The following is a 57,671-nucleotide window of genomic DNA, read 5'->3' on the forward strand; positions in this document are numbered from 1 at the left end:
AAATAAGCCTGATTTTTTATTTTCTCAAACATATGAGTCCTTCTATTCAAAAACAATCTCTCCTTCTATTTTTTCAGCAAATTTTTTAACATTTTTTGAACATTTATTGAACTTTTTTTGAATTTTATCTGAAAATTCTGTTTTGTATATGATATACTACAATTAACTAATAAGGAAAAGAATATCGCAAACAGAGGGGGATAATCATGAGTTTACTTATCGCACTTATACTAGGGGTTACGTGTGGAGCACTTCCTGTTATTCTAGGAGCTATTATGGAAGAGTTGGAAGTTGGTGTTTTAGGTTTTGTCGCATCTTGTGTAAGCGCTTTACTTTTTGGCTTATTCGGTGCTATTCCTGTTTCAATTCTGTGTGCATTTTATATAGTACGCCATGCTCGTGCAAAACAATTCGCTCCTAATCATATCGCACAAGTTATTCCATTCCCAATTGAACGATGCCGCCAAGCTTCTAACTTATAATTGTAAAAAATAAATATACCTAAATAAATAAAAGCCCTCAAATGAGGACTTTTATTTATTTTCTTCTAGAAATTGAAACAATTCTTGTAGGTGCAAGACGTCTTCACTATAGCTAACAGATACGTGACATATACCGTCAATCTCAGCTTGCATATATAGGTCAACTCCATCTCGATCATATTTCAATGCCAAATAAAATTCCATTTCTTCTAACATCTTTTTTGAAGATCGAATAACATAATGCCCCTTTTCATCTCTTCCATATTCGAATTTCGGCTCAAAATCATATTTTTGTTTAAAAGCTTCTTTTTGTTTTTCATTAATTTGTATACAAGTTGCTCGTTGTACAGTATCAATCATCTCATCAAATTTTTGAAGATCCATCTCATTTACCCCCTTATGTACTTTTTGTATAACACCTGTGTTCCGCTATTCTCTTCCCCATCCTTTATTAACTCTTCATACAATTCCTTCGCCAAACTTAAACCCGGTACTGGTAAGTGCAATTTTTCAGCCTCATCTAAAGCAATCTTCATATCTTTCATAAAATGCTTTACATAAAATCCTGGTTCAAAATCTCCCTTTAACATTCGAGGAGCTAAATTACTCAATGACCAGCTACCTGCTGCTCCCGTTGAAATACTTTCTAATACCTTATCTGGATCTAGTCCAGCTTTTTTCGCATAAGCAACAGCTTCACATACTCCAATCATATTTGAAGCAATCGCAATTTGATTGCACATTTTTGTATGTTGTCCACTTCCAGCTGGCCCTTGCAACTGAATATTTGTTCCTAGCTTTTCAAATAAAGGTAAACATTTTTCATATATTTCTTTCTCGCCACCGACCATAATTGCAAGTCTTGCTTCTTTCGCACCAACGTCTCCTCCAGATACAGGTGCATCTAACGTATATACATTCTTACTTTTACCAGTTTCATTAATACGTTTTGCCAATGTTGGTGTAGATGTCGTGAAATCAATTGCTATCGTGCCTTCATTTGCATTCTCCAAAATTCCTTCTATCCCAAAGTATACTTCTTCTACATCATGTGGATATCCAACCATAGTCATTACAACATCAACTTGCTTTACTAACTCTTTCGGTGTATCACACCAATTTGCACCATCTTGCACTAAAGAGTCTGTCTTCGCTTTTGTTCTATTATATACATATACTTTATAACCGTCTTGCATTAAATGACGCACCATACTTTTTCCCATTACACCAATACCGATGAAACCTATTGATACATTTTTACGTTCCATTTTCTCATCCCCTTTGTTCTAATAAATCACTTACCATCTTTCGAAACTCATTATTAAAATCATCATCTATACTATTTTTCACATTTGAAAATAAAATAACAAAAGTGCCTTTTTCTTTATTAAAATTATTGAAAGTGTTCCAACCAGATAGTACACCATGATTATGAAAATAATCCGGATATATGTAAAAACTAAATGCATATTTTCGTTCTGTTGAAGGTGAAAACATCGCTTGTATACTTTGTTCAGAAAGAAGTTTCCCATTTATAATCGCTTCGTCTAATTTCTTCATATCGCCAACTGTCGTATACATCTCACCGCATCCGTATAACCAATCCATTAACAATTTTTGTGCAGGTTCAAGTACATTCTCTTTCTTTACATATCCTTTAGTAAAATGCTGATCTCCCTGAGCCATATTTCCCATACCAGATTCATGCATTTCTGCTTTAGTAAATATATTTTCTTTTATGTAATCTCCTAAAGGTTTTTTCGATATGCTTTCTATAATATAGGCAAGCACCATATAATTATAATCTGTATATCTCCAACCTGCGCCTGGTGGAAATTCTAATTTTTGACTTCCAATCCAATTTACTAAGTTTATACGAGAAGCGGCATTCACTTTCCCTTTTCCGCTTTCTGGTAAACCTGATGTGTGTGTTAACAAATGATATAAGGTGATATTTTTATCTACCGGAAAAGAGGGAATATATTTATTTACATTGTCTTGAATATTTAACTTCCCTTGTTCCTGCAGCTGTAAAATAGATGTAGCTACGACTGTTTTCGTAATAGAACCGATACGATATTTGGTTTGAGGCGTATTTTCTATCTTATTTTGAACATCAGCATACCCATATCCTTTATTCAATATAACATGCTCTTTATCTGTCACTAAAACTGTTCCATTAAATTGCTTTCCTACTAAATATTGATCTAACTTTTGAGATATACTAGCATAATCAATTTGTTGTTCTTCTTTTTCTTCTATATTCTCTTGTACTTCTGATTCAATAGTAGGATTCACCTTAGTTGTCAATACAGTGCTTTCCTTTATATTGGGATTATAGAGAAAATAGTATACTCCACCACCAACTACAGCAGACAGCAAAGCCATCGTCATTAATTTTTTTATCATATTGTTCCTCCATAATTCCTTCGTTCAAAATCCCCCCCACATTCTATTATCAAACAATAAAAAAAAATCGCAACAATTTGTTGCGAAAAATTATTTTTTTTCTTTTCTATATACACATACTTGATTTTTTCCATTTTTTTTCGCTTCATATAATGCAATATCTGCTCGTTGCATTAATTCTTCTCTTGTTATCCCTTGTTCATATAATGCAACTCCAAAACTGGCTGTTAATTTCGAAATTCCTGAGAATTGCTTTGTTTCAATGAAAAATCGTAATGATTCCGCAACCTGAAATGCCTCTTTTTCTACTGTATTCGTTACTAATATAATAAATTCTTCTCCTCCCCACCTTGCAAACACATGTTGCTGCTCCACTTTAGATTTCATAAGCTCTGCAAGCTGAATTAACGCTAAATCACCAAAATCATGACCATACGTGTCATTTACTGTTTTAAAATTATCTATATCAAATAAAATGAGCGCTATTTTTTCATCGTTACGCATTGCATTATCCCATTCTACCTCTAGTATTTGTTGGAACTTCAAACGATTATAAATCTCTGTTAACGAATCTATCATCGCAAGCCTTTCTTGTTCTTGATAGATTTCATCTAATTCTGTAATCTCTGTGCACTTCACAATAAATCTTGATAAATCTTCTGGCAGTGGTGTCGCACGCAATAAAAAAGTTGACACTTCTCCTTCATAGTTGGTCATCTTAATTCTTCTATCATATGATAAAGTATCATCTAACCATGTTATATCATGGGTTGTTGAATAGTATCCATTTTCTCTAATAAAATGTTCAGCAAATACTAAATGTTGCTCACGATAGGCAAACAAATTTTCATATCCGAAAAACTCTAAAAAATTTGTATTACAATCAACAATCTCATCGTCTTCCACTATGAATAATAGATCATCTCGAAAATCAAACATCGTTTGAAGTAGTTCTTGTTGCAAACTTACTTGTCGCACTAAAGAAAGCTGATACAAACTTTTATTCACTTCCTCTAACACCATTTGTGGAGTCACAGGGGCTATCACAATATTACGTATTCCTAACGTAAGCACCTCTGTAAACTCACTGGTTATTTGTTGATCCCAAATGACAATAAAAGTACTCTGTGGATTATACATATTCTTTATATATTTTATTTGAGAAAAATCTGTTACATACATAATTACAATATGTGGTTTAGTCCTCTGAAACAACAATTCTCCTTCTTCAAAACTATTTGCTATAAACATACATTTTGGATGGATATTTTCTATCGTTTGTTGATGTGTGCATCCATTTTCTATATAAAGGACATTTAACTGAAGATCTTGTAATACATTTTGGAAAACCGTATTCTCTAATAAAAAATGTAGTATGTTCATCACTAGTCTTCACTCACTTCATATATCTTGTTCTACTGAATTCCTCACAAACATTTTATAAAAGGCTGCTCTCTAAAAATTTTAATGAGTGAGGGATACATGTTAACAAGCTAATTGAGAATGTTCTCTTTTCTTTTTCACTCTATAAATTCCTTTTTTAGTGTATGATTATCGGAATTGTATCGTTTGTATGAATGCCCTAACTTCCACTTTAAAACTTGACAATTAAAATAAAGATATTATATTCTTAAATTCGATAACTTACAAAATGTAAGTAGAATATATTACATGTATTTTTTCATAATTTGATATGTAATTTGGAGGATATATAATGACAAACGATAACTTTTTTAATGTTCTATATGAACGCACATCTACACGTGCATTCAACCCTGAGAAAGAAATTTCATCTACAGAGTTACACGAAATTTTAAAGGGCGCTGCTCAAGCACCTTCTGCTTGGAACTTGCAGCACTGGAAATTCCTTGTGTTCCAAGGTGAAGATGTACAGAAACGATTACATCCAATTGCTTATAACCAGCAACAAATTCTTGATGCTTCTGCTGTAGTCGCTATTTTAGGTGATTTAGAAGCTTATAAAAACGTTGAACCAGTTTATGGTCCAATTGTAGAACAAGGATTTATGAAAGAAGAAGCAAAAGAGCGCTTAGCTAAAAATATTGAGTCTGCATATGCTCGTGAGCAATTCCCAAGAGATGCAGCCTTTTCAAATGCATCTTTAGCAGCAATGCAACTTATGCTTGCAGCTAAAGCAACTGGTTGGGATACTTGTGCTATTGGTGGTTTCAACCCACAAGCACTTACAGAAGAATTCAATGTTTCATCTCGCTATGTACCAATTATGCTTATTACAATTGGTGAATCAACTTTAAAAGGCCACCCTGCACCACGAATGAGCGTAGAGCAAGTGAGTGAATGGGCAAAATAATAAAGTGAACCTTTAATGAATATTAGGGGCTCACTGTCTGTTAATACGGGACAAAAAGAAACGAAGGTAATTTCATTACCTTCGTTTCTTTTTTGTCTGTCACACATCCGTAATATTTCAATGTATGATTCGACATCTATACATAAAAAAATAGTAAATTTTATGCTATTCTCATAAATATAAATGGCGTTTCGTGTCGAAAATTGTTAAAACGACGAAATATAACCGTGTGTTTTTGTTACAATTATGATACAATGATAACAAATAGATAACAAGAGAGGGATTTTCATTGAGTTCATACGGAAGCTTTATCGCACTTTTAAGTTACATAGTGACTGTACTGCTGTTATATTTTATTGGCGATGCTGCAAACATATCAGTGTTACAATTCCCAAAAGAAGAAGCGTTCCAATTAGAAGCAGAAAAACATACTGCAAGATCCATTGCACCACTACTCTTAGCTCTTCCTGTATATATCATCGTTTTATATAAAAGCAAAAAAGTGTAAAGGCTACCCATTTCATTCATTTTGGTGGTCTTTACATTTTTTTGTGATATCTATCCTATTTTAAACATCATCCCGTAATAAACACCCAACTAGTCTTTTAAAATGAGAAAATCCCCTAGAAAAAATTCCACTCTCTGTCCAGTCACTCACTACCGAACTTACATAGATTATAAGTGTGAAGGGGGTGATGAGGATTATGTTTGGATCATTTGGATGCTGTGATAACTTTAGAGACTGTCATCATCATGAAAGAGAGTGCAGACATCATGAGAAAGAGAAAGAAGTAGTTAGACCACAACAACCAGCTGTATGTAACGTACTTGCTAGCATTTCAGTTGGAACAGAGCTTTCTCTTTTAAGCATTAGAGGTAACGGCACATTCAACAATGTAATTTTTGAAGGTTTCGCTAACGGTGTTGCTCTTTTCTCTGCTTTAGCTCGTAATAACGACAAAGATAACAAAGATAACAATAAAGACGATAAGAACAATCAAAACCGAAATACTTTTACTGGTATTTTACGTGTATGCCCAACTGATATCGTTGCAATCGCTATCTAATTCTGTTCCTTATCCTCTATAGTAAAAAAATAAGATTCATTTTTCTCATAGAAAAAACCTGAGACCGATTTCAAATCGACTCAGGTTTTTTTATTGATTATATGCTTTTAACTAGTTCAACAACTTCTTCAGCAGTTGACATCATTAATGCTTTTTCTGCTAATGTTTCCATTTCAGCTTTTGACAACTTGCTTAGTTGTGTTCTTGCAGGAAGAATAGATGTTGCACTCATACTGAACTCATCTAAACCTAATCCTAATAATAATGGGATAGCAAGTGAATCTCCCGCCATCTCACCACACATACCAGCCCATTTGCCTTCTTTATGAGCAGCATCGATAACCATTTTTACAAGACGTAAAATTGATGGATTATATGGTTGGTATAAGTAAGCTACTTGTTCGTTCATACGGTCTGCAGCCATTGTGTATTGGATTAAATCATTTGTTCCGATAGAGAAGAAGTCAACTTCTTTTGCGAATTGATCTGCTAATACTGCTGAAGCTGGGATTTCAACCATCATACCCACTTCAATAGAATCAGAAACAGTTGTACCCGCTTCTACAAGTTTCGCTTTCTCTTCTAATAAGATTGCTTTCGCTTGACGGAACTCATCAAGAGTTGCAATCATTGGGAACATAATTTTTAAGTTACCGTATACGCTAGCACGAAGTAATGCACGAAGTTGTGTACGGAACACATCTTGCTCATCAAGACATAAGCGAATTGCACGGTATCCTAAGAATGGGTTCATTTCTTTTGGTAAATGTAAGTATGGAAGCTCTTTATCTCCACCGATATCAAGTGTACGAACAACAACAGGTTGACCTTCTTTTACACCTTCAAGAACTGCTTTATACGCTTCGAACTGCTCTTCTTCTGTTGGAAGATTGTCACGGCCCATGTATAAGAATTCTGTACGGTATAAACCAACGCCTTCTCCGCCATTATCGATAATACCTTGTACATCATTTGGTGTTCCGATATTTGCAACAAGCTCAACGTGATGTCCATCACTTGTTACAGTAGCTTGGTCTTTTAATTTTGCCCATTCAGTTTTTTGCTCTTCAAATTTCGCTTTCTTTTCTTCAAAAGAACGAAGAGTTTCTTCTGATGGATTTACAATTACTTCTCCATCTAAACCGTCGATGATTACGATATCGCCGTTTTGGATTTTCTCCATAACAACTTTCGTACCAACAACAGCTGGAATTTCCATAGAACGAGCCATAATTGCAGAGTGAGATGTACGTCCACCGATATCAGTTGTAAAACCTTTTGCATACTTACGGTTTAACTGAGCTGTATCAGATGGTGTTAAATCTTCAGCAATGATGATTACTTCTTCAGAAATTGTACCAGGGTTTGAGAAGTTAATTCCTAGTAAATGTGCAAGAACGCGTTTTGTTACGTCACGAATGTCCGCAGCACGTTCTTTCATATATTCGTTATCCATGTTTTCAAACATAGAAATAAACATTGATGCAACTTCGTCCATTGCAAATTCAGCATTTACTTTTTCGCTATTTACTTTATCTTTTACTGGGTTTACTAGTTCTGGATCATTTAACACTAATAAATGTGCTTCAAAGATCGCAGCTTTATCAGCACCCAGCTCAGCAAAAGCGTGGTCCTTAATAGCTTCTAATTCAGTTTTTGCTTTCTCAAGCGCAGCGTCTAAGCGTGCAATTTCAGCAGCTTCGTTTGTAATTGATTTCTTTTCAATGTTAAATTCAGGATTCTCAAGTCTGAAAGCCTTTGCAATAGCAATCCCACTTGATGCAGCGATCCCTTGAATGTTAAGAGTCATTATTCTCCTAATCCTTCGTTTTTCATAGTTTCTTCGATAGCTGCTAGTGCTTGAGCTGCATCATCACCATTTGCAGTGATTTTAATTTCTGCGTTTTGTTGAATGCCTAAAGACATAACGCCCATGATTGATTTTAAGTTAACGTTTTTTCCGTTATACTCTAAGTTAATGTCAGAACCAAATTTGCTTGCAGTGTTTACAAGTAGAGTTGCTGGACGAGCATGAATTCCTGAGTCGCTAGTTACTTTAAAGATTTTTTCCATGATAATTTATCTCCTTTAAATTACAGTATTTTTTAGTTGTATAGACGTGAGTACTACATCATCTATTGTATATAATAGGCGATGTTCGGTCAACCACATCGCCTATTATAATTATAAACATTTTGCGTCAAATTCCTACTGAATGTCAATAATAGCGTTTTCGCCCTTCTTAACATTTCCATCTTTTTTCAATTCGACTTGTTGTCCTTGTTGTAAATTCGTAAAGACAATTGGTGTAATGATAGATGGTGCATTTTCTTTTACAAATGCAAGATCTACCTTTAATAATGGTTGTCCTTGTTTCACTTTGTCGCCTTGTGCTACAAGTGCTTCAAAACCTTCACCATTTAACTTTACAGTATCAATACCGAAGTGGATTAAAATTTCTTTTCCGCCTTCAGATTGAATGCCAATCGCATGCTTTGTAGGGAATACGTTGACGATTTCACCGTTAACTGGAGAAACTACTGTTCCTTCTGTTGGCTCGATTGCAAATCCGTCTCCCATCATTTTTCCTGAGAATACTTGATCAGGTACTTCTGTAATCGGTAAGATTTTCCCTTCAATTGGTGAAACGATTGTTTCGTTTTCATCAACTTGCTGAGGAGCTTCTTCTACTTTTACAGCCTCTTCTTTTTCAACATGAGGTGTACGACCTGACATAATATCATGAATTTGTGATTTTAATGTGTCAGATTTCGGTCCGAAAATAGCTTGAATGTTATTTCCTACTTCAAGTACACCAGCTGCTCCAAGCTCTTTTAAGCGATCTTTGTTTACATTCTTTTGTTCGTTAACTTGCACACGTAAACGAGTAATACAAGCGTCTAAAGAAGCGATGTTTTCTTTACCACCAAGTGCCACTAATACTTCACGAGGAAGTTCACCCGCTTCAGTTTTTCCTGCACCGTCATTCGCATTTGCAACTTCACGACCAGGTGTTTTTAAATCCCATTTACGAATTGCAAAGCGGAATCCGAAGTAATAAATAACTGCTAGTACAAGACCAACAATAATTACCCACCACCATGCTGTACGGCCTGGTAGTACACCGAATAACATAAAGTCGATTAAACCACCAGAGAATGTCATACCAATTTTAACACCTAAAATTTGCATTGTCATAAATGATAAACCAGCGAATACGGCATGAATTCCGAATAGTACTGGTGCTACGAATAAGAATGAAAATTCAAGTGGTTCTGTAATACCTGTTAAGAAAGATGTTAATGCAGCAGAACCTAAAATACCAGCTGCTAATTTTTTATTTTCTGGACGTGCTTCATGGTACATTGCTAATGCTGCTGCTGGAAGACCGAACATCATAAACGGATACTTACCAGTTGTAAATGTACCTGCTGTTAATTCTACACCGTCTTTTAACTGTGCCATAAAGATTTTTTGGTCACCACGGATTAATTCGCCAGCTGCATTTGTGTACTGACCGAATTCGAACCAGAACGGTGAATAGAAAATGTGATGTAATCCAAATGGAATTAATGAACGTTCAATTAAACCGAATATGAATGCTGCTAATGTTCTATTTGCATCAATCATTTGATGTGAGAACGTATTTAAGCCACCTTGAATGTATGGCCAAACGAAACACATGATAATACCTACTACTAAAGAGAATGTTGCAGTTGCGATCGGTACGAAACGCTTACCTGCGAAGAAACCTAAGTATGATGGTAATTCAATGTTGAAGTATTTATTGTAGCAATATGCGGCTACTATACCGACGATAATACCACCAAATACTCCCGTTTGTAGCGTTGGAATTCCTAATACGTTTGCATATGCTGGATCAGCAAATCCAATTTTTACTGGATCTGCTCCAGAACTTGTTACTTTCACTAGCTTATCTACTTCTAAGAACACACTCATCGTTTTGTTCATAATTAAGTAGCCGACGAATGCTGCTAATCCAGCTACTCCGTCTCCACCAGCTAAACCAATCGCTACCCCAACTGCGAATAATAATGCAAGGTTAGCGAAAATAATATCACCAGATTGTTCCATAATTTTTGCTACCATTACGAACCAATCTGCTTTTAAAGCAGGAATAACATTTGTTAACTGTGGATTTTGAAATGCATTACCAAATCCAAGTAAAATACCTGCTGCCGGTAAAATCGCTACTGGAAGCATTAACGCTTTTCCGACTTTTTGAAGAACACCAAAGATCTTCTTAAACATGGAAACCCTTCCTCTCTTATCTATATTGATACCTTCCGACAAACGCCAAAAAGACATGAGGAAAAAAAGATAGAACGATAGCTATACAAAGGGTAGTATATCCCTTTCTCAAGCTTACATTCCTTACTTTTCTCCACTCATGCCTGATCGAATCAGTAACACGTGTCAAAAATAGGATTACTTATAAGTTCACTATAATTAAGGCAAACGTTTTCGTTACTTACCTTAATGTGTTTGTCGAAATTTGTATAACTTTGCAATAGTTATTATACATAACTATTGTAAGCGATTCAATGATTTTTTTTAACGTTTTCATTTTAGACAAAAATATATGTCTTTTTACACATGCTCTGCTTTCACTAAGCGCTGCAGGTGCATCGTTAAATATATACTCTCTGCTTCATACACAGGAAGTTGTAATTCTTTTTGCATGACTTTAACTAGCTTCCAAGCTAAATTATAACAGACGGGATATTCCGCCTTTAATAAATCAGCAAAGCTTTGTGATTCCTCTACTTTCTCCCCTTTTTTCACCCGTTCAATAGCATATTGTAAATGACGGATAAGGCGTAAGTAGTGGATACTTTCTTGGTCTAATGTAATTTGTAAGTTTGTCTCAATTAAAGATACAAGCTGTGCAATAAGACGGGAGTTTTGATTAACTGAAGATAAATCTGAATTTGTAAGTGAACTGTAAATATGGAGTGCAATGAACCCAATTTCTCCTTCTGGCAATATAATTTGCAAACGAGAATTTAAAAGGTCTACAACACCTTCAGCAATTTCATATTCCTCTGGGTAGAGCATTTTCGTTTCAACTAAAAAAGGATTATCAATTGTAAGTCCTTGTTTTAATCTCTTAATTGCAAAAGAAATATGATCTGTTAAAGCGATATGAATATGTTCATTCAATGGTGATTTTGCTTTTTCTTGAATGTAGAACATAATATCATTCATTAATTCAATTAATTTTTCACTTATATGCGGCACTAACAGTTTGTATTGTTCACGATCACGTTCATTTTTTAAAACAAACATTTTTTCAATTTGTTCTTGCTCCAATACGTCTTTCGCTTTTTTCCCAAATCCAATTCCTTTACCAATCACTACTACTTCCTCGTGTTCAGGATGGCTAGCAATGATGACATTATTATTTAAAACTTTTTTAATTTCTAGATAATTATTCATATAACACCACCCTCGTACTTAAATAGCCTGCTTTTATGTTACAGAACATTCTTCTTTGTCGTCAATGTAAAACATCTACCATTTCATAAAAATTCATTTTTTAGACATGTTTATATATGATGCGTATAATGTAAGAGCAACTGTACATAGAAAGGGGATAACAACATGATTAAAATGTTTGTAAGTGATATCGATGGTACAATGATGCAACACGGAGGATTAATTGACGAACAGGATCTTGTAGCACTTCGTAGTCTTGCTGAGCAAAATGTTATTCTTTGTTTCGCTTCTGGCCGACTTGATAATGAAATTGCAGACTTAATGAAAGCTGTAAATACAAATTTCCATCGCATTAGTGTAAATGGTGTTTTCGTGTACACACATGAAAACGAGCAACTATTATCCGCAACATTCGATTCGAGTATTCTACCTGATCTGTTAGCAATGACAAATGAAGATCCTTATTTTCGTTATGTAAGTGATGAGCATAATTATTACATTGAAGAGAAGACACCGTTTATTCATGAGCTCGAACAACAAGTAACGATGACTTCTGTTGAAGAACCTCATCTATTACAGAAAATTGATGATACAATTTTTCCAAATAAAATCTCTGTCGGTGGAACAAAGGAAAACTTACAACTCCTTCAGAAAAAAATTGATGAAAAATTCCACGGAAAAGTTAGTACATTCATTTCAGCAGAACAATGTTTAGATGTAATGCCACCCAATATTAGTAAAGGGGCTGCTATTTCTGTTTTATTAAAAGAGTTTCAAATACAACCAGATGAAGTTGCTTGCATAGGGGATTCTTATAATGATATCCCAATGTTTTCTTTAACTCCTCACAGTTTTGCTATGTCTCAAGCAGATGAAGCAGTAAAAGAACACGCTCACTATGTAGTAAATACAGTTAAAGATGCTGTTAACCACGTAATTGCTCATAATAAAAATACGACTCACTCCTTGTAAGGATGAGTCGTATTTTTTCTTTACATGTTAAACAATTTGACATTAACTGTACTTCACGAACTGAAATATATTATTTGTTACGTGCGATGTTTGTAATAAACTTATAACGATCCCCACGATAAATACATTTCACATACTCTAACGGTACTTCACCTTCTGAATATGACCATTGACGCATTACAAGCACTGGCGCCTTTTTAGGAATATGCAGATGTTCCGCTTCATTATCCGTTGCAATTGAAGCTTCAATTGATTGAGTAGCGCTAACAAGTTTAAAGCCCAGTTTCTTCTCTAAATGTTCATATAAAGATTGTTGCAATATTTCTTCGTTAATATCTTTTACAAGAGCTGGCGACAAATATGTCGTCTCAAAAGCAATCGGTTCATCATCAGCTAAGCGAATACGCCTCACTTCATAAACCGACTCTCCCTCCTGTATTCTCAAGCGGTCTGCGATTTTCGCAGTAGCTGGAACTAGGCGGAAACTAAGTAATTGACTACTTGGGTTCATCCCACGAGAAATCATATCTTCTGTGAATCCCGTCATTCCTTGCAATTTTTGTTCCACTTTCGGAAGTTGGACAAACGTACCAATTCCACGTTTCCGATATAAATAACCTTGTTCCACTAAATTATTAATCGCCTGTCTGATTGTCATACGACTCACTTCGAACTTATCGCAAAGTTCATTCTCAGATGGGATTTTATCTCCCGGCTTCCATTCGCCGTCCTCAATTAGCTGTTTCACCCACTCTTGAATCTGATAATAGATCGGAAATGGTGAATACTTGTCGATGTTCATCAGCAATCGCCTCACTGCATAAAGATAGAGCTTCTTGATCAGCGATTACGGTTACATTCGGATGACGTTGTAAAACTGTAGCAGGACACGCTTCACTATATTCACCTTGCAATAATTCTTTAACAGCTTCTGCCTTTTTAGAACCCATAGCAACAAGTAGAATTTGTTTCGCTTTCATAATGCTTCCGATTCCCATTGTAATCGCATGAGTTGGCACATCTTCTTCTTTTTCGAAGAAGCGAAGGTTTGCTTGGCGTGTAGATTCTGTTAATTCAACAATGTTTGTTGGAGAATTAAACAGTGTTCCTGGTTCGTTAAATCCGATGTGACCGTTTTCACCGATTCCAAGAATCTGTAGGTCAACTGGGTTAGCAGCTAGAATGCCCTCGTAACGTTTGCACTCTTCCTCTAAATCACTTGCCATCCCGTTTGGTACATAAGTTTGTTTAAATGGAAGATGATCAAACAACTGTTCTTGCATAAAATAGTGATAGCTGTTTTTATCTTCATGTGGTAAATTTACGTACTCATCTAAGTTTACAGTGGTTACACGGCTTGTATCAAGTTTATTTTTTCGCATTTCTGCATAAATACCTAATGGAGAGCTTCCTGTAGCCATTCCTAATGTTGGATTTTCTTTTGTTTTTACAACTTCTTCAATTAATTTATAACCTGCTTCTGCTAGTTCTTCTGGAGTTTTTACAACAAGAATATTCATTTAATTACTTCCCTTCCTTCATATGAATTCCTAAACGAACCGTATCATATACATGTAAATCTTCATTCATCACAACAAAGTCTGCATCTTTTTCTACCGCTAATGCACCTTTATGATTTAATCCAAACTCTTCTGCTTGGTTAACTGATGTCATTAGTACTGCATCTTCGATTGAACAACCTGTAAATTCAATTACATTTCGGAAAGCTTGATCCATTTTTAGAATACTACCAGCTAACGTTCCATCTTCTAATCGAGCACTACCATCTTTTACATGTACTGGCTGTCCGCCAAGCTCATATAATCCATCTTCAAGACCTTTTGCACGCATTGCGTCAGTAATAACACTTACTTTTTTCGGTCCTTTTAATTTATATGCTAATTTCACCATATCAGGGTGAATGTGAATACCATCTGTAATTACTTCAACCATTACATCTGGATTTAATAACACATGACCAACAACTCCTGGTTCACGGTGATGTAATCCGCGCATTTGATTGTATAAATGCGTTGCATGTGTAATGTTTCTATTTTTTAGTTGTGCATCAATTGCATCTGTATGTCCCATTGTGCCAACAACACCAGTTTTAGCAAGATACTGCTCAAACTCTAACGCACCTTCTTCTTCAGGTGCATATGTTACTAATTTAATTAGGTTCCCGCTTGCTTCCTGCCATTGTTTAAATTGGTCAATATTCGCAGGAACAATATGTTCAAGTGGTTGTGCACCTGCACGTTTTTTTGAAACATACGGTCCTTCTAAGTGAATATATTCGAAATGTGCTCCTTTTTCTTTCGCTTCCTTCGCAGCATGTAGTGCTGCTTCGATTGCTTCTGGAGCTTGTGTCATTGTTGTTGGGAAGTAAGTTGTAACTCCTTCTTTTAACATTTCTTTACCTAGAGTTACTAATCCATCGCTATTTGCATCCATCGCATCAATATCGTATCCACCATGAATATGAACATCAATCATACCTGGAATCACAATTTTCCCTGCCGCATCTAAAACCGCTTCATTTTCTTGTGATACATATTGAGCCATCAAACCAATTTCTTTAATTGTTTCTGCGTAACGAATAAATCCGTTTTCCACTACTTCTTGACCTGTATAAATTTTGGCATTGATGACAACTTGCGTTTTCATTTTCATCGATCCTTTCCCATGAAATACCTACTTGTTATTATTACCTTATTCGCCTAATTCCATCTTAATATATGCACGAGTAGTTGTCTAGACATTCGAATGAAATTTCCTTTTTGTTTAACAAAAAGGACAATTATTGCATCTCTCACAATTATAATATATGTTATTCAGTTTTCCAAAAAGGGAGAATATCCTCGTATCCTATTACTCATTTAAGTAGTGGCATTAATCCACTAGTTCCTATTGTAATATGCTCACCGTCTGTTTCCATTTCTACTGTACGTTTATTTGTTCCATATATCATTATACCACGCTGTTTTAAGCGTCTCACTACACTTTGGTGCGGATGCCCATACGGATTTCTGCTTCCATATGAAAGAATTGCGAACTGTGGCTCTACTTTCTTTAGAAATATTTCACTTGTCGAAGTATATGAGCCATGATGTCCCACCTTTAACACATCTGCATGTACATCAAATTGCTTTAATATTTCAGTTTCCGTCCGCACATCAGCGTCACCCATTAGTAAAAAATCCGCTTTTCCGTATCGTATCTTTAACACAATTGAAGATTCATTATTTTCATCTTTTGATTTCCCATTGTTTAATACTTGTATGGAAACATGCGGATCTAGTGGTATGTATTGTCCCTCTTTTACTGAAACGAAAGGAATTCCTCTTTTTTTAATATGATTCCGGTATGTGTGATACGTAAAAGAACTATACGTTTTTCCACTATCTAATATAAGTGATACCGGCATTTGCTCTACAATCGGAATCAATCCTCCAATGTGATCCATATCAGGATGCGTACTGACGATAACATCTAAATGATTAATCCCTTTTTCGATTAGTTTTTGAATGATAACCTCACCAGCTTCATAAGGTCCCCCGTCAATTAACATCGTTTGTCCATTTGGCAATGTAATAAGTGTTGCATCACCTTGGCCAACTTTTAAAAAACTCACTTTCATTTTACCAAAATGTTGCCGCTGCGCATGTAAAGGAGACGCGGTATGAATAGACATCATATATCTTTTAGCCGATGTACTATTTAAAGAAAAGCATAACAAAACAGAAACTAACAATAAGATACTTCGTATACTTCTCATAACTCGTCTCCTTTTTTTCAATTAGTATGGCACGGTATAAAATTGATATACAAAAAAAGCTTAGCAAAATGCTAAGCTTTTATTTCGATATCTCCTGTAACGAACCAAAGAATAAATCTGCTTCATTCATTTGTTCATTCTCTTCAGAAAGTGCCGGTAAATCATCTAATGTTTTCAATCCAAATGTATCCAAAAATTCTTTCGTTGTTCCATATAAAATGGGACGCCCTGGACCTTCTGCTCTTCCCATTTCTTTTATAAGTAAGTGTGAAACTAACGTTTGTAACGCCTTATCAGTTTTTACGCCTCTAATCTCTTCCATTTCAGTCCTTGTAATTGGTTGACGATATGCCACAATCGCTAACGTTTCTAGAGCAGCCTGAGAGAGTGAAGCAGCTGTTGGGATATCTATTAATTTTTGATAGTACGAAGCATGTTCTTTCTTTGTAGCAAAACGATATACTTTTGCATACTGTACAATTTGCAAACCGCGGTGTGCACTTTCACATTCTTTTTGCATTTCTTCTAAAATATCGATTACTTCATTTCCTTCAACTTCAAGGACTTTCGCTATTTGTTCTGGATAAATCCCTTCATCACCAGACACAAATAAAAGCCCTTCAATGATTGATTTCTGTTCTGCTCTATCCATTTTACGAGCTCCTTCCTCCTATTTTCTCCATAAAAATACACATCAAAAAACCGAATCACAATTCATGCGTTCGGTTCAATATTTTTTCTCTTGTTCCAAACGATACATTCAAACCTAGCATGAGATATAACTATTTCTATCTCATTTATCATACTAACTCTATGCAGATTTAGTAGAGCTTGATACGAAAATTTCATCAAAATTATGTTCTTGTTCAATTATAATTTGTTGATTTTTCATAAGCTCAAGAACCGCTAAAAATGTTACAACCATTATTTCCCGTTCATCATCAACAAACAAATCATAAAAACTTTGACGACCACCTTGTATTTCTAACTGCTTTAAAATATCAGTCATGCGCTGTGAAATTGGTATTTCTTGACGAGTAATACGTGTTGTTACAGGTTTCTTTGCTTTTTTACGGCGCATTAATTTTTGAAATGCCGCTAGCATATCATATAACGTAACATCAAGAGGCAGGTTTGTCTCCTCTTCTTGTTGCAATGATGTAAAATCAATTGGCGGACGTGTATATAGCTGTGCTCTTTCTAGTTCTCTTTCTTTTAGCTCAGTAGCAACTTGCTTATATTTCTTATATTCAATTAACCTCTCCATCAATTCTTGACGAGGATCATCTATAAAGTCATCACCGTTATCAAGTACATCTTCTTCATGTTTCGGCAACAACATTTTACTTTTAATTTGTAATAAAGTCGCAGCCATTACTAAATACTCACTTGCAACATCTAATTGTAGTTCTTTCATCGTATGAACATAAGATAAATACTGCTCTGTAATTTCCGCTACAGGAATATTATATATGTCAATTTCATAACGATGTATTAAATGTAACAATAAATCTAAAGGCCCTTCAAAAGCCTCTACTTTAAAATTATACTGCACAAAGCATCCCACCACATTTTTTCTATAACAACATAAGTATAGAGCATACTCATGTTCTATCCAACCTTTTTAAGAAATTTAATTAAAAATAGACCGATGCCTATGTCATCATGCCCATCGCTTCATATGATAACAGTGTAGTAAGAACAATGTAGGAGGTCAAAAAACTATGGGTCACGTTGATTGCGGTTTTAGCGGTGGGTTCGCATTACTTGTTGTATTGTTTATTTTACTAATTATTGTAGGGGCAGCTTGCTTCTGCTAATATGAACAATAACGGCTAGGGAAAATTCCCTAGTCGTTTATTGTTCATATTTCTATGATACACTTGTATTTATAACCGTTAAACAGGGGTGAAGAACATGTATCCTACCGAATACATACAATTTTTAATTCATTTTCACGGAGATTATGATTATTTTGAATGCCATGAAATACTGGAAGAATATTGGAAAGAAAAACCAAGAGGAGATCGTGATCATTATTTAGTTGGGCTCATTCAAATTGCAGTTTCTTTATACCATCAAAGACGCTCTAACTGGAATGGCGCAGAAAAGATGATGAAAAGCGCCATAACGATTTTAGAAAAAAACAGTGCACCTTTACTACGTTTAGGAATAAATGCCACACAACTCCTATTCTTACTCAAGGATAGATTGCAATCTATACAGAAAGAAGAAAACTTCACACCGTTATTTTTACCATTATCAGATACAGCATTAGAAAATCATTGCATCGAATTATGTCAGAAACAAAACCTCCCTTGGAAAGACGCGAATGCTTCTTCTAGTGAATATATAATACATAAGCACACATTACGTGATCGAACAGAAGTCATTACTGAACGAAACGAGCAATTACAAAAAAGAAAGCAGAGATAATAAACTACTTATCTCTGCTTTCACGAATGTATATTTTGTTCAAGCCCTTTACACTTTTTGCAAAAACTTGCTGTTTGCTCATTTCCGCAAATTGTAAACTCAAGAAATTTGCTCTTTAACTCTTGTACCATCTTCGTCCCAATACCCATATGACGGTGAGATGGGTTCACACTCAAATGCTGAATTTCCAAAACTTGATTCTCTTTTTTTACAATCCCCATTATCCCAACAAAATCTTCGTTTTGTTTCCACAAATACAATTGCCAATCATCCTTTGCTTCATAATCTTTCATAGTCAATTGTAATGTTTTCACATCTTTTTCCGTTGGCATAAATGAAAGAAGCCCCATTGCAATCTTTTCATAACTTTTTTTAAAACGAATTAACATAACCCTTATCCCTTCTTACAAAAGTTACAAACTATTAATCCCCTCAACCACTCTTTTCATATCACATTCATTTTACAATATTTTCAACAGAGTGAGAAGGGATAAAAACAACTTGATAATCATACAAAGCGAAAAGAAGAAAGTCAAATATATGTTTCAGTACTATTTTTGCTAAGTAGATAGAAGGTGAAACGTTGTTATATGAAAGCGAAAATAAACATCCACCACTCATTATCACCTGAGAGCAAATGAATTCTAGCAAATTGAATGTAATAAAAAATATTTATTGAAACATGTAATCTAATGTATTCTATGTAATTTGTTAAAATTTTGTTCTCATAAGCGCCATATTTTCACTACAATAACAGTACTACTTGTATCATGTACCGCAAACGAAATCCCCATTCCTATTAAAAAAACAAAAAAGAGAGCCTTAGCTCTCTTTTCCCATTAACTTATTCTTCCCAAACTTTAACTTCTTTCATTACATCGCCTTGACGCATGTTTAATACTGTTTCAATACCGCTTGTTGCTTTACCGAATACAGTATGTACACCATCTAAATGTGGTTGTGGCTCATGAACAACAAAGAATTGGCTACCGCCAGTGTTACGGCCAGCGTGAGCCATAGAAAGTGATCCTACAAGGTGTCTATGAGGATTTCCATCAGTTTCACATGGGATAGAGTAACCTGGGCCACCTGCACCTGTTCCTGTTGGATCTCCACCTTGGCTTACGAAGCCAGGAATAACGCGGTGGAATGTCACACCATCGTAAAATCCTTGCTCTGCTAGTTTTTTAAAGTTTTCTACTGTTTTTGGTGCCTCTTCTGGGAAAAATTCTAAATCGATTTTTTCACCATTTTCCATTAATATGTATCCTAAAGTTTTCATATGTATATGTCTCCTTTCAACTATCTCAGCACTATATTACCACATTCATGACTAGAAACAAAAAGAATCCGACAATCTACATACTTCTTTTTTGAAATGTGGAAAAAGCTAGGTGACAAATAAGAAATATATACTATAATAACTGTGTTGCCCGAAAATTTTAGAAAGAGAAAGGGAGCGATTTTTCGTGAAAACGAAATTACTAGCTCTGCTATTAGCTGTAACGGTATTTATGATGCCAACAGCTTCGTTTGCAGACATCATCGAAGGAGAATCAATTGTTACACTAGGAGAAAACTTGTCTGAACAACAAAAACAAGATCTGTTAAAAGAAATGAAAGCACCAAAAGATGCTACAATCATTACTGTGTCTAATGCGGAAGAACATAAATTTCTAGAAGGGATTGTTCCAAAAGCGCAAATTGGTACGAGAGCAATTTCCTCTTCTATGATTACATACACAAAGCCAGGATCTGGTCTCATTGTACGTTCAAAAAACATTAATTCAATAACAGATGCAATGTACACAAACGCACTTATTACAGCAGGTGTAAAAGATGCAGAAATTCAAATTACTGCACCATTTAAAGTTTCAGGAACTGCTGCTTTAACCGGTTTAATGAAAGCCTACGAAACAACATCGAACAAAGCAATTCCTGAGGAAGTAAAAAAAGTAGCCAATGAAGAAATGGTGCAAACAGCCCAGCTCGGCGATAAAATTGGTGAAGAAAAAGCAGTTCAACTTGTTGCAAAAATTAAAGAAGAAATTGCCAAAGAACAGCCAAAAACGACTGAAGATTTACGTTCATTAATTAAAAAAATTGCGGATCAACTTGGTATTACATTAACGGATGAACAGTTAGATAACTTAGTTGCGTTATTTGATAAAATGAAAAACCTTAATATCGATTGGAATCAAGTTGGCAGTCAGTTAAATAAAGCAAAAGAACACGTTTCTGCCTTTTTAGGATCTGAAGAAGGGCAAGGTTTCCTAGATAAAGTTAAAGATTTCTTCTCAAGTATCATTGATTTTGTTAAATCGTTATTCAAGTAAAAAGAAGCTCGCTAGTAGCGAGCTTCTTTTTTATACAAGTAACGGCAATTTCATAACAGCTTCTTCAACCGAACGAACAACATGATTTGCCTTCCCCTTCACATATGGATGAGCATGATGAAGAGTAAATGAATGCGGGGTTACTTCAAACATAGAAATATCATTGAAAGAATCTCCAATGCATGCAACTTCATTTGCTTCAATTTGTAAATGTTCCATTAATCGCCTTAAAGCACTTCCTTTACTTACTCCCCTTGGCATAATATCAACATAGCGTTTACCAGACATAAAAATTTCTGCTTCGCTCTGAAATGTATCTCGTAACTCTTGATCTAATGCTGCAATTGTCTCCTCTTCCCCAAAAACAAACAATTTCGCAGGATGTACAGTCTTACCAAATTCCTCTTCTAATGCTTCTATCTCAGCAATATGCACGCCCATATACGTTTCAAAATTATGATGATGTTCATTCTTTCTTTTTGTATACCGTTGCTCATTTGCACAAACAATATCTGCTAGTCCCTTTTTATGGATATATCGATATATTTCCTGGGCAATCCCATCTTCAAAACTTGATTCATGAAATATTTGTCCATCCGGCAGTAACATCGTCGCTCCATTTAAACTCGTTGTGTAATACGGGAATGCAAACCTATTTACAACTTCATCAATTCGATGAGTAAAGCGGCCAGAGGCAAAACAAATATTTGTCCCTTTTTCAGCTAACCAACTAATTGCACGTTCATCTTCTTTTTGCATATGATTCACATTGTAAACGAGCGTGTCATCTAAATCACTTACAAATAATTTAATCATGTCCTCTTCCCCTTCCATACACAATATCTACTCTAAGTGTACACAAAAAATGTTTGATTTTTGTTAAAAAACAATAAATTTTTGCTAAAAAAATAAACGGGTGTATAATCCCGTTTATTTTTGTCTTTTTACATTTTGAGGTCTTACGATACTTGGACGTACTTTTAAACTAGACATTGTTGGGCGGATTAGAATCTTCGTTAAAGCTCCCCAATCAAATGGTAGAAATGGCCATAAGTATGGTGTTTGTAAACTCTTTATCGATGTTAAAAATAAAAGCAATATCGTCATGCCAATTACAAATCCCATCTCATGGAAGAGACCTGTCAAAATAATAACAAATAACTTTCCAACCTTATTTCCGAGTCCTAATTCATAACTCGGTGTTGCATATGCACCGATCATAGAAACTGCTACATATAAAATAACTTCTGGTACAAACAAACCTACATCGATTGCTATTTGACCAATTAATATAGCGGAAATTAATCCTGCTGCAGACGATAACGGCGTTGGAGTATGAATGGCTGCCATCCTTAAAAACTCAAGTCCGATTTCGGCCATCAACACTTGTAATAAAATCGGTAAATGCGTCATCTTATTCGGTCCAATGAAAGCAAGATTTGCTGGTAAAAGAGTTGGATCAAATACAAATACTAACCAAAATGGTAGTAAAAACAAGGAAAATAAGACACCTAAAAAGCGTACCCAGCGTAAAAATGTACCGACAGCCGGATTTTGTCTAAATTCTTCTGCATGCTGTAAATGGTGGAAATATGTTGTTGGAGTAATCATAGCACTTGGTGATGTATCAACTAGTACTAACACATGTCCTTCTAATATATGATTCGCCGCCACATCCGGTCTTTCTGTATACCGAATAAGTGGGAATGGATTATAGCTTTGCTTTACAACAAATTCTTCCACTGTTTTATCCGCCATCGTAATTCCATCTACATCGATGTTATTTAATTCTTGTTTTATAATCTTTACTAAATCTGGATTTGCAACATCTTGTACATATGTAATACAAATATCTGTTTGCGATCTATCTCCTACTCGAATCATTTCATTTCGAAGACGTGGATCACGTATCCTTCTACGGATTAACGCTGTATTTACAACAATATTTTCAACAAATCCATCCCTTGCACCACGTACTACCTTTTCTGTATCTGGTTCTGTCGGCGTTCGGCCCGGATAACTACGAACATCTATTGCAAACGCTTCTGTTTCACCTTCCACAAATATAATGATGAGTCCTGATAATACTTGGAGCATTACCTCATCCATCGTTTTCACTTTACTTACTTGTTGATGAATTAAACGATTCTCTAAAAGCTTCACTGTATCTTCTTCTACATCCCTTATTTCATTTGTATCCACCGCTTCTTCTAAAATAGGGATAATATAATTCGTATCACAAAGTCCATTTACAAATAACACACCAATTTCTTTATTTAAAATTTGAAATTTACGTATGCCAACATCATATGTAACCCCTAGTCCAACTGTTTGCTTTAAATAATTTTCATTATCGCTCAAAAAAGATGAAATAGGGATATCCACTTTTTTAGGCTTCGTCATAAAATCCACTCCTTTCCAAAATTAATTGAATTGCTTTTCTAGTAATAGGTGATCCTCTCTCCCATTCGTCATTTCCACACATCTTACCAATATCACCAACTCCAACAATGACAGGGACATTCAAATCGTCTAAACAATAAATCGTATCTCCGCTAATCCTGCCAATTTCACCATCTGGAAGTCCAAATTTATCAACACCGTATTCGGTTAAATCCCCGTTTCGATCTACACTTACATCTACACGTGCCCATTCCCAATGATGTGTATTAGACGCTACTGCCAAAATCCCCAGTACATCAATTTGTTTATGTGTAGCTACATATTTTAAAGCTTTTTCACCAGATCCTTCTCCAATAAATCCACTGTCATCAAACATAACAAATACAGGGTCATATGGCGTTTGCATAATAAGCTCAACAACTTTCTTCCCTGTCAATTTGGTTGGATTACTTTGTGATGCTGAAATACACCTTCCCCCAAATTCCTTCGTTAAAAGCTCAATTGTTCGCTTTGCATATTCATCTCCATCTGTGACCAAAACAACCCTTCGTCTCATTTGATTTATCCTTTCGGTTTACATATAAGTGCTACAAAAAATGAAAATAATATCGCCGCCGAAATGCCTGCAGACGTTAAACTAAACATACCCATACCAATCCCTATATATCCGTGTTTTTCTGCCGCATGCATTGCCCCGTGTAATAGGGAATGTCCAAAACTTGTAATAGGAACTGTCGCCCCAGCACCTGCAAACTTTATAAGCTTATCGTACAATCCGAATCCATCTAAAGCTGCTCCTAGTACTACAAAGGTAGCCATTAAATGGGCTGGTGTTAACTTTGCAAAATCTAACAATACCTGTCCAATTACACAAATAGCGCCTCCTACAAGAAATGCATATATAAAATCCACAATTCACTCTCCCTTCACTCTCTCAAATACAACACCATGTGCAATTGTTGGAATGGTTTCTTTCTGTTGCATCATCATCGGGCTTAATAACGCACCAGTAGCAACAACAAAAATCCGTTGTAAATTCCCTTTTTGCATCTCACTTAATAAATGACCATATGTGACAACAGCTGAACAAGCACAACCACTACCACCAGCAAATACTTCTTCTTGATCGGAATTATAGATCATTAATCCGCAATCATTATATATATGCCCAAGATCATACCCTTCTTCCAATAACAGTTGTTTCGCAATCGGTGTCCCAATAGCTGATAAATCACCGGTAACAATTAAATCATAATCTGCTGCACTTCTCTTCAAATCTTCAAAGTGTTGTTGAATTGTGTGAGCAGCAGCAGGTGCCATCGCCGATCCCATATCTAAAGGATTTGCAATCCCTAAATCTTGCACTTTTCCAATCGTAGCTGCCGTAATTTTAATGGCACTTTTTTCTTTACTAATTAATATGGATCCCGCACCTGTAACAGTGGAATTTGCTGTTCCTGGTTTTTGTCCCCCATACTCTGTTGGATAACGGAACTGTCTTTCAGCCGTCGCATTATGACTACTTACTGTCGCTAAAACACGATTTGCGAATCCACCATCTATAAAGGCTGATCCAACCGCTAAAGTCTCCATCGAGGTTGCACAAGCGCTAAACATCCCTAAAAAGGGAATCCCCCACTTACGCGCAACATAATTTGCTGTCACTGTTTGATTTAATAAATCACCCGCTAAAAAGAAATCAATTTGTGATGTTTTTACATTTCCTTTTTGCAAGACTTGCTGAATTGAATCTGACATTAATCTTCTTTCCGCAAGTTCCCAGTTTTCCTCTCCACAATGTAAATCATCGTATGAAATATCAAAATCCTTTCCAAGAGGGCCTTCAGCTTCTTTTGGACCGACAGCAGTACCGGTTGCATTCACATAAATATCATTTTGGAATACCCACGTTTGTTTTCCAGTCAACCTCATACTAGCCCCTCCTTTAAGACATAAAAATGTTAAAAGTATATCTTATTAACCCAATAATATATGCCCCAACGACCCCAAAAACGATAACACTTCCCGCTAACTTAAACATATTGGTAGCAATCCCAAGTACAATTCCTTCACTCTTATGTTCTAGCGCAGCGCTCGCCATAGAATTCGCAAATCCCGTAACAGGTACTGCCGATCCAGCTCCAGCAAATTGACCGATTTTATCATACACGCCACAACCTGTTAAAATCGCTGATAATAATACAAGAGTTGCAACCGTCGGATTCCCTGCCTCTTGTTCACTGAAATGAAAGTAATGTATATAAAATTTCATCAATACTTCCCCGATTGTACAAATGAGTCCACCTACAAGAAATGCCTTAACACAATTTATGAAATAATTTGGTTTCGGATGGTACTCCTTCACTTTATTTATGTAATCATCCTTTAGTTTTCGTCCTGTCATTTATATATTGCCTCCTACTTTACGAAATAAATCCAGTGAAACAACGAGCCTATTACTTTCCCAAGTACAAGAGCAACGAGTAAAACAACAATTTTCCCCTCTACTCCTACTCGTTTCGCTAAAATAGGTAAAACATTTAACACTTCTGTTAATGCGGCTGCAAGCATTCCAACGAATGTGCCACAAAATATTCCTAATATAACAAGCCAATATTGCGACGTTTGAAATGTAATGTTTTTCAAGCTACACCAAGCACCTGTTAACGTACCTGCAATAACTGCCCACTCAAAATACTGAATGTGCTTTCCACTTCTCGTTAATTGAGCTAAGCGAGGGATTATACCAAGTACAGCTAAAAATGCGACATACCCGCTACCTACTGCAATACCTCCCGCTAAACCAATTAAAATAACAAGACCAAACTCAATCATCGGCAAGTTGTTTCATATTGTCCTTGTTTTCATGAACAATTACATATTGGTCAAGTGACTGCTGATATTGGAACATCTCTACTTCTAACGGACTCGGCTCTTCATTAATTCGCTTTTGAAATACATGATTAAAAAATAAGACCATACCTAACCCAAGACCTAATGAATAAGGAATTTGAAATAAAAGTGGTTGCGCCTTAAATTCTCCCGTAATCATGTAATATAACCGTTGATGCACTTGTTGCATGCTCACATCTTCATGGAAATAAATGATGGCAAGGGCCGCTCCAATGAAAAGTAACAACCATACTAGCCCGAAGAAAATTGGATGTACTTTCTTTTTTTCATATATAATTTCAACAAGAGTTTGTCCAGAACCGAGTAAATTAATTTGTATATGAGCCGCTTTTTTTCTAATAATCTCAATAATTTTCATCACATCAATTACGACATGCGTCTTATCATGCGCTGTTATTTTGTAAACTACCTCATCTTGTAACGACTGAACTACGAGAGCATCTCCCGCAAGTTGAGCAACATCACCCAGTTTCACTTCATATGTAGGCGAAACTTTTAATCGATTACGCATTTTAATATAAATTGTTTGTTCCAATTTCCATTCACCTCTTCACTCTTCCTCGTAGTTGTAGTATGGTTATTGAATTTTTTTCTAATACAATTTTTTCATAAAAAAACATCTGTACCATTTCGGTACAGACGTTTTTTTAGTTTATGCCTTTTTCTTAAATAAATTTGCAATACTTAATGCAAGTCCTCCCCAAATGACTACTATACCAATAACCATCATCATAATCGCTGATCCACTCATTATGAAACACCTCGATTTTTCCATTCTTTTTCAAGCTTAGCAGAATCTGAATGTATTTGTGCATTCCATTTCTTTAGACTAATGATTAGCGCAACGATAAGGAACGCTGCTGCAATTGACCAACCATATGTTATGACAAACTCCGTTGGATAATCTCCGTAATTCTTTTTAATATTTTGGATTGTACCATCAATTAACATGTACCCTAACATAAGCGGAGTAATAACGAGTAAACTCACTCTCCAAAATGTCCCTAACTTAATATCGGATACGAAGTTTGCGTGATTTTGATAAACTGGTAAACGGCGTAAAATGAGTCCTATCGTAACTACTTCCGCTAATGCAATTGAAATTAATCCGAAGTTATTAGCGAAATAATCAACAACATCTAGGAACATAAGCCCGCCACGTGTTGCAAAAACAAGAGAAACTAGTACAAGAAGCGTCCCCATAATTCCAATTGTTTTTTGGCGGCTTAAGCTGAACTTTTCAGATACGGCAGCAAAACATACTTCCGCAAGCGAAATGAGAGATGTAATTCCGGCAACTGTTAATGATAAGAAAAATAATACGCCAAATAGCGGTGACATCGGTAATTCATTAATAATTTGCGGAAATACTACGAATGCAAGTCCTACACCAGCACTTGCTACTTTATCAACTGGTACTCCCATATTGTTTGCCATAAATCCAAGAGCTGCAAAGACCCCAATCCCTGCTAATAATTCAAATCCTGAGTTTGCAAAGCCCGTAATAAAAGCATTATTTGTTGTATCTGAGTTTTTCGGTAAATAACTAGAATACGTAATCATAATTCCAAATGCTAAAGATAAGCTAAAGAAAATTTGGCCATAAGCAGCAAGCCATACTTTCCCATCAAAAATACGACTCCAATCTGGTTTAAAGAATGCATCTAATCCTTGCATCGCACCTTCCATCGTCACTGCACGAACTACGATAATAAGGAACATAACAACTAGCAAAGGAATGAAAATGCGGTTAACAACTTCAATTCCTTTTTTAACTCCTTTGAATGCTACACCGAGCACAATAATCCAAACGAGAGCTAATGGAATTAACACTTCCGGTACGAGTCCTCCAAACTGCCCTGGCTTATCTGCAACATGCAAATACTCTTTAAATAAAAATGTTTGCGTGTCTTTCCCCCACGCTCCAGTAATTGAAAAATACGTATATGAAATAGACCAAGCAATAATTACTGCATAATATGTTGAAACGATAAACGTTACACACATTTGCCACCATCCGATGAATTCAGCACGCGGACTAATACGGAAGAACGTAAGTGGCGCGGAACCACGGTGACGATGCCCAAGAGCGAATTCAAACGCCAATAATGAAATACCAGTCGTTAATAATGCGAATAAGTACGGTAAAAAGAATGCGCCTCCTCCATTTTCATACGCTGTATAAGGAAAACGCCATATGTTTCCTAATCCAACGGCAGAGCCGACCGCTGCGAAAATAAATCCAGCCCTCGTCCCCCATTGTTGCCTCGTTTCCATATTTTCTTCCCCCTTTGTGACAAGTTCATACTTGGATTATATTTTAAATTTACTAAATTATCAATAAATTCTGTTAATTTTTACGAAAGTTTACAATCTCCTCCTATTTAAGTCATAAAAAAAATCGAATAGATAGCTATTCATCTATTCGATCTTTCATCTGTTTTAATATTTTCTTTTCAAGTCTTGAAACTTGTACTTGCGAAATGCCTATTCGCTCTGCTACTTCCGATTGCGTTTGGTCTTTATAGTAGCGTAAATACACGATTAAACGTTCTCGCTCATCTAATTCTCTAATTGCTTCTTTTAAAGCAATTTTATCAAACCATTTCGTTTCAGATTGATCTGCAATTTGATCTAAAATAGTGATTGGATCCCCGTCGTTTTCATACACCGTTTCATGTATGGATGAAGGGGCTCGACTCGCTTCTTGCGCCAGAACCACTTCCTCTGGCGTTAGTTCTAACGCTTCGGCTACTTCATTAATCGTTGGGGCCCTTCCGAATTCTTTCGAAAGCTCGTCTCTCATCTTTCGAATTTTATTTCCTGTTTCTTTTAAAGATCTACTTACTTTCACTGATCCATCATCACGTAAAAATCGTTGTATTTCTCCAATAATCATTGGAACTGCATATGTTGAAAATTTCACGTCGAAAGATAAATCAAATTTATCCACCGATTTTAAGAGCCCAATACATCCAATTTGAAATAAATCGTCTGGTTCGTATCCTCGATTAAGGAAACGCTGCACAACCGACCATACGAGACGCATATTACTTTGAACGATTGTATCTCTCGCTTGTTGATCTCCATCTTGACTTTGTTGAATTAACGCTTTTAGCTCGTGGTCCTTTAACTGAGGTTTCTTCTTCTCATTTTTGACCTCTATGTCCATAGGCTATTCTCCTTAATTGCATAGAGCGTTACTATTTGATAAGTATTTTGTCAAATGGATTGTTGTCCCGAAAGATTCGTTTGAAATAACTTCTACTTCATCCATAAAATTTTCCATGATAGTAAATCCCATTCCGGAACGCTCTAATTCAGGTTTAGTTGTAAAAAGGGGTTGTCTTGCTTCATCTAAATCAAAGATGCCAATCCCTTCATCTCGAATCGTGAGTTTCACCATTGCTTCTTCCAAAATTACAGAAATATAAACAACACCTTCTGCATTTCCTTCGTACCCATGAATAATTGCATTTGTAACTGCTTCTGAAACAACTGTTTTAATCTCCGTAAGTTCTTCCATCGTTGGGTCTAGTTGCGCAATAAAAGCAGCTACTGTAACACGAGCGAACGATTCATTTTGACTTAATGCTGAAAATTGAAGGTTCATTTCATTTCTCATTTATGCCACCCCCAACGTCGCGAGCGCATGCGCTTCACTTTCTTCTAAGCGAACAATTTTAAATAAGCCCGACATTTCAAATAAACGTTTAACAGGCGGTGAAATTGCACAAACAACCATTTCTCCACCTAATCCCTTTACATGCTTATATCGGCCTAATATAACACCTAAACCAGAACTATCCATAAACGATAAGTTCTCTAGGCTCAAAACAATATGATGAACACCATGTGTCTCAATCATATCTGTTACTTTCGTTCGCAACTCTTCAGCAGTATGATGATCTAATTCACCCGCTAGTCTCACACATAGGACGTCACGTTTTACTTCTAATTGCATGGAAAGACTCACACGATTTCCTCCTTATGCTCAAACTTTACTCATTTACATACATAAAGATTTTCGTGATACAACATAAGAATCCTTCCTACTGACAAAAGAAGAACTATTTCGCCATAAAGTGAAACCATTCAGCAATTATTTACTTTCATACGAATAGAAAAGCGGCAAAATATTTGCCGCTATTTTGATGTTGAAAACATCCCAAAACTTCTTTTAAATAACTCCCACCAGCTCGCTGCAGCAACATCTTCTTTTGCTACAATTGTTTGTTTTAATAAAACATCTTTATCTTTTTTAATAACAAGTGTACCAAGTGCATCGCCCTTTTTAATCGGCGCTTTCACTTTCTTTTCAGCAATTACTTCTTGCTTTACTTTGTCCATATTTTCGCCCTTCTTCATAAGAAGAGACACATTGTCTGACGCAACTAAATCTACTTTTTCTTTTTTCCCTTTTCCTACTTGGACAGTCTTAATTTTTTCGCCTCGTGTATACAATTTCTTTGTCATATATTGACCAAATGCGTAGTCAAGAAGCTTCGTTACTTGATTGTTCCGTTCTTTCGATGTAGGTGCACCCATAACAACTGAAATAATACGCATCCCATTCTTTTCAGCCGATGCTGTTAAACAATATTTTGCTTCTGTCGTAAAGCCCGTTTTCACACCATCTACTCCAGGATAGAAACGTACTAACTTATTCGTATTCACGAGCCAAAACTTCTTATCCGTATCTTCACGTAAATAGTCTTCGTATTTACCTGTGTATTTGCGAATAAGTGGGTACTTCATTAATTCTCTCGCCATTATAGCCATATCATTTGCTGTAGAATAATGGTCTTTAGCCGGAAGACCTGTTGGGTTTTGGAAATGAGTGTTTTTCAGTCCTAAATCTTTCGCTTTTTTGTTCATCATATTTACAAAACCTTCTTCTGAACCAGCGATATGCTCCGCTACTGCAACAGACGCATCATTTCCAGATGCAATGGCAATACCCTTTAGCATTTCATTTACAGTCATCTCTTCACCAGGCTCTAAAAAGATTTGTGATCCACCCATTGAAGCTGCATGCTCACTTGCTCTCACTTTATCGGTCAGTTTTAGTTTTCCTTTTTCAACTTGTTCCATAATTAATAGCATTGTCATAATCTTCGTCATACTAGCAGGTGGTAACTTCTCATTTGGATTTTTATCAAACAAAACTTTACCTGTATCTTGTTCAATTACAATTGCTGACGACGCTTGTTCCGCTAACTTCGGCGTTGTTTCTTCTGTTTTCTCCTGCTTCGTTTTCTCAGATTGTGCGAAACTAACTGAAGTACCAGAAAGCAATAACATGAAACAAACAAGTATTCCAAAAACTCGCTTCATGACTAACCCTCCATTCTATATCAGACCTATTTTTTCCAATTATTTATTTTTTAATACCATATTTTTCTAATATTTTCAGTTGACAAATACACTCATCACCTATATTGTATTAAGTGTATTACACACAGTAGTACACTTAATACAAGTCAGAAAGGAGACATTGCTCTTGCATATTCAACTTGATCCAAGAAGCAACACTCCGATATGGGAACAAATTGTTCAAAATATAAAAGAACTCGTATTAAAGAACATGTTAGCTCCAAGTGACAAACTACCTTCTGTACGCGAACTCGCTTCTTTACTCGTTATAAATCCAAATACAGTGAGTAAAGCGTACCAAGAGTTAGAGCGACAAGGGATTATTGAAACATTACGAGGAAAAGGAACATTTGTATCCCAATCGATTACCCCAACATTAGACGAAAGGAAAATCGCTATGGTTGAAAAGCAATTTCATCAATTACTATTAGAAGCCTCTTATCTTGGTGTTACGAAAGATAAAATTCATGATTGGATAGATTCATACTATAAAGAGATTGGAGGAAATCCGGATGCTGAAAGTGACGAACTTGAAGAAAACAATTGATAATCAAACGATTTTAGATGATGTTTCTTTCACATTACAAAAAGGAAGTATCATCGGATTACTCGGAAGAAACGGCGCGGGGAAAACAACTTTATTACGAACGATGGTCGGCATTTTAGACCCTGATGCAGGGACTGTTACATATGAAAATACAAACATTCATCAGTGTCCTGAAATAAAGCAAAAAATCGTATATGTCCCTGATTCTACTAACATACTGAACGGATATACGGTAAAAGAAATTGTGAAATTTTACAAATCGGTTTATACCGCATTTGATGAAGCATATTTTTATGAACTGTTAGAACGTTTTAACTTACCAAACAAACGAATTCGTAGCTACTCAAAAGGTATGAAAGCACTACTTGCCATCATTTTAGCCGTTTCTACAAAAGCAGACTATATCATTTTAGATGAACCGACAAACGGACTTGACCCTATCGTGAAACGGCAGATCCTCCAATTTCTCGTTGGAGAAGTTGCAGAAAAAGAGATTACCATTTTCATCTCAACTCACCATTTAGATGAGGTGGAACAAATCGCAGATACAATCATTATATTAAAAGGCCATACTATCTCGTCTATTACATCACTAGACGATGCAAAATCACGATTTGCAAAAATACAAGTAGCTTATGAACGTTCACTACCTCAAAAACTAGAAAACTTAAGCAATATTAAAATATTAAATCAAACAGGAAAAGTATTTACAATCTTAATTGAGGGAAATGTGGCTACAACACTGGAGAAGTTTTATAAAGAACAACCGATACTCATCGAAGAATTAACAATGTCACTTGAAGATGTCTTCGTTACGACACTAGAGGAGGATGGGTATGTTTCATAAGGCGTTGTGGATATGGCATTGGAAACGGGGGAAATATGCTGCGTTACTATTCTTCTTTAGTTCGCTTTATCTTCTATCTCTCGGATACTATAGAAGTGCTCAGATGGAGCTCGATAAATATTACGAATTACAAGAAAAAGGGGAACAGTATTATTATTTTTATACCTTTTCTGCACGCGATGGTAATAGTTTTTGGTTAACTGTTCTTATCATTGCTTTAGCCTGCTTATTGATAGGATGGGAACGGAGTAATCAATCTAATACACTACTTATGACGATGCCATTTAAAAGAAAAAATGTTTTCTTATCGAAATGGGCTTTCGGTTCCTTCTGTATTGTGAGCTCATTACTTATAAATTGGATTATTATGTATATTATTTATAGAACAACCATCCATTTTGATTATCAATCATTTAGTCCATTTCACCGATACTTTCTTTATGCGATAGTTTCTTATGTTGCAGTCTATACAGCTGCTCTATGTATCGGTACTTTTACTGGAAGCATTGTTTCACAGGTCATTTTTTGCATTCCATGGCTACTAATGGGGCTTACATTTATTCCACTAGTGTACACCTTTACGCTAAACCATTTAGAGGCTACCGATACTAAAAATAATAAATTAGATCAACAACTATATGAAATCAATCAAAAAACAAATATAGTTGTACCAATATATCGCTTTTCTATTGATTATAACTATCAGCCAGATTCTCGGAAGAAGGAAAAAGATCCAACTACTTTAAGAAATCCAGCATCTCACGTATATTATTCAGCCAAATCAATGTTAGTCCCTATTTTCTATACAATATTTTATTTACTACTTGGGACATATTTATATGTGCGTTCACCAAATGAAAATAGTCAAAAGATATTTATTTTCCAAAAGCATTTAAAAATATGGATATGGGGGACAACCATTTACTTTTCATTACTAGGTGGCTATAAAATCAATCAATTTTATTTCTTACCTAACTACTATATCAGTTTGTTTCTCGCTGGAATCATTACTTATGTTGTATTATCACGCCTAACAAATTATAAAGTTTTTTAAAGGAGAGATCCTATGTTTCAAAAAGCACTATGGCTAAGAACATATCAACAAAGTAAATATGTTGTATGGCTATTTTGGCTCGTCAGCTTCTATACTTTGTCATATAAATACTATATGACTTCTATTCAACAGCAACACTTTCTAAATGACAATAAAAAATGGAACTATATATATCATTATCACTTTGATTTAACACTTCTAGATCCTGTCATGCTATTAGGTAGCGTACTGATCATTCTAGCTTGTACGTTAATTGGATGGGAAAGACAAAATAACTCTAGCGACTTGTTATGGTCTATGCCCTTTAAACGTTCACACCTTTATATAACAAAGTGGTTGTTTGGAATCTGTAATATTACAGTAATTGTCGTTTCAAATTGGGGGCTATTTGCTATTATGAAAAAGTTGACTTTTCATAATAAATATCAAGTATTCTCCCCATTTCATAGTTACTTTATATACATGTTAATTGTATTATGTGCAATTTATACACTTGCCTTATGTGTAGGAACCATTGCAGGGAATATCATATCGCAAGGATTTCTCACTACAGCTATATTAATCTTTCCAGCTTTACTTCCATCACTTATCTCAGGAGTCATTGCTATTCACTCAAACACTGCATTTCATGAGGACAATAGCCTTATACATAATGTAATGGAAAACATACGTATTTCTAGCCCAGCAGAAGATTTTACTATTAACTTTAATTATGATCCACAAAGCGCTTACACTGATCAAAATGGAGTGCTTCATAACGAGCCAAACTTTACAAAGGTTCCACCGGTAAAAACATTGATTGGACCTATTGCACATATCCTTATTTTATTACCACTCGGTATTTATTTATATGCCCGTTCCGCCAATGAGCGAAATGGTAACTACTTACTATATCCAAAACTACAAAAAGTAGTTTTAGCTTGTGCGATTTTCTTTGGTGGGATCGTTGGAGGTTTAATACTAAGTCACAAGCAGTCATTGTCCAGCTTTTACATCGGATTTTTAGTGACTAGTTTCATTACGTATTTCTTCCTACCTAAAATATTAAAATGGAAAGTCTCTTGGAATTTTAAATAAAATAACCTCCTCTCTATGAGGAGGTTATTTTACATTCTCTCTTTTTTTCCCATACTCTTTTTCTTGCTTCGTTCCAAACCCGTCACCATTTGCTACAATTTGATCTGTTGGAGCAACTATGCTTTCCGCAATTCGCCATTCTCCCTCTTGTTGAATAAACACTTGCATAAAATAATTCATTCCATTTAATTGATACGAATTTTCTTTTTTCACTTCGTAACGCGCTGCAACATAATATACTTGCACATTCTCAGCCTCAAACTTAGAAATATATTGTGATAATCTCGGGATGTACTGCGATGCTTTTTGAAGTGGCAGTTGTTTTACTTTTACAAGAGAAGACTTTGTTACATTACTGATCGTATCTTCATGCCGAATGTTATCACTATGATGAAATAAAATAGCATTCTGCATGGAACGAATCCATAGTTTTGAATATAAAACAGGTTGCTTATTTGAAATATGGTGTAATTCTTTTTGAACGACTTGAAGAGGCGTTGCGGCATCCGCGAATTGATGAAAGCAGAAAAAACTTCCAATCATAATGAAAAGCATAGAAATACGTTTCATAATTTTTCACTCCGATTCTTTTTAATTAAAGTATTGGAGTTTCAAAATGTTTTTATTCAAAAGAAAAAGGATAGGAAAGCTTTCGCTTCCTATCCTCATTTATTATAATACGCGGCCAAATAGCTCTAATACCATTTCTATCTCTTGGTCGCTCCAACCTTTAAATCTCTCTTTATAATATTCTTTACGCACAGCTTCAAGTTTTTCAGTTACTTCTCTTCCGTGTTCTGTAATTTCTAAGTACACGATACGACGGTCTGAATTTGAACGCTTTCTTTCTACAAACCCTTTTCGTACGAGACGATCAGTAACAGCTGTAATATGACTGGAGGTTACGTTTACTTCACTCGCAATTTGCGAAGCCATCTGTGGACTGTTTAAAAATAACGCGCGTAATACAGAAAATTCATTGTATGGCATATGTTCTGCAAAACGTGTATTAATATCATTTTGTAATAAACGTATCATCTTTCGAAATGATCCGGATAACTCTAAAATCAGTGTTTCTCTTTTTTCGTTCACTAGCCTCGTCCCTTTTTTATCATATTTACACATATTATAATCTATAAATACCTATGTTGTATATGCTTTCTTCCCTCAACATTCTCATTTATGTAACTTTTTTCATATAAATTTCTTTTTTGTTCACACATATACATATAAAAAGGATGGTGATGGAAAATGCAGGGTGGAATAAATCCTTATTTACACAACGTACGCACAACTAATACTGGTAAAGAAGCGACTATTACTGTACAAGGTGAAGGTATTGTCAAAGCGAAACCCAATGTTGTTATATTAACACTTGGCATTCGAACTGATAGTAAAAATGTGAAACAAGCGCAAGAAGAAAATGCAGTGCAATCAAAACAATTGCTGGATGCACTTAAACAGCTTGGTATTGCTGATAAAGATATAGAAACGATTTCTTATACAATCACTCCTCAATATGAGTATGTAAATGATAAAGCGTTACTACAAGGATATCGTGTGGAACATTTGTATGAAATTACCGTTTTAAATGTACAAAAAGCAGGGGAAGTATATGATATAGCCGTTTCAAATGGAGCAAACGTAGCAAAAGGTTTACGTTTTCGAATATCTCATCCAAATAAATATTACGAGCAAGCTCTCATTCAAGCTCTGCAACAAGCGGTAGAAAAAGCTCGTGCTATTGCGAGTACATACAATTTAAACATTAATCCAGTTCCACTCTCATTCGTTGAAGAATCTGCCCAATTACCACGGGAAGTGACGTCCTACGCTACTTTACATGCGCAAGCAGCTCCGCCCATTCAATCAGGAGAATTAGAAATCATTTCAACAATACGAGCGATTTTTACGTATTTATAAATAATCTTATTTATAAGTAAACGTTATCATTTTCCTTGTTGTAAAAACATGATGTTTTGATATAATAAAGGACGGTGAGCTCTTACGAAAGAGATATCACGGGTGGGAGAGGGATATGAAAAAGAAGGTTTAACATGAAAGGAATACTTGATAGAACATTTAAATTAGGTTTACACGAAACATCACCAAAACAAGAAGTTTTAGCTGGAGTTACGTCATTTTTCACAATCGTATATATTATGATTGTAAATGCATCCATTTTATCCGATGCTGGCATTCCTCTTGAAGCTGGAATTTTAGCAACTGTTTTCAGTTCATTTGTCGGATGTCTGCTCATGGCATTTTGGGCAAATGCACCTGCTATTCTTGTCCCTGGTATGGGTGTAAATGCATTCTTCACGTACACTGCTGTGCATACGCTCGGATTAACTTGGCAAGAAGCATTAGCGGCTGTCTTCATCTCTGGTATTATTTTTGCAATTGCTGCGTTTACACCAATCGCTCGCGTGCTTTCAGTATCGATTCCAAAGTCATTAAAGGAAGCTATTACTGTCGGTATCGGATTATTTTTAGCATTTATCGGATTGCAAAAAGGTGGTTTAGTCGTTTCGAATCCAAATACTGCTGTTGCAATGGGTAAATTAAGTAACCCTGTCGTTCTTGCGACCGTGCTTACTCTTATCGTTGCACTTGTACTATTTATTCGTAACGTACGTGGAAGCTTTTTATGGACGATTGCAATAGGAACTGGTATTGCATGGCTATTTGGTCTTGTGGATACAAGTCAAATCGGAAATAGTTCATTCTCATTCGCGAGTTACGGCGATGTGTTTGGAGCTATGTCATTTGGCAAACTTTCTTCCTTACCGTTTTGGATTGCAACATTCTCCTTAAGCATGGTGCTTATTTTTGAGAACATGGGACTTCTGCACGGTTTATTAGAAGATGACCGTAAATTCCCACGTGCTTACCAAGCCAATGCAATTTCAGCAATGACATGTGGTCTATTTGGCACAAGCCCTACCGTATCAACAGTAGAGAGTGCCGCAGGTATTACTGCAGGCGGAAAGACAGGTCTGACGTCTATCGTTACAGGGTTGTTATTCTTTGCATCATTGTTTGCACTTCCGTTTGTCAAACTAATTCCTGATAGTGCCATTGCACCAATCTTAATTATTATTGGCGGCCTGATGATTACAAGCATTCAGCAAATTCCTCTGAACGATTTTTCAGAAGGATTTCCAGCGTTCTTAATTATCGTCATGATCCCGCTCACATATAGTATCGCTGATGGCATTGCGTTCGGATTTATTGCTTATCCTATCTTAAAAGTTGCTCTTGGAAAGCGTAAAGAAGTCGCACCGTCTATGTATATCGTTACATGCTTATTCTTAGCCATGTTCGTATTACATGCTATTGGTTAAGTAAAAACACCGAGGAATTTTCCTCGGTGTTTTTTTACTTAAACCATCCTTTTTTATAAAACCAAGCCATCATGCCTCCGCCAATTAGCGCCATTAGAAGTAGACAAATAAAATAACTATACTGTCCACCAAGCTCTGGCATATGCGTAAAGTTCATTCCGTATACTCCCGCAATAAATGTTAATGGCATGAAAATAGTCGAGAATACAGTTAATGTTTTCATAATGTTATTCATATGATGCGAGTTTAATGAAAAATAGCTATCTCGAATATCTGCCGTTAACTCCCGGCTTGCTTCAATCATTTCTGTCAGTTTCAGTAAATGATCATGTATATCTTTAAAGTAAATTTCATGATCACTTATACCGTAAAAACGAGTCGAATTTAAAATACGATACAATAAATCACGCATCGGAATGATTGTACGCCTTAGTTTTGATAAATCTGCACGTATATCAAATACTTCTTCTAGTACACTTCCTGCTGTCTCACCTGTTAAATTATCATCAATTGCATTTAAATGATCCTCAATGTAATATACAGGCGCAAAATAGTCGTCCACAATTTGGTCGATAATGGTATGTGCTACGTGTAAAGGACTATTTTTAATACGCTTCTTTTCTCCAAGTGTTTTCCATACTCTTTCGATTGCATTGTTATGAGAAAAGTGGAAGGAAACAATATAACGATCACTAATAAATAAATCGATCTCGTGCGGTTCTAATCCATCCTCACCAAATGCATGAAGAACTAAAAAGTTATATCCATCATAAAAATCAACTTTTGGCCTCTGTACATATTCTATACAGTCTTCAATTGCAAGGGGATGGAACTTAAAATGATCTTGCAAAATGTATGTATACTCTTCTTTCGTTGGCTTATATAAATCTAGCCAATACCATGCAATATGGTCTTTCGTTGTTTCTTCTAGCGAAACATCATATAATACTTCATCTGTTTTTGTTATTGCACAAATTCTAATCATAATTTCACCCATTATTATTATAAACAAAAAATAGCAAAAAAAGCCAAGGAGAAATACTCCTTGGCCTTTTTTTATTACTTCGTTACAATACCATGCACTAAAGTTGGTGCATCTACGTGGTCTGTAGAGATCTTCATGTTCTCATAAATTTTTGCTTTTACATCTTCCACATTTTCACGGTTTGCGAAAATGGTAACAAGGGATTCACCTTTTTTCACGCTGTCCCCTACTTTTTTGCGAAGCATTAAGCCCACTGCTAAATCAATTTCAGATTCCTTCGTCGCACGTCCTGCTCCTAAAAGCATTGCTGCTGTTCCGATTTCATCTGCAACGATTTCTGATACATAACCGTCTTCCTTCGCTTCTACTTCAATTTTAAACTGTGCTTGTGGTAATTTTGAAGGATCATCAACAACAGATGCATCGCCGCCTTGTGCTGATAAGAACGTTTTAAATGATTCTAGCGCTTTACCGTTGTTCATGACTTCAATTAATTTCTCACGTGCATCTTCTAAAGATGAAGCTTGTCCAGCAAGGTATACCATTTGACTTCCAAGTGTTAAACATAACTCCTCTAAATCTTTTGGCCCTTTACCTTGTAACGTATCAATTGCTTCTTGTACTTCAAGTGCGTTACCAATCGCCTCACCAAGTGGTTGACTCATATCAGAAATAACAGCCATCGTATTACGACCAACGTTATTACCAATGCGCACCATTGCTTCTGCTAAACGTTTTGCGTCTTCATCTGTTTTCATAAATGCACCTGCTCCAGTTTTTACATCAAGAACAATTGCATCTGCACCAGCAGCAATTTTTTTACTCATAATCGAGCTTGCAATAAGCGGGATTGAGTTTACTGTTGCCGTTACATCACGAAGTGCATACAATTTTTTATCCGCAGGTGTTAAGTTTCCGCTTTGACCAATAACTGCGATTTTATTTTCATTTACAAGACGCATGAATTCATCATTTTCGATTTCAACATGGAATCCTGGAACTGCTTCTAATTTATCAATTGTACCACCAGTATGTCCTAAACCACGTCCAGACATTTTTGCAACCGGTACACCTAAAGCGGCTACTAATGGACCTAATACAAGTGTTGTTGTATCACCAACGCCACCTGTTGAGTGCTTATCTACTTTTACTCCTTCAATAGCTGATAAGTCGATTGTATCACCGCTATTTACCATTGCCATAGTTAAATCAGCACGTTCTTGATCGTTCATATCTTGGAAGAAAATTGCCATTGCAAGTGAACTTACTTGATAATCAGGAATATCACCATTCGTATATCCTTCAACAATAAAGTTAATTTCTTCTGTCGTTAATGCATGTCCGTCACGTTTTTTTGCAATTAGGTCCACCATTCTCATTGTGAGGTCACCCCTTCATTTGTTTTACGATTGCTTTTACTAATGCTAAGAAATTAGCTTTAACACGTTCTGTCGTTTCGATTACTTCATCGTGGTGAAGTGGCTGATCTAAAATACCAGCTGCCATATTTGAAATACAAGAAATACCAAGTACTTTCATACCAGCATGACGCGCTACAATTACTTCAGGTACTGTTGACATACCAACTGCATCTCCGCCAAGTGTACGAAGCATACGAATTTCAGCAGGTGTTTCATATACAGGACCTGTCATTCCAACGTATACACCTTCTTGTACTTTAATATTTAGGTCTGCTGCGACTTGTTTCGCCATTTCACGAAGCTCTGTCGTATATGATGTAGACATATCAGGGAAACGTACACCCATTTCAGAATCATTTGGTCCGATTAATGGATTTGTACCCATGAAGTTAATATGGTCTGAAATTAACATAAGATCGCCTGGCTCGAATGATGTATTTACACCACCAGCTGCATTTGTTACAACAACTGTTTCTACACCTAGTTCTTTCATAACACGAACTGGGAATGTTACTTTTTGCATGTCGTATCCTTCATAGAAGTGGAAACGTCCTTGCATTGCTACTACTGTAACACCTTGAAGTGTACCGAATACTAATTGACCTGCATGTCCTTCTACAGTTGATACTGGGAATTCAGGGATTTCACTGTAAGGTACTGTTACTGCGTTCTCGATTTCATCTGCTAATACACCTAGTCCTGATCCAAGGATTAGTCCTACTTGTGGCGTTTCTTGAAATTTCTCTTTTAAGTATGAAGCTGATTTTGTAATAAGTTCACGATTCATTTGTTTATCCCCCTATTTCTTTAGCTCGTTTAAGAAGCTTGTTCCGTGTTCTGGCATTTTCACACCGAAGTTTTCTGCTACCGTTGCACCAATATCAGCAAATGTTTGGCGAAGTGATAATTCTTGTCCGCCATCTTTCATGCTTGGGCTATATGCTAATAACGGTACATATTCACGTGTATGATCAGTACCGTGGTGAACTGGATCATTACCATGGTCTGCTGTAATTAATAATAAATCATCTTCTTTTAGTTTTTCGAATACTTCTGGAAGACGTGCATCATAGTCTTGCAGTGCTTCTCCATATCCTTGTGGATCACGGCGGTGACCGAATAATGCATCAAAGTCAACTAAGTTTAAGAAGCTAAGACCTGTAAAGTCCATGTTTAATGTATCTACAAGCTTATCCATTCCATCCATGTTAGACTTCGTACGAAGTGATTCAGTTACCCCTTCACCATCATAGATGTCAGAGATTTTACCGATAGCAATCACATCGTAGTCACTATCTTTTAATTCATTCATTACCGTACGGCCGAATGGTTTTAACGCATAATCATGACGGTTTGGTGTACGTGTGAATTTCCCTGGTTCTCCAACGAATGGACGAGCGATAACACGACCTACCATGTACTTTTCATCTAACGTTAATTCACGTGCAATTTTACAAATTTTATATAACTCTTCAAGTGGCACTACTTCTTCGTGTGCTGCGATTTGTAATACGCTATCAGCAGAAGTGTAAACGATTAAAGAACCTGTTTCCATTTGTTCTTGACCAAGTTCATCAAGAATCTCAGTTCCAGAAGCTGGTTTATTACCGATGATTTTACGACCTGTTTTTTCTTCTAATTCATCAAGTAATTCTTTTGGGAATCCTTCAGGGAACACTTGGAATGGTGTATCAATGTAAAGACCCATGATTTCCCAGTGTCCTGTCATTGTATCTTTACCAGTAGATTTTTCTTGCATTTTTGTATAATATCCAAGTGGTTTTTCTACTTTAGAGATACCTTTCATTTCACGAATGTTACCAAGACCTAACTTCACCATATTTGGCATTTGTAATCCATTCATATGTTCAGCAATGTGACCAATTGTGTCAGAACCTAAATCACCAAATTGCTCAGCATCCGGTGCTTCGCCGATTCCTACAGAGTCCATTACGACTAGGAATATACGTTTATATTTATTCATAACTGCGACCTCCTATAAGTTCAGTTCTACTTCTTGTAGTATGTTCAAAACGCTATAAAGTGAAACTGTTCTCCATAAGAATTATCTTTCGTTCTCATTGTCAAACAGTACTTCTTTAAATGATTCTCTAACCTATTTCGTTTACTTTGAAACGACTCAAAAACATTTCTAGTTTTTTCTAAGTCAGATGTCAGACATCTGATACGGATATCATACCATGTTTACGCTTTCTTTTTAATACATTTTCGTAGATTTTCTCATTTTCTTCACACTTCTATTGTAATCCATTATGCAAAGAAGTGCTAATTATTTTATGATTTATTTCTTCATATAAAGTGAAAAAATAATTAGCTCACAAATAACGAGATAAAGTGAAACTTTAATCAGTGGGGGGGTTCTTCATCCCCCACTGATTATTAGTTGAACCAATCGGACTTTTATGGGCAGTTGATCCCCCACCTAACTTCTTTGCTTTCGTTGAATTTTGAGGTGGGGGTCTTACTGCCCATTAAAGCGGGATAAAAATAAAAAGTAGCTCTAAAGAGCTACTTTTTATTTTACTTCTACTGTTTCTTCTTTATGTTCATGCAGTTCGCCTTTTTTAACATGAACTTTCACTTTGTAAGAACCGTTTTCTTTGAAAGTATGTTTCGTTTCATACTCTCCTTTATTTCCTTCTTTCGCTGGAATAAATTCGTGTTTTTCAACACCATCTTTCCAAATCTCAAGTTGTACTTCAGCACCAGTTAACGCTTCTTCTTTTTGTTTTAAATGAACTTTCATAGTCGATTCAGCGTTTACTTTTATGTCACCAGCCATAAGGTGGATCATTGTATCGCTTTTATGATCGTCATGCCCTGCACCGTGATCACTATTTTCTTTTTTCGCATCTTCTACTTTTGCATTTCCTACAGCCACTTTATGTTCTGGCATAACATGCATATCGCGTGCATTTGTATGAGGAATAATATGATATACTCCATCAGTTTCAAATGTTTTTTCTACTGCATAAACACCTTTTCCTTTATGCTTACCATCTAACATCTCGTGTTTCTCGTCGCCATCTTTCCAAATTTCAAACTTTACATCATCAGCATCCGTTACTCTTTCTTTTCCTTGCGTAACAAGTGCTTGTACTTCTGTTTTTTCACCAGGTTTAATTTCTTTCGGATTCGTTTGAACCGCTACGTTTATACTTTCAAGTTTCTTTTCTTTTTTCGGTTCTTCTTTGTTTGTATTACAGCCAGCCAATGCTAACATCGCGATAAATAATGTCATAATAAGTTTTTTCATCATCATTTCCTCCTTTATACCTTATTTAGTATAGAGGAAATGCATTGTAATATTCTAGTCTTCTGCTGAAAACAATGTACGAAATGTTTGTGAAGTTTCTGTGAAACGCTCTATCCTTCTGAATCTATGAAAAAAGAGCATAGTAACTATGCTCTCGGATGAAACTGTTTATATACATCTTTTAATCTAGCTTTTGAAACATGCGTATAAATTTGCGTCGTCGAAATATCAGCATGTCCAAGCATTTCTTGCACAGCACGCAAGTCTGCTCCATTTTCTAATAAATGCGTAGCAAAAGAATGGCGCAACGTATGCGGTGTAAGCTCTTTTTCAATATTTGCTTCTTTCGCTAATCGTTTTAAAATTTTCCAAAATCCTTGTCTTGATAATCGATTTCCATGATGGTTTAAAAAGAGTGCATCTACTACCTTTTTACCCATCAATTCTCTTCTTCCCTTTTCAATATACTTTTGAATCGCTTCCGTCGCTAAACTTCCTAGTGGAATAATTCTTTCTTTATTCCCTTTCCCTATGCAACGAACAAATCCCATCGTTAAATGTACATCTTCTAAATTTAAGGCAATTAATTCCGAAACACGAAGTCCTGTCGCATACAATAACTCTAGCATCGCTTTATCACGAACCCCAAAAGCACTCGTCATTTTTGGTGTCTGAAGCAACGCTTCTACTTCATCGATTGATAGTACTTTCGGTAATTTCCGTTCTCCTTGCGGCGTTTCAATATGTACGGATGGATCGTGCTCTACCGCTCGTTCACGAAGTAAGAATTGGTGAAACGAACGAATCGATGCAATATGACGTGCTAATGTTTTCGAAGATTTTCCGTTTTCTTTTAAGTGCTGCAGAAAATTAACAATGTGTAAGCGTGTCACTTCATGAAAGCTTTTCGCCTGTTCTACATTTTGCAAATACTTTACATAACTTTTTAAATCACGTTCATAAGATACTACTGTATTTTTCGCAAGCCCTTTTTCGACAACCATATAATGAATAAAATCTTTTAATTGATCTTCCAATCTACACTACTCCCCATTTTCATAGAAAAACATCATTCTATTTACGAAAGCATCCTTTGCCGGCTCTTCATTCCCTGATACTTTTTCTACAGTCTCTTCTTGTGGTTTTTCATAACGATGATAGCTTTCATATTCTTCATTTATCCATAGTATAGCGAAATAAAACAAAATCGTACAACTTGTAAATAATAAAAATACTTTTATTCCATCAAAAGTTAATTTTAAAGCTCGGCGCATTGTAAACTCCTCCAAAATATAAGTTATTACAACATATGCCAAGCTTTCACCAATTTATACCTTATTCAAATAAAAAACCTCTTCCTAGATAAATAGGAAAAGGTTATTTTTCATCCGTTTCATTTTCTTGACAATTTTTACAAATCCCATGGAATGTTAAACGATGATCTTTCACCTTAAAGCTCCAGTCATGTTCTACTTTCCTTTCCACTTCACCAAGTAAATCTTCTTGTATTTCTTGTACAGCACCACATTGTGTACAAATCAAATGATGGTGGAAACGCTGCGCACCTTCTTGGCGTAAGTCATAGCGTGAAACACCGTCTCCGAAGTTAATCTTATCGACAACTTTTAACTCAGATAATAGTTCTAAAGTTCGATAGACGGTTGCTAGTCCGATCTCTGGCGACTTTTCTTTTACAAGGAGGTAAACATCTTCTGCGCTTAAATGATCTTCTTCATTTTCTAGCAGCACACGAACTGTTGCTTCACGTTGCGGTGTTAACTTGTAGCTCGCTGCATGTAATTGCTTCTTAATTCGTTCAATTCTTTCTTCCATTCGGTACTACTCCCTCCTCGCCACTCTTACACCATTATATCAGAAGAAGGGCTTCTGTCAAAAGAAAAACAATAAAAACAAATTGATAATTATTCTCATAAAGTATTTATTGTTTATTAATAGCTTCAACGACTTCTTTCATTAAAACTGGTGATGCATAAGCTTCTACACTAGAAGCAAGAGCTAACACCGCTCCAATTATAAGAAAGAAGCATGTATAACGAATTAATAACGGTAATAGTGGCTCGGTTATTTTCCGAATAAATTGATGCCTAATCATGCGTAAGGAAAAGCTTGCTGCAATTGTTGTCATAACGAGAAATACTGGAATAATAATGAGGTTTTGTGGCAACACAGAAACGAATGCTAATAATAATCCATTCCATCCATGCTGACTGACTAAAAAACCTACTGTAAATCCGACAACTACTCCTTTTACAAACAATAAAATAAAAATAAGTGGCAATCCAATAATTGAAATCCCCAAAATCCAAATAAATCCAATGTATTTTAATTGCGAAAAGTAACTTTCTCGAAACATTTCGCTTGCAATAGCAAATTCTCCTTTAGAAACTTGTCCAAAAAAACGTTGTAAATAAAATGATAAATCTTGTTTTTGATTTAATTGTAGACTATTTACAAGAATGGCCCCAAATATTACTCCCATCAATAATAAAACAGCGTTAAATATATATAATGAAGAGTTTTCCTGTATGTGAGACATTACACGGTCTTGCCAAGTTTTTCGCCACATTTTTCTTCCCTCCGTTCACACTCTTACTAAAAATGTATGAAAGAAAGAAAAAAGTATGACGAATTAACATTGAAATTCCGCTCTACTTTGCTAAACTAAAAAGTAGAGAATAGGAGGGATTTCTCTTGAAACCATTATTATTAGATTTTCCAACATTATTTCAAACTGAACGCTTACAAGTTCGTAAGCCATTTCCAGGTGATGGTGCAGAAGTGTATGAAGCAATCCAAGCTTCTCTAGAAGACTTAGTACCGTGGATGCCAATTAACGCTGAAACAGAAGAAAGTGCTGAAGAAATCGTTCGTAATGCTCACGGACAGTTTTTACTTCGTGAGACACTTGATTTTCACTTATACGATAAAGTATCTGGTACATTCATCGGGGCTATAACACTCAAGCCTGAAAACTGGGATATTCCAAAGTTTTCACTTCACTTCTGGCTGCATAGTGCGTATACAAAACAGGGCTATATGACTGAAGCTATTAAAGGTGCCATTCAATTTGCCTTCGATAAGCTAAGTGCTAGAAGAATTGAAATTCGTATTGATGCAACAAATACAAATGCATGTAACTTAGCAGAACGTTTAGAATTTATTCTAGAAGGTACAATGGAAAATGATTTCATAGCACCAGACGGTAGCTTACGTGATGCACGCGTATACGCAAAAATCAATTAAAAAACACTCGCCTTTGGCGAGTGTTTATTTTTGTAATTGTAAATATTGTACTGCAAACATCGTTTTTGCATCATGAATACGAAGATCTTTCATAAGAGTAATCGCTTCTTCTAACGATACTTCCATCAATTCCACAAACTCATCTTCATCTAACTCGGCTTTATTTTCTTTTTTTGTCAAACCTATCGCTTTATATACATATAAAATTTCATCTGCAAATCCTGGAGATGTATAGAAAGAAGTAATAAGCTCCATATTTTCACATACATATCCTGTTTCCTCTTCTAATTCACGAACTGCTGTCACCTCAGGTTTTTCACCAGGTTCTAACTTGCCGGCCGGAATTTCTATAATCGCCTTTTCAAGCGCTTTACGATACTGCTCAACAAGCACGATTTTCCCCTCATCAGTAATAGCAATAATAGCAACTGCACCAGGGTGATTTACAATTTCACGTTTACTCATTGCTCCATTTGGTAATACTACATCATCAACACGAACTTTTATAACTCTACCATCAAAAATCGGCTCAGTTTTTACTGTTCTCTCTGCAAGATTACTCATACTACTTCATCTCCCTGTTCTATTTCCTATTCATTCCTCATACATTTTACCACATTGAAAGGAGCGTGATAGAAATGAAAGTTTATATTTTACCAAATCGCGTCACTTTAGTCGGAAAAGCATGGCAAATTCGCCATAAACTAAAACAATATAGCAAAGAGTATACAACTGTACAAGAGTGGATTACAGCAAATAAAAAGTAAACGTTTGTCAACCTCTTTTCCCTTTCGTACAATAAAGGTAAGGAGGTTGACCTATGAAAAAACGTCAATTAGGAAACTCAGATTTGTTTGTTACAGAAATGGGCCTTGGCTGTATGTCTCTCGGTACATCTGAAACAGAAGCTATGCGTATTATCGATGAAGCAATTGATTTAGGAATCAATTTTTTTGATACAGCAGATTTATACGATTATGGATTAAACGAAGAATTTGTTGGAAAAGCATTAAAAGGGAAACGAGACCAAATTGTTCTTACAACGAAAGTTGGAAATCGATGGACAGAAGAAAAAAACGGCTGGTCTTGGGATCCTTCTAAGAATTACATAAAGGCTGAAGTGAAAGAAAGTTTACGTAGACTTCAAACTGATTATATTGATTTTTATCAACTTCACGGCGGGACGATTGAAGATCCAATAGATGAAACAGTTGAAGCCTTTGAAGAATTAAAAAAAGAAGGTATCATTCGCCATTACGGTATTTCTTCTATACGTCCAAATGTCATCCGTGAGTATGCAAAACGTTCAAATATCGTTAGTGTGCTAATGGAATATAGCCTTTTAAATCGTCGCCCTGAAGAATGGTTCCCACTTTTCAGTGAACATCAAATTAGCATTATTGCTCGCGGACCACTTGCAAAAGGAATTTTAACTGACAATAATGTGAGAAAGATAGAAAGAGTAAAAGAAAAAGATTACCTTTCTTATTCTTACGATGAATTATATGCGACGCTTGCAAGTGTAAAAGAAATAACCCAAGGAAGCTCCTTAACTGGAACAGCTATTCAATATTGCTTACATAACGAAACCGTTGCAGCTGTTATACCTGGTGCAAGCTCTATCCAACAATTGCAAGAAAATGTACAGGCTAGTAAACAAACACAGTTAACAACAGCAGAATATGTACAACTTCAGCAAATTGCTAAATGTGATACTTACGCTTTACATCGTTAAAAAGACGCTACCATACTGGTAGCGTCTTTTTATAGCGTATCATATTTATCAGGATTCGTTCCTACATGTAAATTACGATTTAACGTATTAATTTGAGTCATCTCTTCTTCTGTTAGTGAAAAATCAAAGATAGAAAAATTCTCCTTAATGCGAGATGGTGTAACAGATTTAGGAATTGTCACTACCCCGCTTTGAATATCCCATCTTAATATAACTTGCGCAGGTGTTTTTTCATATTTCGTAGTAATGGCCTGGATAATCGGGTGCTCGAATACTTCCCCACCTCTCATTAAGGGGCTCCATGCTTCCATTTGAATTTGCTCATCTTGACAGAAATTACGCAATTCAAATTGCGCTAACATCGGATGAAGTTCTACTTGGTTTACCATCGGCTTTACTTTACAATTTGGTAATAATAGCTCTAAATGATGTTTATGAAAATTAGAAACACCAATCGCGCGCACTTTACCTTCTTCATACAATTTTTCTAACGCTCGGTACGTATCAACATACTTCCCTCTTATTGGCCAATGTATTAAATATAAATCTACATAGTCCATTTGTAATTTCTTTAAGCTTTTTTCAAACGCCTCAATTGTTTCTTCGTACCCTTGATCGTCGTTCCAAACTTTTGTTGTAATAAATATGTCTTCTCTCGGAATTCCTGATTCACGAACCGCTTCTCCGACACCGCTTTCATTTTCATATACAGTCGCTGTATCAATCGAACGGTATCCAACTTCTAACGCTGTTTTTACTGCTTGTTTTACTTCGGCGCCTTCCTTCGCTTTATAAACGCCTAGACCAATCATCGGCATTTTCACGCCATTATGAAGTGTAGTTGTTGGAATGTGCACAGTCGTCTCCCTCTCATTCTTACATTTTTTATAAGCCACCACTTTATTTGAACAAGATTCAACCAAAAAGTCAAAACATATGTACAGTTTACATAATAATTTTATACACTAAAACGTGAACTCAATTATTCACATTTCCTTCTTTCCATTCTTTCGCTTTTTCATCAACATTACGTACAAATTCATTTTTCCCTTCCGAATATAACGTGCCATCATATGTATACTTTTCAGCTAATTCTTTCTTTAAAGTTGCATATGCCTCAGCTTCTTCACAATGGGCCATCATATAATCACGAAATGCTAAATGCCTTACTATCTCAGGGTTTCCTTTTTCAAACACGTGTAAATGATACGAACGTTTTTCCTCCGTTCCATGTATAAAATAACGACGTCTTGAAATACCATTTTCCCCTTTTACGATGTAACCAAGTTCTATAAAACGTTCATTCCACTGATCTACTCTGTCGATACTCTCTACTTCCATAATCATATCTATAATTGGTTTAGCTGCCAGTCCTGGCACTGACGTACTTCCAATATGGTGGACTTTCACCATTTCTGGCATCGCCGATTTTAATCTTTTGGCCTCTATTTGAAATTTTTCGTTCCAATGATTTTCATGCGGAACGACTACAATTTTTCTCATTTTACACTCCCCTTTTCTTACAAGCTCGTCAAAAAAATGATCAGCGATATACACTGATCATTTTTTTATATTATTTAAAGTCTTTCCAAGTAAGGCTACTTTCACTTAACAGTTCTTCAAATGATTTATTCTTTTCACGCTCTTTTTGTTCTTGGCGCTTTCTTTCCAGTTCAGCTGCCTCTTTTTTCTCTTCTCTCACTTGCAATTCTTTCTTCTTATTCTTTAATTGCTGCATGAGTGAATCATTTAATTGATCGCCTAATGTAAGCGACTCTTTCTCTGGTTTATTAACTTGCGATTGTCTTTGCATTTGTCTTTGTTTCTTTTTCTTCATGCTACTCACCTTTTACTTTTTTCTCCATTATAGTAGATACACAATGAAATCGACAATAAAAAAGGTTCTTTACTCTATTATTCACCTTTTGTAAATATGTTAATTTTTCGAAAAAACTAAATTTTTATATAGATATAATCCTATGAATCTATTAAAATTATGTCGTATGATGTCAGATTATAAAAAAAGGAGAAATGAATTATGTGGAAAAAAATTATTCCTACTGTTGCCGTTTTAAGCACCATAACTTTTTCAACTGTATTTGCCGCTCCCCCATCCCAGACTCCAGCTGAACAAAACCGCTACATAGACATACAAATGCTTGGTATTAATGATTTCCATGGACAACTAGATACTGTTAAAAAAATTAATAACAAAGAAGCCGGTGGCGCTGATTACTTAGCTACTTATTTAAAAGAACGTAAAAAGCAAAACCCGAATACACTTCTCGTACATGCTGGCGATATTGTCGGAGCTAGTCCACCAGTTTCAGCATTGTTACAAGACGAACCAACGATTGAATTTTTGAATGACTTAAAATTCGATGTTGGTACAATCGGAAACCATGAATTTGATGAAGGTATCGATGAAATGAAACGCCTCATTTACGGTGGATATCACGAGAAAACGGGGAATTTCAAAGGTGCTAACTTCCCTTATGTCGCTGCTAACTTCTATAACAAATCAACTGGTCGTTTATTTTTACCACCATTTACTGTAAAAATGGTAGATGGTGTTCCTGTAGGATTCATTGGCGTTGTTACAACTGATACACCAAATGTCGTGATGCCTACTATGCTTAAAAATGTACAGATCACTGACGAAGTAGAAGCAATTAATAAATCAACGCAACAATTAAAGCGTCTCGGTGTTAAATCCATCGTCGTCCTTGCCCATGTCGGCGGAACAACTGATGAATCTGGCGTGACAAATGGAGACCTTACTCGCATTGCAAATGAAACAGATCCAGAAGTTGATGTCATTTTCGGTGGGCATAGTCACACGTATGTAAATGGCACTGTAAATAATAAACTAATCGTCCAAGCGAACTCTTATGGAACAGCTTTCTCAGACGTAGATGTAACAATTGATCGTAAAACAAAAGATATTGTAAAGAAAAAAGCTGAAGTGATCACAACATATCATGAAGGTGTGGAACCTGATAAACAAGTAAAACAAAAAATAGATCAATATAAAGAAAAGATTGCACCACTTGTAAATGAAGTTGTGGGAAAATCTACAGCACCTATCGACCGTAAACAAAATGATGCTGGTGAATCTACTCTTGGGAATGTAATTGCCGACGCACAGCGTCAAACAATGCAAGCTCAAATCGCACTTATGAATCCTGGTGGTATTCGTAATGACTTAGATGCTGGCGATATTACTTGGGGCGAATTATATGGCATTCAGCCTTTTGGAAACCAATTGATTAAAGTAGATTTAACAGGTCAAGATATTCGCGACATTTTAAATCAGCAATGGCAAAAAGGAACAACAAGAATGCTTCAAATTTCAGGTATTCAATATACGTGGGATGCCAATAAACCAAACGGTGAAAAGGTTACGAATATACACTTAACAAATGGCGAGGTGTTATCTCCAACTAAAACGTATAGCGTAGTTGCGAATGCTTTCTTAGCTTCTGGCGGTGACGGATTCGTATCATTTAAAAATGGAAAAAATTCAGAAACTGGTCCAAACGACTTTGAAGCGCTAGTCGATTATGTAAAACAATTAAAAGAACCAATTCAGCCAATTATTGATGGTAGAATTCAAAAAATAAATTAAGTATTTCTCTAATATGCGATCCAGATTTTTATTGTACAGGGTACACTTATACTTACTTAATCCACAATATTAGTAAAATCTAAAAAGGATACTCGTTCTCACAATGAACTTAGTATCCTTTTCTTTAGTCATCCAAACGTGCTGTTTTGTTAAAATCATATTGCTGCAAAAATTGTTGTAACGCCTCTTCTACAAGTTTAGATTTCTGAATTCCTTTTGATTCTGATATAGCGTCTAGTTTTGCTAATATTTCTTTATTAATAGAAAAAGTACGTTTCTTTTTTTCTGTGCTTATACTCATAATTGGCGCGATTACTTCTTCTCTCTTACTTAGTAATTCATAAATACTTTGTAATTGTTCATAAATTAATAATTGGTAATCCGTTTTCGCATATTGAAGGGCCGTCGCTTCTTGGAGTTGTAAGTGACGAGGTTCTTCTCCATCTCCTACAAAAATACGTTTCTTCTGTTCCCCATCATATTCATATCCAATCAATCTTAATTTCTTTGATAATGTATACGGGCTTATTTCAAGACGTTTTGCTATGATAGCGATGGATTCACGTCTATTTAAGCAATCTATAATTTCTCCAATCGTCACAATTTCCCTCCTCCCGTGTTGAAATGACACTAGTATGGTATGTTACAATGATTTTCTAACAGTATATGCAAAACAAATAGCCTGTGCGATTCATACGATTTCAGAAAAGGAGGTTTTCAATATGCTTTTTCGTAGCTATACCCCACCGTTTTATAATGAAAATAAACAACTCATTCCTAATAGTATTGCTACGATGGAAAGCGTTATGATTCATAATCGAAAACAAACTCTCCTTATGCGCGGGCAAAACATAGAGCAGCCTATTTTATTATGCTGTCATGGTGGACCGGGCATGGCACAAATTGGATTTATTCGTCATTTCCAAAAAGAATTGGAGAAACATTTCATCGTTATTAATTGGGATCAGCGCGGGGCAGGTAAATCTTTTTCAATGAAAGATTTCGGAGCAAATTTTACAATCGAACAATTCGTTTCCGATGCAAAAGAAGTGATTCACTATGTACTTAAAAAGTTCAACAAACAGAAACTATTTCTCGCTGGTCATTCTTGGGGAAGCATTATTGGGCTTAACATAGCACATCAATATCCACAGTATATCGAGGCGTACATCGGTATTGGGCAGATTGTGCATATGAAACAAAACGAAGAATTGCTATATCAGCATTTAATTCGTTCTGCAAAAAAACATGATCATAAAAAAGCATTAGCATCCCTTTTAAAATTAGGCAAACCTCCATTTTTAGATACGAGACGCCTTATTATTCAAAGAAAGTGGCTTAGCACATTCGGCGGAGCAATCCAAAACGGATCTTCCTTTTCTTTTATACGAACAGGCTTCTTCTCTCCTGAATATACGCTATTAGATTGGTTCAAGTTTCTCGCAGGAAATTTAAAATCTGGCGTTTTATGGGAAGAAATGCTGACAATCGATTTCTTTTCTTCTATTTCAAGTTTATCTATTCCGGTTTATTTTTGTTCTGGTCGCTATGATTATCAAACTCCTTATGCACTCGTTCAGGAATATTGCGATGTGATAGAAGCACCCATAAAAAAGATGATTTGGTTCCCAAATTCAGCACATTCTCCTGATTTAGAAGAACCAGAATTATTCGCTAATTCTTTACAATCAATTAAACAAGAGCTAGCTTTTCAGCATTAGTAACAAAGGCTCTTTTACATTTCATAGAAAACACTTTATAATAATATGTCGCAACTATGTATAAATATAGCAAGGTGCTTCATATTTACTTGCCTTAACACAATAAAATTTTGGGGAGATTACATTTATTATGAATGCTGTACTCATCGCAGTAGCAGTTATGCTATTGCTTAGTTTGTTACGTGTCCAGGTCATTGTCGCCATCATTGTTGGAGCTTTAACAGGCGGAATTATCGGCGGACTCGGTATTTCAGAAACAATTAACACTTTTACAACTGGTCTTGGAAACAGCGCTCCAATTGCTTTAAGTTATGCAATGCTTGGCGGTTTCGCTATTTCCCTTTCCAAAACAGGACTTCCAGATGCCATGATTCAAACTGCATTAAAATGGATTGGCAATGAACAAGACACGAAAAAACAAGTTTATTCTAAAATACTTATTTTATTCATCATTTTAACAATGGCTTGCTTCTCACAAAATGTGATTCCTGTTCATATCGCTTTCATCCCCATCTTAATTCCAGCACTTTTAAAAGTATTAAATGAGCTGAAAGTGGATCGCAGACTTGTTACATGTATTATTACATTCGGATTGATTACTCCTTATATGTGGATTCCAGCGGGATTCGGAAAAATTTATCATGACGTATTGCAAACAAATGCTGCGCAAAGCGGTCTTACATTTGATGTCGCACTTATTCCAAAAGCAATGACTATTCCAGCAATCGGTATGATTATTGGATTATGTGTAGCCGTATTCATTACGTACCGAAAACCTCGTACGTATGAAACAGAACAAGTTCATACTACCGCAAATGAGATCGTTCCCTACACAAAACGTAGCATTACTTTCGGATTATTATCTATCATAGCTACATTAACTGTTCAATTAGCAACAGAATCAATGATTTTTGGTGCTTTAGCAGGGATTATCGTCTTATCAGTAAGTGGTAGTCTACCTCTTAAAGAAGCAGATGCGATATTAACAAGCGGAATGCGCATGATGTCCTTTATCGGTTTTGTTATGATCGCTGCCGCTGGATTTGGCGCTGTTCTTCGAAAAACAGGACATGTTGAATCTCTTGTGCAAACGAGTGCACATATAATCGGAAATAATAAACCACTCGCTGCATTTCTTATGCTTGTGATTGGACTTCTCGTTACGATGGGAATTGGTTCATCCTTTTCAACCATCCCTATCTTAACAACAATTTTTGTACCTCTTTGCATGCAGCTCGGATTTAGTCCAATGGCTACAATTGCAATTATCGGTACAGCCGGTGCGTTAGGGGATGCAGGATCTCCAGCATCAGATAGTACACTTGGACCAACATCCGGTTTAAATGCTGATGGTCAACACCATCATATATGGGATACATGTGTACCAACTTTTCTGCATTATAATATACCGTTACTTATATTCGGCTTTATTGCCGCCATTACATTATAAAAGGTGCGTTTTATACGCACCTTTTACTTTTTTATTTTTTCTTTTAATTGTTGCAAAGCTATCTTCCCATTTTCTTCGACACAACTTTCAATTTTCATGAATGACGGGCCTATCCATTCACTGTCTATACTCCCGTTCAGTCCAATAATTTTCAATTTATCCGGTATACGGATATTTAAATTTTTCGCTGCTCGCATTAACGCAAAAGTAACCTTATCACTTGAAGTTACAATGCCATCTATATACGGATAAGTTTGCAATAATGTAATAAACTGTTTATTCGTATACCCTTGTACACATTCTTCTCGATAAGAGATTCCTTCCTCCCAAACAGCGTCTAAAAATCCCGATATGTGCTCTTCCATTGCTTCACTATCTTCTCCCTCACCGAAATAAGCAAGGAAGTGACAGCCTTTCTCTTTTAAGACAGAAACCGTTCTTTGTCCACTTTCATAATGATTTGCATGGGGGGGTTTTTCATCAATCACAACAAATGGAAGTGGAATTTCTCCTATACTTTTAAAAACGGATTTTGTCAAAATAACACCTGCAACGTTATTTTCCTTCAACATATGTATGTATCTATCTTTATTCTCTATATTACAAACAATGATTTGATATCCTTCTTTATATGCTATTTCCTCAATACAATGTAGCAAAGTGATGTTCGATGGGTTATATAAATTATCTACAAGTAATGCAATTATCGTTGAACTCTCTTTAAACAATGGCTTTGCTGTACTATTTGGCCTATAACGTAATTCCTCAATTGCTTCCTTTACTTGTTTTACTGTGTCCTCATGAACGTATCCTTTTTCATTAATAACTCGTGAAACGGTTGCGACTGAAACACCTGCCAATTTTGCAACATCACGTATAGTTGCCACATCGTCACCCCTTAATATGGTAATAGATTACAATTTTACGGTAAACTAAATTACAATATTCGTCAAGGTTAATAACTTATATTTCTGAAAATTGTTACATCATTACACTATACGATACTCTAACTGAATTTCATGTAAAATTGGGATATTATCATATCCGATACGCGGAATTTCTTTCTTGATTTTTCTTGCCTCTTCCACTGCATTCACATATAAATTAGTAATCACAAAATTACGTTTTTGGTAAAAACGTAACGCATTCATATTATCATTTGTTGTTATGAGCCAAACCCGCCCGCACCGTTCTTCTTCTGCAACTTGTAATACACAATCCACAAGTTTTGTCCCTATTCCTTTTCTTTCTTCAAAGCTATCTAGCGATACAATTTCACACATATTTCCGGTCACATCATACGTAGTAATTCCGATTATTCTGTCATCTAAGAGTGCAACAAATCCTGGCAACT

General features: G+C 35.7%; 68 protein-coding genes (1 of these 68 running past the window's edge). 20 read left to right on the plus strand and 48 right to left on the minus strand.

What is annotated here, in order from left to right; translation table 11 throughout:
* Positions 1-206: 206 nt before the first annotated feature.
* Positions 207-482, plus strand: a complete 276-nt coding sequence (locus MR113_RS09650; protein WP_242253846.1) for a hypothetical protein — start codon at positions 207-209, stop codon at positions 480-482.
* A 51-nt stretch (positions 483-533) separates the two neighbouring features.
* Here the strand turns inward: MR113_RS09650 and MR113_RS09655 are convergent, their stop codons facing one another.
* The 4 genes from MR113_RS09655 to MR113_RS09670 form a co-directional block, all read right to left on the minus strand.
* Positions 534-866 carry a DUF3909 family protein gene (locus MR113_RS09655; protein ID WP_097816943.1) on the minus strand — a complete coding sequence of 111 codons (333 nt, stop codon included), beginning with the start codon at positions 864-866 and terminating at the stop codon, positions 534-536.
* A gap of 5 nt (positions 867-871) precedes the next feature.
* Positions 872-1,750 carry an NAD(P)-dependent oxidoreductase gene (locus MR113_RS09660; protein WP_242253848.1) on the minus strand — a complete coding sequence of 293 codons (879 nt, stop codon included), beginning with the start codon at positions 1,748-1,750 and terminating at the stop codon, positions 872-874.
* 4 nt (positions 1,751-1,754) lie between these two features.
* Positions 1,755-2,891, minus strand: coding sequence for a serine hydrolase (locus MR113_RS09665; protein ID WP_242253849.1), 1,137 nt, complete (start codon positions 2,889-2,891; stop codon positions 1,755-1,757).
* A 90-nt stretch (positions 2,892-2,981) separates the two neighbouring features.
* Positions 2,982-4,274 carry a GGDEF domain-containing protein gene (locus MR113_RS09670; protein WP_242253851.1) on the minus strand — a complete coding sequence of 431 codons (1,293 nt, stop codon included), beginning with the start codon at positions 4,272-4,274 and terminating at the stop codon, positions 2,982-2,984.
* 331 nt (positions 4,275-4,605) lie between these two features.
* On the opposite strand from MR113_RS09670, the gene MR113_RS09675 reads away from it, so the two are divergent.
* The 3 genes from MR113_RS09675 to MR113_RS09685 all read left to right on the plus strand — a co-directional run bounded on the left by MR113_RS09675 (position 4,606) and on the right by MR113_RS09685 (position 6,290).
* On the plus strand, positions 4,606-5,223 hold the full coding sequence (locus MR113_RS09675; RefSeq protein ID WP_000180385.1) for a nitroreductase family protein: 618 nt from the start codon (positions 4,606-4,608) through the stop codon (positions 5,221-5,223).
* 289 nt (positions 5,224-5,512) lie between these two features.
* A complete protein-coding gene (locus MR113_RS09680; protein WP_000100490.1) occupies positions 5,513-5,731 on the plus strand; it encodes a hypothetical protein in 219 nt (72 codons plus the stop codon).
* Positions 5,732-5,927: 196 nt separating this feature from the next.
* Positions 5,928-6,290: a DUF3915 family protein gene (locus MR113_RS09685; protein ID WP_242253853.1), complete on the plus strand. Its 363-nt coding sequence runs from the start codon at positions 5,928-5,930 to the stop codon at positions 6,288-6,290.
* A gap of 97 nt (positions 6,291-6,387) precedes the next feature.
* Here MR113_RS09685 and ptsP read toward each other — a convergent pair whose 3' ends face one another.
* The 4 genes from ptsP to glcT all read right to left on the minus strand — a co-directional run bounded on the left by ptsP (position 6,388) and on the right by glcT (position 11,750).
* A complete protein-coding gene (ptsP, locus tag MR113_RS09690; protein WP_000174214.1) occupies positions 6,388-8,100 on the minus strand; it encodes a phosphoenolpyruvate--protein phosphotransferase in 1,713 nt (570 codons plus the stop codon).
* On the minus strand, positions 8,100-8,363 hold the full coding sequence (gene ptsH, locus MR113_RS09695) for a phosphocarrier protein HPr (protein WP_000411080.1): 264 nt from the start codon (positions 8,361-8,363) through the stop codon (positions 8,100-8,102). The genes ptsP and ptsH overlap by 1 nt, the downstream gene beginning before the upstream one ends.
* Positions 8,364-8,498: 135 nt before the next feature.
* On the minus strand, positions 8,499-10,562 hold the full coding sequence (gene ptsG / locus MR113_RS09700) for a PTS glucose transporter subunit IIABC (RefSeq protein ID WP_242253855.1): 2,064 nt from the start codon (positions 10,560-10,562) through the stop codon (positions 8,499-8,501).
* Between the two features lie 339 nt (positions 10,563-10,901).
* Complete coding sequence (gene glcT / locus MR113_RS09705) at positions 10,902-11,750, minus strand: glucose PTS transporter transcription antiterminator GlcT (protein WP_242253856.1); 849 nt, start codon at positions 11,748-11,750, stop codon at positions 10,902-10,904.
* Between the two features lie 165 nt (positions 11,751-11,915).
* On the opposite strand from glcT, the gene MR113_RS09710 reads away from it, so the two are divergent.
* Positions 11,916-12,722: an HAD family hydrolase gene (locus MR113_RS09710; RefSeq protein WP_242253857.1), complete on the plus strand. Its 807-nt coding sequence runs from the start codon at positions 11,916-11,918 to the stop codon at positions 12,720-12,722.
* Positions 12,723-12,792: 70 nt separating this feature from the next.
* Here MR113_RS09710 and phnF read toward each other — a convergent pair whose 3' ends face one another.
* The 6 genes from phnF to scpA form a co-directional block, all read right to left on the minus strand.
* Positions 12,793-13,524, minus strand: a complete 732-nt coding sequence (gene phnF, locus MR113_RS09715) for a phosphonate metabolism transcriptional regulator PhnF (RefSeq protein WP_002194085.1) — start codon at positions 13,522-13,524, stop codon at positions 12,793-12,795.
* Positions 13,454-14,242: a glucosamine-6-phosphate deaminase gene (nagB, locus tag MR113_RS09720; RefSeq protein WP_001024205.1), complete on the minus strand. Its 789-nt coding sequence runs from the start codon at positions 14,240-14,242 to the stop codon at positions 13,454-13,456. The genes phnF and nagB overlap by 71 nt, the downstream gene beginning before the upstream one ends.
* 4 nt (positions 14,243-14,246) lie before the next feature.
* Positions 14,247-15,389 (minus strand): N-acetylglucosamine-6-phosphate deacetylase, encoded by a 1,143-nt coding sequence (gene nagA / locus MR113_RS09725; RefSeq protein WP_242253930.1) that lies wholly within the window; start codon positions 15,387-15,389, stop codon positions 14,247-14,249.
* A gap of 208 nt (positions 15,390-15,597) precedes the next feature.
* Positions 15,598-16,500: a ComEC/Rec2 family competence protein gene (locus MR113_RS09730; protein WP_242253858.1), complete on the minus strand. Its 903-nt coding sequence runs from the start codon at positions 16,498-16,500 to the stop codon at positions 15,598-15,600.
* 79 nt (positions 16,501-16,579) lie between these two features.
* A complete protein-coding gene (scpB, locus tag MR113_RS09735; protein WP_242253859.1) occupies positions 16,580-17,152 on the minus strand; it encodes a segregation/condensation protein ScpB in 573 nt (190 codons plus the stop codon).
* A gap of 159 nt (positions 17,153-17,311) precedes the next feature.
* On the minus strand, positions 17,312-18,055 hold the full coding sequence (gene scpA, locus MR113_RS09740) for a segregation/condensation protein A (RefSeq protein ID WP_061679113.1): 744 nt from the start codon (positions 18,053-18,055) through the stop codon (positions 17,312-17,314).
* 169 nt (positions 18,056-18,224) lie between these two features.
* Between scpA and MR113_RS09745 the strand changes: the two genes are divergently transcribed.
* Complete coding sequence (locus tag MR113_RS09745; RefSeq protein WP_000510194.1) at positions 18,225-18,320, plus strand: YjcZ family sporulation protein; 96 nt, start codon at positions 18,225-18,227, stop codon at positions 18,318-18,320.
* Positions 18,321-18,417: 97 nt separating this feature from the next.
* Positions 18,418-18,936 (plus strand): DUF309 domain-containing protein, encoded by a 519-nt coding sequence (locus MR113_RS09750; RefSeq protein WP_242253860.1) that lies wholly within the window; start codon positions 18,418-18,420, stop codon positions 18,934-18,936.
* Positions 18,937-18,956: 20 nt separating this feature from the next.
* Here the strand turns inward: MR113_RS09750 and ribT are convergent, their stop codons facing one another.
* Together ribT and MR113_RS09760 are read right to left on the minus strand one after the other, a co-directional pair.
* A complete protein-coding gene (ribT, locus tag MR113_RS09755) occupies positions 18,957-19,325 on the minus strand; it encodes a GNAT family N-acetyltransferase RibT (RefSeq protein WP_000908397.1) in 369 nt (122 codons plus the stop codon).
* A 455-nt stretch (positions 19,326-19,780) separates the two neighbouring features.
* Positions 19,781-20,218, minus strand: coding sequence for a peptidylprolyl isomerase (locus tag MR113_RS09760; protein WP_000853785.1), 438 nt, complete (start codon positions 20,216-20,218; stop codon positions 19,781-19,783).
* Positions 20,219-20,405: 187 nt separating this feature from the next.
* Between MR113_RS09760 and MR113_RS09765 the strand changes: the two genes are divergently transcribed.
* Complete coding sequence (locus tag MR113_RS09765) at positions 20,406-21,272, plus strand: DUF1002 domain-containing protein (RefSeq protein WP_000850509.1); 867 nt, start codon at positions 20,406-20,408, stop codon at positions 21,270-21,272.
* A gap of 30 nt (positions 21,273-21,302) precedes the next feature.
* Here MR113_RS09765 and MR113_RS09770 read toward each other — a convergent pair whose 3' ends face one another.
* The 14 genes from MR113_RS09770 to dacF form a co-directional block, all read right to left on the minus strand.
* Complete coding sequence (locus MR113_RS09770) at positions 21,303-22,106, minus strand: Cof-type HAD-IIB family hydrolase (protein ID WP_242253863.1); 804 nt, start codon at positions 22,104-22,106, stop codon at positions 21,303-21,305.
* A 96-nt stretch (positions 22,107-22,202) separates the two neighbouring features.
* Entirely contained in the window at positions 22,203-23,675 is a 1,473-nt protein-coding gene (spoVAF, locus tag MR113_RS09775) for a spore germination protein SpoVAF (RefSeq protein WP_132131141.1), read from the minus strand.
* Entirely contained in the window at positions 23,662-24,231 is a 570-nt protein-coding gene (gene spoVAEA / locus MR113_RS09780) for a stage V sporulation protein SpoVABEA (RefSeq protein ID WP_061679109.1), read from the minus strand. The genes spoVAF and spoVAEA overlap by 14 nt, the downstream gene beginning before the upstream one ends.
* A gap of 5 nt (positions 24,232-24,236) precedes the next feature.
* Complete coding sequence (gene spoVAE / locus MR113_RS09785; protein WP_061679108.1) at positions 24,237-24,587, minus strand: stage V sporulation protein AE; 351 nt, start codon at positions 24,585-24,587, stop codon at positions 24,237-24,239.
* Between the two features lie 3 nt (positions 24,588-24,590).
* Positions 24,591-25,607: a stage V sporulation protein AD gene (gene spoVAD / locus MR113_RS09790; protein ID WP_098585013.1), complete on the minus strand. Its 1,017-nt coding sequence runs from the start codon at positions 25,605-25,607 to the stop codon at positions 24,591-24,593.
* Between the two features lie 13 nt (positions 25,608-25,620).
* The gene (gene spoVAC / locus MR113_RS09795) at positions 25,621-26,079 is read right to left on the minus strand and encodes a stage V sporulation protein AC (protein WP_242253867.1); all 459 of its coding nucleotides are present in this window, start codon (positions 26,077-26,079) and stop codon (positions 25,621-25,623) included.
* Between the two features lie 14 nt (positions 26,080-26,093).
* Positions 26,094-26,510, minus strand: a complete 417-nt coding sequence (spoVAB, locus tag MR113_RS09800) for a stage V sporulation protein SpoVAB (protein ID WP_097843866.1) — start codon at positions 26,508-26,510, stop codon at positions 26,094-26,096.
* Positions 26,503-27,123: a stage V sporulation protein SpoVAA gene (spoVAA, locus tag MR113_RS09805; protein WP_063260892.1), complete on the minus strand. Its 621-nt coding sequence runs from the start codon at positions 27,121-27,123 to the stop codon at positions 26,503-26,505. Before spoVAA ends, spoVAB begins: the two co-directional genes overlap by 8 nt.
* 117 nt (positions 27,124-27,240) lie before the next feature.
* Positions 27,241-27,339, minus strand: a complete 99-nt coding sequence (locus MR113_RS09810; protein ID WP_000016826.1) for a methionine/alanine import family NSS transporter small subunit — start codon at positions 27,337-27,339, stop codon at positions 27,241-27,243.
* Positions 27,339-28,865, minus strand: a complete 1,527-nt coding sequence (locus MR113_RS09815) for a sodium-dependent transporter (RefSeq protein ID WP_242253870.1) — start codon at positions 28,863-28,865, stop codon at positions 27,339-27,341. The genes MR113_RS09810 and MR113_RS09815 overlap by 1 nt, the downstream gene beginning before the upstream one ends.
* Positions 28,866-29,001: 136 nt before the next feature.
* Entirely contained in the window at positions 29,002-29,760 is a 759-nt protein-coding gene (gene sigF / locus MR113_RS09820; RefSeq protein WP_000350734.1) for an RNA polymerase sporulation sigma factor SigF, read from the minus strand.
* A gap of 12 nt (positions 29,761-29,772) precedes the next feature.
* Positions 29,773-30,213 carry an anti-sigma F factor gene (gene spoIIAB / locus MR113_RS09825; protein ID WP_001243399.1) on the minus strand — a complete coding sequence of 147 codons (441 nt, stop codon included), beginning with the start codon at positions 30,211-30,213 and terminating at the stop codon, positions 29,773-29,775.
* The gene (gene spoIIAA / locus MR113_RS09830; protein ID WP_000059133.1) at positions 30,214-30,564 is read right to left on the minus strand and encodes an anti-sigma F factor antagonist; all 351 of its coding nucleotides are present in this window, start codon (positions 30,562-30,564) and stop codon (positions 30,214-30,216) included. It lies immediately after the preceding gene.
* 170 nt (positions 30,565-30,734) lie between these two features.
* Positions 30,735-31,925: a serine-type D-Ala-D-Ala carboxypeptidase DacF gene (dacF, locus tag MR113_RS09835; RefSeq protein ID WP_000831995.1), complete on the minus strand. Its 1,191-nt coding sequence runs from the start codon at positions 31,923-31,925 to the stop codon at positions 30,735-30,737.
* Between the two features lie 166 nt (positions 31,926-32,091).
* Here dacF and MR113_RS09840 point away from each other — a divergent pair, with 166 nt between their 5' ends.
* Genes MR113_RS09840 through MR113_RS09855 form a run of 4 tightly spaced genes read left to right on the plus strand, consistent with a single transcriptional unit; the run spans position 32,092 to position 35,489 of the window.
* Positions 32,092-32,511 carry a GntR family transcriptional regulator gene (locus tag MR113_RS09840; RefSeq protein WP_142952734.1) on the plus strand — a complete coding sequence of 140 codons (420 nt, stop codon included), beginning with the start codon at positions 32,092-32,094 and terminating at the stop codon, positions 32,509-32,511.
* Positions 32,477-33,358 carry an ABC transporter ATP-binding protein gene (locus tag MR113_RS09845; protein ID WP_242253871.1) on the plus strand — a complete coding sequence of 294 codons (882 nt, stop codon included), beginning with the start codon at positions 32,477-32,479 and terminating at the stop codon, positions 33,356-33,358. The genes MR113_RS09840 and MR113_RS09845 overlap by 35 nt, the downstream gene beginning before the upstream one ends.
* On the plus strand, positions 33,348-34,412 hold the full coding sequence (locus tag MR113_RS09850; protein ID WP_242253872.1) for an ABC transporter permease: 1,065 nt from the start codon (positions 33,348-33,350) through the stop codon (positions 34,410-34,412). The genes MR113_RS09845 and MR113_RS09850 overlap by 11 nt, the downstream gene beginning before the upstream one ends.
* A 12-nt stretch (positions 34,413-34,424) precedes the next feature.
* Entirely contained in the window at positions 34,425-35,489 is a 1,065-nt protein-coding gene (locus tag MR113_RS09855; protein ID WP_242253873.1) for an ABC transporter permease subunit, read from the plus strand.
* Positions 35,490-35,513: 24 nt separating this feature from the next.
* Here the strand turns inward: MR113_RS09855 and MR113_RS09860 are convergent, their stop codons facing one another.
* Together MR113_RS09860 and MR113_RS09865 are read right to left on the minus strand one after the other, a co-directional pair.
* Positions 35,514-36,059 (minus strand): hypothetical protein, encoded by a 546-nt coding sequence (locus MR113_RS09860; protein ID WP_242253874.1) that lies wholly within the window; start codon positions 36,057-36,059, stop codon positions 35,514-35,516.
* 102 nt (positions 36,060-36,161) lie between these two features.
* The gene (locus MR113_RS09865) at positions 36,162-36,581 is read right to left on the minus strand and encodes a MarR family winged helix-turn-helix transcriptional regulator (RefSeq protein ID WP_001003313.1); all 420 of its coding nucleotides are present in this window, start codon (positions 36,579-36,581) and stop codon (positions 36,162-36,164) included.
* A gap of 159 nt (positions 36,582-36,740) precedes the next feature.
* On the opposite strand from MR113_RS09865, the gene MR113_RS09870 reads away from it, so the two are divergent.
* Both MR113_RS09870 and MR113_RS09875 read left to right on the plus strand, forming a co-directional pair.
* Positions 36,741-37,412 carry an SIMPL domain-containing protein gene (locus tag MR113_RS09870; RefSeq protein WP_242253878.1) on the plus strand — a complete coding sequence of 224 codons (672 nt, stop codon included), beginning with the start codon at positions 36,741-36,743 and terminating at the stop codon, positions 37,410-37,412.
* A gap of 134 nt (positions 37,413-37,546) precedes the next feature.
* Complete coding sequence (locus MR113_RS09875; protein ID WP_242253879.1) at positions 37,547-38,836, plus strand: NCS2 family permease; 1,290 nt, start codon at positions 37,547-37,549, stop codon at positions 38,834-38,836.
* 34 nt (positions 38,837-38,870) lie between these two features.
* Here MR113_RS09875 and corA read toward each other — a convergent pair whose 3' ends face one another.
* The 9 genes from corA to spoIIM all read right to left on the minus strand — a co-directional run bounded on the left by corA (position 38,871) and on the right by spoIIM (position 47,076).
* Positions 38,871-39,833: a magnesium/cobalt transporter CorA gene (corA, locus tag MR113_RS09880; protein WP_242253880.1), complete on the minus strand. Its 963-nt coding sequence runs from the start codon at positions 39,831-39,833 to the stop codon at positions 38,871-38,873.
* Between the two features lie 62 nt (positions 39,834-39,895).
* The gene (locus tag MR113_RS09885; protein WP_242253881.1) at positions 39,896-41,200 is read right to left on the minus strand and encodes a pyrimidine-nucleoside phosphorylase; all 1,305 of its coding nucleotides are present in this window, start codon (positions 41,198-41,200) and stop codon (positions 39,896-39,898) included.
* 7 nt (positions 41,201-41,207) lie between these two features.
* Positions 41,208-42,029 carry a purine-nucleoside phosphorylase gene (locus MR113_RS09890; protein ID WP_001078444.1) on the minus strand — a complete coding sequence of 274 codons (822 nt, stop codon included), beginning with the start codon at positions 42,027-42,029 and terminating at the stop codon, positions 41,208-41,210.
* 12 nt (positions 42,030-42,041) lie between these two features.
* Positions 42,042-43,226, minus strand: a complete 1,185-nt coding sequence (deoB, locus tag MR113_RS09895; protein ID WP_242253882.1) for a phosphopentomutase — start codon at positions 43,224-43,226, stop codon at positions 42,042-42,044.
* Between the two features lie 552 nt (positions 43,227-43,778).
* Positions 43,779-44,522 carry a FixH family protein gene (locus tag MR113_RS09900; protein WP_242253883.1) on the minus strand — a complete coding sequence of 248 codons (744 nt, stop codon included), beginning with the start codon at positions 44,520-44,522 and terminating at the stop codon, positions 43,779-43,781.
* 143 nt (positions 44,523-44,665) lie between these two features.
* Positions 44,666-45,556 (minus strand): site-specific tyrosine recombinase XerD, encoded by an 891-nt coding sequence (gene xerD, locus MR113_RS09905; RefSeq protein WP_000390083.1) that lies wholly within the window; start codon positions 45,554-45,556, stop codon positions 44,666-44,668.
* Positions 45,557-45,562: 6 nt separating this feature from the next.
* Positions 45,563-45,793, minus strand: a complete 231-nt coding sequence (locus MR113_RS09910; protein WP_001250433.1) for a YqzK family protein — start codon at positions 45,791-45,793, stop codon at positions 45,563-45,565.
* Between the two features lie 103 nt (positions 45,794-45,896).
* Complete coding sequence (gene fur, locus MR113_RS09915; RefSeq protein ID WP_000392655.1) at positions 45,897-46,352, minus strand: ferric iron uptake transcriptional regulator; 456 nt, start codon at positions 46,350-46,352, stop codon at positions 45,897-45,899.
* Positions 46,353-46,458: 106 nt separating this feature from the next.
* Entirely contained in the window at positions 46,459-47,076 is a 618-nt protein-coding gene (gene spoIIM / locus MR113_RS09920) for a stage II sporulation protein M (RefSeq protein ID WP_229200852.1), read from the minus strand.
* Positions 47,077-47,231: 155 nt separating this feature from the next.
* Between spoIIM and MR113_RS09925 the strand changes: the two genes are divergently transcribed.
* Positions 47,232-47,783, plus strand: coding sequence for a GNAT family N-acetyltransferase (locus MR113_RS09925; RefSeq protein WP_000803488.1), 552 nt, complete (start codon positions 47,232-47,234; stop codon positions 47,781-47,783).
* Between the two features lie 24 nt (positions 47,784-47,807).
* Here MR113_RS09925 and MR113_RS09930 read toward each other — a convergent pair whose 3' ends face one another.
* A complete protein-coding gene (locus MR113_RS09930) occupies positions 47,808-48,347 on the minus strand; it encodes an NUDIX domain-containing protein (protein ID WP_242253884.1) in 540 nt (179 codons plus the stop codon).
* Between the two features lie 74 nt (positions 48,348-48,421).
* Between MR113_RS09930 and mciZ the strand changes: the two genes are divergently transcribed.
* Entirely contained in the window at positions 48,422-48,550 is a 129-nt protein-coding gene (gene mciZ / locus MR113_RS09935; protein ID WP_212954688.1) for a Z-ring formation inhibitor MciZ, read from the plus strand.
* 53 nt (positions 48,551-48,603) lie between these two features.
* On the plus strand, positions 48,604-49,518 hold the full coding sequence (gene lolS / locus MR113_RS09940; RefSeq protein WP_242253885.1) for an aldo/keto reductase: 915 nt from the start codon (positions 48,604-48,606) through the stop codon (positions 49,516-49,518).
* 29 nt (positions 49,519-49,547) lie between these two features.
* Here the strand turns inward: lolS and MR113_RS09945 are convergent, their stop codons facing one another.
* From MR113_RS09945 to MR113_RS09955, 3 genes are all read right to left on the minus strand, one after another.
* On the minus strand, positions 49,548-50,375 hold the full coding sequence (locus MR113_RS09945; RefSeq protein WP_242253886.1) for an aldo/keto reductase: 828 nt from the start codon (positions 50,373-50,375) through the stop codon (positions 49,548-49,550).
* Between the two features lie 121 nt (positions 50,376-50,496).
* Entirely contained in the window at positions 50,497-51,021 is a 525-nt protein-coding gene (locus MR113_RS09950) for a GrpB family protein (protein ID WP_242253892.1), read from the minus strand.
* Between the two features lie 70 nt (positions 51,022-51,091).
* Positions 51,092-51,355 carry a YqkE family protein gene (locus MR113_RS09955; protein WP_000727552.1) on the minus strand — a complete coding sequence of 88 codons (264 nt, stop codon included), beginning with the start codon at positions 51,353-51,355 and terminating at the stop codon, positions 51,092-51,094.
* A 201-nt stretch (positions 51,356-51,556) separates the two neighbouring features.
* Here MR113_RS09955 and MR113_RS09960 point away from each other — a divergent pair, with 201 nt between their 5' ends.
* Positions 51,557-53,146, plus strand: coding sequence for a bifunctional metallophosphatase/5'-nucleotidase (locus MR113_RS09960; protein ID WP_242253894.1), 1,590 nt, complete (start codon positions 51,557-51,559; stop codon positions 53,144-53,146).
* Between the two features lie 124 nt (positions 53,147-53,270).
* Here MR113_RS09960 and MR113_RS09965 read toward each other — a convergent pair whose 3' ends face one another.
* Positions 53,271-53,747, minus strand: coding sequence for a ribbon-helix-helix domain-containing protein (locus MR113_RS09965; RefSeq protein WP_242253896.1), 477 nt, complete (start codon positions 53,745-53,747; stop codon positions 53,271-53,273).
* 121 nt (positions 53,748-53,868) lie between these two features.
* Here MR113_RS09965 and MR113_RS09970 point away from each other — a divergent pair, with 121 nt between their 5' ends.
* Together MR113_RS09970 and MR113_RS09975 are read left to right on the plus strand one after the other, a co-directional pair.
* Positions 53,869-54,867 carry an alpha/beta fold hydrolase gene (locus tag MR113_RS09970; RefSeq protein WP_242253897.1) on the plus strand — a complete coding sequence of 333 codons (999 nt, stop codon included), beginning with the start codon at positions 53,869-53,871 and terminating at the stop codon, positions 54,865-54,867.
* 130 nt (positions 54,868-54,997) lie between these two features.
* Complete coding sequence (locus MR113_RS09975) at positions 54,998-56,317, plus strand: Na+/H+ antiporter family protein (RefSeq protein WP_242253899.1); 1,320 nt, start codon at positions 54,998-55,000, stop codon at positions 56,315-56,317.
* A 23-nt stretch (positions 56,318-56,340) separates the two neighbouring features.
* On the opposite strand, the gene MR113_RS09980 is transcribed toward MR113_RS09975, so the two are convergent.
* Positions 56,341-57,204: a LacI family DNA-binding transcriptional regulator gene (locus MR113_RS09980; RefSeq protein ID WP_242253901.1), complete on the minus strand. Its 864-nt coding sequence runs from the start codon at positions 57,202-57,204 to the stop codon at positions 56,341-56,343.
* Positions 57,205-57,306: 102 nt separating this feature from the next.
* Positions 57,307-57,671, minus strand: partial view of a GNAT family N-acetyltransferase gene (locus MR113_RS09985; RefSeq protein ID WP_242253903.1) — the 3' portion only. The gene runs 115 nt beyond the window's last position; 365 of the gene's 480 nt are visible here — the last part of the coding sequence; the start codon falls outside the window, past its right edge — the gene reads right to left on this strand; the stop codon is at positions 57,307-57,309.

The organism is Bacillus cereus group sp. BfR-BA-01379 (assembly GCF_022663605.1).
GTDB lineage: Bacteria > Bacillota > Bacilli > Bacillales > Bacillaceae_G > Bacillus_A > Bacillus_A mobilis.

Coding starts and splice junctions, on each gene's coding strand:
- sigF (WP_000350734.1), bottom strand. CDS start 29,760: ATGGACATAGAGGTCAAAAATGAGAAGAAGAAACCTCAGTTAAAGGAC.
- spoIIM (WP_229200852.1), bottom strand. CDS start 47,076: ATGTCTCACATACAGGAAAACTCTTCATTATATATATTTAACGCTGTT.
- MR113_RS09745 (WP_000510194.1), top strand. CDS start 18,225: ATGGGTCACGTTGATTGCGGTTTTAGCGGTGGGTTCGCATTACTTGTT.
- spoVAC (WP_242253867.1), bottom strand. CDS start 26,079: ATGACAGGACGAAAACTAAAGGATGATTACATAAATAAAGTGAAGGAG.
- spoVAF (WP_132131141.1), bottom strand. CDS start 23,675: ATGACGAAGCCTAAAAAAGTGGATATCCCTATTTCATCTTTTTTGAGC.
- MR113_RS09885 (WP_242253881.1), bottom strand. CDS start 41,200: ATGAGAATGGTGGACCTAATTGCAAAAAAACGTGACGGACATGCATTA.
- MR113_RS09685 (WP_242253853.1), top strand. CDS start 5,928: ATGTTTGGATCATTTGGATGCTGTGATAACTTTAGAGACTGTCATCAT.
- dacF (WP_000831995.1), bottom strand. CDS start 31,925: ATGAAGCGAGTTTTTGGAATACTTGTTTGTTTCATGTTATTGCTTTCT.
- spoVAD (WP_098585013.1), bottom strand. CDS start 25,607: ATGAGGTTGACTGGAAAACAAACGTGGGTATTCCAAAATGATATTTAT.
- corA (WP_242253880.1), bottom strand. CDS start 39,833: ATGGGTGAAATTATGATTAGAATTTGTGCAATAACAAAAACAGATGAA.
- deoB (WP_242253882.1), bottom strand. CDS start 43,226: ATGAATAAATATAAACGTATATTCCTAGTCGTAATGGACTCTGTAGGA.
- phnF (WP_002194085.1), bottom strand. CDS start 13,524: ATGAACATCGACAAGTATTCACCATTTCCGATCTATTATCAGATTCAA.
- MR113_RS09730 (WP_242253858.1), bottom strand. CDS start 16,500: ATGAGAAGTATACGAAGTATCTTATTGTTAGTTTCTGTTTTGTTATGC.
- glcT (WP_242253856.1), bottom strand. CDS start 11,750: ATGAATAATTATCTAGAAATTAAAAAAGTTTTAAATAATAATGTCATC.
- MR113_RS09890 (WP_001078444.1), bottom strand. CDS start 42,029: ATGAATCGTGAACTTATTACAAAATCAGCTTCATACTTAAAAGAGAAA.
- MR113_RS09870 (WP_242253878.1), top strand. CDS start 36,741: ATGCAGGGTGGAATAAATCCTTATTTACACAACGTACGCACAACTAAT.
- MR113_RS09950 (WP_242253892.1), bottom strand. CDS start 51,021: ATGAGAAAAATTGTAGTCGTTCCGCATGAAAATCATTGGAACGAAAAA.
- nagA (WP_242253930.1), bottom strand. CDS start 15,389: ATGAAAACGCAAGTTGTCATCAATGCCAAAATTTATACAGGTCAAGAA.
- MR113_RS09760 (WP_000853785.1), bottom strand. CDS start 20,218: ATGAAAACTTTAGGATACATATTAATGGAAAATGGTGAAAAAATCGAT.
- MR113_RS09710 (WP_242253857.1), top strand. CDS start 11,916: ATGATTAAAATGTTTGTAAGTGATATCGATGGTACAATGATGCAACAC.
- lolS (WP_242253885.1), top strand. CDS start 48,604: ATGAAAAAACGTCAATTAGGAAACTCAGATTTGTTTGTTACAGAAATG.
- mciZ (WP_212954688.1), top strand. CDS start 48,422: ATGAAAGTTTATATTTTACCAAATCGCGTCACTTTAGTCGGAAAAGCA.
- MR113_RS09975 (WP_242253899.1), top strand. CDS start 54,998: ATGAATGCTGTACTCATCGCAGTAGCAGTTATGCTATTGCTTAGTTTG.
- scpB (WP_242253859.1), bottom strand. CDS start 17,152: ATGGATAGAGCAGAACAGAAATCAATCATTGAAGGGCTTTTATTTGTG.
- MR113_RS09875 (WP_242253879.1), top strand. CDS start 37,547: ATGAAAGGAATACTTGATAGAACATTTAAATTAGGTTTACACGAAACA.
- ptsP (WP_000174214.1), bottom strand. CDS start 8,100: ATGACTCTTAACATTCAAGGGATCGCTGCATCAAGTGGGATTGCTATT.
- MR113_RS09670 (WP_242253851.1), bottom strand. CDS start 4,274: ATGAACATACTACATTTTTTATTAGAGAATACGGTTTTCCAAAATGTA.
- spoVAEA (WP_061679109.1), bottom strand. CDS start 24,231: ATGAGACGAAGGGTTGTTTTGGTCACAGATGGAGATGAATATGCAAAG.
- ptsG (WP_242253855.1), bottom strand. CDS start 10,562: ATGTTTAAGAAGATCTTTGGTGTTCTTCAAAAAGTCGGAAAAGCGTTA.
- spoIIAB (WP_001243399.1), bottom strand. CDS start 30,213: ATGAGAAATGAAATGAACCTTCAATTTTCAGCATTAAGTCAAAATGAA.
- MR113_RS09750 (WP_242253860.1), top strand. CDS start 18,418: ATGTATCCTACCGAATACATACAATTTTTAATTCATTTTCACGGAGAT.
- MR113_RS09815 (WP_242253870.1), bottom strand. CDS start 28,865: ATGGAAACGAGGCAACAATGGGGGACGAGGGCTGGATTTATTTTCGCA.
- ribT (WP_000908397.1), bottom strand. CDS start 19,325: ATGTTAATTCGTTTTAAAAAAAGTTATGAAAAGATTGCAATGGGGCTT.
- MR113_RS09960 (WP_242253894.1), top strand. CDS start 51,557: ATGTGGAAAAAAATTATTCCTACTGTTGCCGTTTTAAGCACCATAACT.
- MR113_RS09910 (WP_001250433.1), bottom strand. CDS start 45,793: ATGCGCCGAGCTTTAAAATTAACTTTTGATGGAATAAAAGTATTTTTA.
- fur (WP_000392655.1), bottom strand. CDS start 46,352: ATGGAAGAAAGAATTGAACGAATTAAGAAGCAATTACATGCAGCGAGC.
- nagB (WP_001024205.1), bottom strand. CDS start 14,242: ATGAATATTCTTGTTGTAAAAACTCCAGAAGAACTAGCAGAAGCAGGT.
- MR113_RS09970 (WP_242253897.1), top strand. CDS start 53,869: ATGCTTTTTCGTAGCTATACCCCACCGTTTTATAATGAAAATAAACAA.
- MR113_RS09845 (WP_242253871.1), top strand. CDS start 32,477: ATGCTGAAAGTGACGAACTTGAAGAAAACAATTGATAATCAAACGATT.
- spoVAB (WP_097843866.1), bottom strand. CDS start 26,510: ATGATTGAGTTTGGTCTTGTTATTTTAATTGGTTTAGCGGGAGGTATT.
- MR113_RS09665 (WP_242253849.1), bottom strand. CDS start 2,891: ATGATAAAAAAATTAATGACGATGGCTTTGCTGTCTGCTGTAGTTGGT.
- MR113_RS09770 (WP_242253863.1), bottom strand. CDS start 22,106: ATGGAAGGGGAAGAGGACATGATTAAATTATTTGTAAGTGATTTAGAT.
- MR113_RS09930 (WP_242253884.1), bottom strand. CDS start 48,347: ATGAGTAATCTTGCAGAGAGAACAGTAAAAACTGAGCCGATTTTTGAT.
- MR113_RS09850 (WP_242253872.1), top strand. CDS start 33,348: ATGTTTCATAAGGCGTTGTGGATATGGCATTGGAAACGGGGGAAATAT.
- MR113_RS09855 (WP_242253873.1), top strand. CDS start 34,425: ATGTTTCAAAAAGCACTATGGCTAAGAACATATCAACAAAGTAAATAT.
- MR113_RS09810 (WP_000016826.1), bottom strand. CDS start 27,339: ATGAGTGGATCAGCGATTATGATGATGGTTATTGGTATAGTAGTCATT.
- ptsH (WP_000411080.1), bottom strand. CDS start 8,363: ATGGAAAAAATCTTTAAAGTAACTAGCGACTCAGGAATTCATGCTCGT.
- MR113_RS09655 (WP_097816943.1), bottom strand. CDS start 866: ATGGATCTTCAAAAATTTGATGAGATGATTGATACTGTACAACGAGCA.
- MR113_RS09660 (WP_242253848.1), bottom strand. CDS start 1,750: ATGGAACGTAAAAATGTATCAATAGGTTTCATCGGTATTGGTGTAATG.
- MR113_RS09650 (WP_242253846.1), top strand. CDS start 207: ATGAGTTTACTTATCGCACTTATACTAGGGGTTACGTGTGGAGCACTT.
- MR113_RS09955 (WP_000727552.1), bottom strand. CDS start 51,355: ATGAAGAAAAAGAAACAAAGACAAATGCAAAGACAATCGCAAGTTAAT.
- MR113_RS09860 (WP_242253874.1), bottom strand. CDS start 36,059: ATGAAACGTATTTCTATGCTTTTCATTATGATTGGAAGTTTTTTCTGC.
- MR113_RS09900 (WP_242253883.1), bottom strand. CDS start 44,522: ATGATGAAAAAACTTATTATGACATTATTTATCGCGATGTTAGCATTG.
- MR113_RS09675 (WP_000180385.1), top strand. CDS start 4,606: ATGACAAACGATAACTTTTTTAATGTTCTATATGAACGCACATCTACA.